Here is a 57,671-nt window from a genome sequence, read left to right on the forward strand (position 1 = left end):
GCACCAACCCCGCACCCACCACCTTCACCGTCAACGGCACCGTCTGCAACGGCGCGCACACCCCGCCCGCCGTCGCGCTGACCAGCCCGGCGGCCGGTGCCTCGTACACGGCCCCCGCGACGGTGCCGATGGCGGCCACGGCGTCGGCCTCGGACGGGGCGACGATCAGCAAGGTCGAGTTCTACAACGGCACGACGCTCGCCTGCACGGCTACGGCCTCACCGTATGCCTGCAACTGGACGAGCGTGCCGGCCGGGACCTATTCCATCACGGCCAAGGCCTATGACAGCCAGGGCGCGACGTCGACCTCGGCACCGGTCGGGATCACCGTGACGGGCGCTCCCGCGGTCACGGTCACGCCGAGCGCGCTGAGCGTGGCGCAGGGCGGGACGGGGACGTTGGCCGTCAGCCTGTCGTCCGCGCCCACGGCGAACGTCACGGTGACGACGACGCGGACGTCCGGGAACACCGGGCTGTCGGTCACCGGCGGCGGAACGCTGACCTTCACGCCGTCGAACTGGCAGACGCCGCAGAACGTCACGATCACCGCCGACGCCTCCGGCACCGGCAACGCGACCTTCACCTCCGCGGCCACCGGCTACACCTCCGGGTCCTCGGTGGTCACCGAGACCGGCGCGCTGGGCTCCTACGAGCAGCGGTTCATGACGCTCTACAACAAGATCATGAACTCGGCGAACGGGTACTTCAGCCCGCTGGGCATCCCGTACCACTCGGTCGAGACGCTGATCGTCGAGGCTCCGGACTACGGTCACGAGACCACGTCCGAGGCCTGGAGCTACGACATCTACCTGCAGGCCATGTACGGCAACATCTCCGGCGACTGGACGAAGTTCAACGCGGCCTGGGCGCTGATGGAGCAGTACATGATCCCGACGCACGCGGATCAGCCCACGAACAGCGCCTACAACGCGAGCTCTCCGGCGCAGTACGCGCCCGAGGAACCGCAGCCGGACCAGTACCCGGTCGCGCTCAACAGCTCGATCCCGACCGGGCAGGACCCGCTGGCCGCCGAGCTGCAGGCCGCCTACGGCACCTCGGACATCTACGGCATGCACTGGCTGGAGGACGTCGACAACAAGTACGGCTACGGGGACACCCCGGGCGGCGGCTGCGAGCTCGGCCCCAACACCGGCAAGCCGTCCTACATCAACTCCTACCAGCGTGGCGCCGACGAGTCGGTCTGGGAGACCGTCCCGCAGCCCACGTGCGACAGCCTGAAGTACGGCGGCCCCAACGGCTACCTGGACCTGTTCGTCCAGGGCACCGGTACCGCGCAGTGGAAGTTCACCGACGCCCCCGACGCCGACGCCCGCACCGTGCAGGCCGCTTACTGGGCCGACACCTGGGCCAAGGCGCAGGGCAAGGAGTCGCAGGTCTCCGCGACCGTCGCCAAGGCCGGGAAGATGGGCGACTACCTGCGGTACGCGATGTTCGACAAGTACTTCAAGCAGATCGGCAACTGCACCTCGCCGACCTCCTGCCCCGGCGGCACCGGCAAGAGCAGCGACGACTACCTGCTGGGCTGGTACTACGCCTGGGGCGGCTCGCAGTCCACGTCCGGCTCCTGGGCCTGGCGCATCGGCGACGGCGCCGCGGCGCAGGGGTACCAGAACCCGATGGCCGCGTGGGCCCTGTCGACCAGCACCGCCGAGGCTCCGAAGGGCGCGACCGCGGTCGCCGACTGGGGCACCAGCTTGAAGCGGCAGATCGAGTTCTTCCAGTGGCTGCAGTCCGCCGACGGCGCCATCGCCGGCGGGGCCACCAACAGCTGGGACGGCCACTACGGCACGCCGCCGACCGGGGACCCGACGTTCTACGGCATGTACTACGACTGGCAGCCCGTCTACCACGACCCGCCGTCGAACAACTGGTTCGGCATGCAGGCCTGGTCGATGGAGCGCTTCGCCGAGTACTACTACTCGACCGGCGACGCCACCGTCGGCGCGATCCTGAAGAAGTGGGTCACCTGGGCCGAGGGCGTGACCTCCGTCGACACCACGACCGGCGCCTGGCAGATCCCGTCGACGCTGACCTGGACCGGGCAGCCCAACACCTGGAACCCGAGCAACCCGCAGGCGAACACCAACCTGCACGTGGCGGTCAAGGACTACAGCCAGGACGTCGGCGTGGCCTCCGCGCTGGCCAAGACCCTGTCCTACTACGCGGCCAAGGCCAACGACACCACGGCGCAGACCCTGGCGAAGAACCTGCTCGACGTGATGTGGGGCAACGACCAGGACTCGCTGGGGATCGCGACGCCGGAGACGCGGACCGACTACAACCGGTTCTCGCAGGCGTACGACTCTTCCACGCACGCCGGGCTCTACATCCCGTCGGGCTGGACCGGCAAGGACCCGTTCGGGAACAGCATCTCCTCCAGCACGAACACGTTCCTGAAGCTCCGGCCCTGGTACACCAGCGACCCGAGCTTCTCGAAGGTACAGAGCTACCTCGACGGCGGCGCCGCGCCGTCGTTCACCTACCACCGGTTCTGGGCGCAGTCCGACGCGGCGATGGCGCAGGCGGTCTACGGCCAGTTGTTCGGGGTCTGAGAGAGAAGGGAGAGCAGAGATGAATCAGGAAACCGAGCGGCCGGCCCGGCGCTTGACGAGCGCCTTCGTGGCGTCCGGGTTGACCATGGCCGTGGCCGGCGGGTTCGCCGCGCTGACCGCGACGAGTTCGAACGCCGCGTCCACTCCGGGGTGCACCGCGGTGTACTCGACGACCTGGGACTCCGGCAGCGGGTTCGGGGCGCAGGTGGTCATCACGAACAACGGCCCGGCGTGGACCAGCTGGAACCTGACGTACTCGTACGCCGGGAACCAGACGCTGCAGAGCGGGTGGAACGGGACCTGGACGCAGTCGGGGAACAACGTCTCCGTCGCCAGCCTGTCCTGGAACGGTTCGGTGGCCACCGGCGGAAGCGTGACGCCGGCGGCGAACTTCGGCTACTCCGGGACGAACACGGCGCCTACGTCGTTCTCGGTGAACGGGGTGCAGTGCTCGGGGACGGTGCCGCCGACGACGACGCCGACCACCACGCCCAGCACCACGCCCACGACCACGCCCACCACCACGCCCACGACCACTCCGACGACCACGCCCACGACGCCGACCACCACCCCGACCACCACGCCCACCGGCGGCGGGGGCGGGCACGTGACCAACCCGTTCCTCGGGGCCACGCAGTACCTGAACCCCGACTACACCGGAGAGGTCAACGCGCAGGTCGCGGCCGACCAGTCGAGCAACCCGACGCTGGCGGCCTCGGAGGCCAAGATGGCCGGCTTCCAGACCGCGGTGTGGATGGACCACATCGGGGCGATCACCGGCGACGACGCCGTGCACCACGGTCTGCAGTGGCAGTTGGACCAGGCGCTGGCGCAGCAGAAGGCGGGTACGCCGATCCTGTTCGAGGTGGTCATCTACGACCTGCCCGGCCGGGACTGCGCGGCGATCGCCTCCAACGGGGAGATCCCGGCCACCGCGGCGGGCCTGACCGAGTACGAGACTCAGTACATCGACCCCATCGCCGCCATCCTGGGCAACCCCAAGTATGCCGGCATCCGGATCGCCGCGGTCATCGAGCCGGACTCGCTGCCCAACGCGGTCACCAACCAGAGCAAGCCCGCCTGCGCCACCGCGACGCCGTTCTACGAGACCGGTGTCGAGTACGCGCTGAACAAGCTGCACGCGATCTCCAACGTCTACAACTACGTGGACATCGCGCACTCCGCATGGCTCGGCTGGTCCTCCAACATGGGCCCGGCCGCACAGGAGTACGCGAAGGTCGCCCGGGCCACCACCGCCGGGTTCGCCAGTGTCGACGGCTTCATCTCGGACACGGCGAACTACACGCCGACCACCGAGCCGTTCCTGCCGAACTCCACCCTGCAGGTCGGCGGTCAGCCGCTCGACTCGGCGAAGTTCTACCAGTACAACCCGTACTTCGACGAGTACAGCTACGACCAGGCCATGTACACCCAGCTGACCGGCCAGGGATTCTCGCCGAACATCGGCATGCTGATCGACACCTCGCGCAACGGCTGGGGCGGTCCGAACCGGCCCACCGCGCTCAACTCCTCGCCGACCACGGTCGACGCCTACGTCGCGGCCAACAAGATCGACCAGCGGCCGTTCCGCGGCGACTGGTGCAACCAGGCCGGCGCGGGCATCGGCGACCGTCCGACGGTGCAGCCGTACGGGGCGGGCAACCACATCATCGCCTTCGTCTGGATCAAGCCTCCGGGCGAGTCCGACGGCGACTACGTGACCCCCACGCACCCGCACGGCGACCCGCACTGTGACCCCGCGGGCACGAACACCGACGGCAACGGCGGGACCTACTCCACCGGCTCGCTCAACACCGGTGACGTCCCGGCCGGCCAGTGGTTCGGCGCCGAGTTCCAGCAGGAGGTGACCAACGCCTACCCGAAGCTCTGACCGCTGAGCGCTGAATGTTTCGTGCGGGGCCCGGTGCCGCCAGGCACCGGGCCCCTGCGGTTTCGCACCGTGAGCTTTGTCGAACTGATTCGACCTAGGAATCATGCTGGTAGGGGCTGATGACGCTGTCGACAGATGGAATCAGCGCCCATAGTCTCACCCTTCAGTCGAAGCGCTTCACCACCATCGTCCGTCCCACTCCGGGAGCATCATGCGAAGAAGCTGGAAGAGCGGCCTGTCCGCGGTCCTCGGTGCCGCCCTAGCGGCGGTCGGGCTCGGCACAGTCAGCGCGACACTGGCGGGGACCGCGTCCGCGGCCGCCACATCTGGTTACACGTGGAAGAACGCTGCGATCGTCGGCGGCGGTTACGTGCCGGACATCGTGTTCAACGAGGGTGCGCAGAACGTGATCTACGCGCGGACCGATATCGGCGGGATGTACCGCTGGAATCAGAGCGCGGGCAGTTGGACGCCGTTGACGGACTGGGTCGGGTGGAACACCTGGAACCAGCAGGGGATCGTGTCGATCGCTGCCGATCCGGTGCAGACCAACCGGGTGTATGCGGCGGTGGGAATGTACACGAACAGCTGGGATCCGAACAACGGCGCGATTCTGCGGTCGACGGATCAAGGAACCACCTGGACGGCCACCGCGCTGCCGTTCAAACTCGGTGGGAACATGCCGGGCCGGGGCATGGGCGAGCGGCTCATGGTCGATCCCAACGACGACGCGGTGCTGTACATGGGGATGCCTAGCGGGCATGGCCTGTGGAAGAGCGCTGACTACGGTGTCACATGGTCCCAGGTCTCCGCTTTTCCAAACGCCGGCGACTACGTCCAGGACTCCACCGATACCACGGGGTACCTGTCCGACAATCAGGGCGTCACCTGGGTCGCTTTCGACAAGGCGTCCGGTACTTCGGGATCGCCGACGAAGACCATCTTCGTCGGGGTGGCTGATCTGCAGAACACCATCTACGAGTCGACCGACGCCGGTGCGACGTGGACTCGTGTCGCGGGCCAACCGACCGGCTTCATGGCCCACAAGGGCCTGGTCGACCCGGTCGGCGGCTATCTCTACGTGACGACCAGCAACAAGGGCGGGCCGTACGACGGCAGCTCGGGCGACGTGTGGAAGTACGCGATCGCCACTGGTACCTGGACGCAGATCAGTCCGGTGAAGTCGAGCGACACCTCGAACGACTACTACGGCTACGCCGGTCTGGCCATTGACCGGCAGCATCCGAACACGATCATGGTGACGGGCTACAGCTCGTGGTGGCCGGACACGTACATCTACCGGTCGACGGACGGCGGCGCCACGTGGAGCAACGCGTGGGCGTACAACGGCTACCCGACGCGGGTGGACAAGTACACGCTCGACGTCTCCGCTTCGCCGTGGCTGTCGTGGGGGAACAATCCGTCGCCGCCGGAGGAGACGCCGAAGTTGGGGTGGATGTCGGAGGGGCTGGCGATCGATCCCTTCAACAGCGACCGGATGATGTACGGCACGGGCGCCACGCTGTACGGGACGACGAACCTGACCGCGTGGGACTCGGGGAGCGCGAAGGTCAAGATCTCGGTGATGGCCCAGGGCATCGAGGAGACGGCTGTCAACGACCTGGTATCGCCGCCGTCGGGGGCGCCGCTGCTCTCGGCGCTCGGGGATGTCGACGGTTTCCGGCATACGGATCTGACGAAGGTTCCGGCGCTCATGTACCAGAGCCCCAACTGGGGCACGTCGACGAGCCTGGACTACGCCGAGGGCAATCCCAACGATGTCGTGCGGGTCGGTAACGGCAGCTCGACGGTGAACTCCGCGGCGTTCTCCTCCGACAACGGAGCCGATTGGTGGGCGGCGTCGTCGCAGCCTTCTGGTGTGACGGGCGGCGGGACGGTGGCGATGGCTGCTGACGGGAGTGCGTCCGTGTGGTCGCCTGCCGGAGCCGCGGTGAGCTATACGACGACTTCCGGCAGTTCGTGGACGGCGTCGACGGGCATCCCCGCCGGTGCGCAAGTTCGCAGCGATCGCGTGAACGCCAAGAAGTTCTACGGTTTCGCCGCTTCCACCGGCACGTTCTACGTCAGCACGGACGGCGGCAAGACCTTCGCCGCCTCGGCCGCATCCGGGCTTCCGAAGAACAGCGCGAACTTCCACGCGGTGCCCGGTACTGAAGGTGACCTGTGGCTGGCGGGAGGGTCGACGTCGGGTGCGTACGGGCTCTGGCACTCGACCGACTCCGGTGCGACGTGGAGCAAGCTGGCGAATGTGGCGCAGGCTGACAACGTCGGCTTCGGTGCTCCTGCCCCCGGTCATACGGACAAGGCACTTTTCACCATTGCGCAGATTGGCGGGGTGCGTGGGATCTTCCGGTCAGACGACTACGGGGCTTCCTGGGTGCGCGTCAACGACGATCAGCATCAGTGGGGGAACATCGGTGCGGCGATCACGGGGGATCCGCGGGTCTATGGGCGGGTGTACGTGGGGACGAATGGGCGGGGGATCGTGTATGGAGACATGACTGGGAGCTCAACCAGCTCCAGTTCGAGCTCCTCCTCTTCGAGCACGCCGTCCACGACGCCGTCCACGACGCCTTCGACCACGCCGACCACCACGCCCTCAACCACGCCATCCTCAGGGACCGGCTGCCACGTCACCTACACCAAGGCGAGCGAGTGGGGCGGAGGCTTCACCGCCGACGTCACCGTCGCCAACACCGGCTCGGCTGCGTGGACGGCCTGGACCGTCGGCTGGAAGTTCCCCGGCGACCAGAAGGTCACCAACGCCTGGAACGCCACAGTCACCCAGACGGGGACCTCTGTCACGGCGGTGAACATGGGCTACAACGGCGCCGTCGCCGCCGGCTCGTCCGCGTCGTTCGGGTTCCAAGGCACCTGGGCAGCCGACGACACCAGTCCGAGCTCGTTCACAGTGAATGGTGTCGCCTGTAGCTGAGCGTCGCCACTGGCGCGGCCGGCCCGTGGAGTGGGCCGGCCGCGCCGGGAATCAGCTGCTGGCGTAGTGCTGGAAGTACAAGAAGATGGACTTCCAGCCCGAGCCCACATTGAGGATGTGCAGTTGGCCGCCGGAGGGGCCGCGGTCGAGGGCGACCAGGCCCTCGACTTCGTCGTTGGGCTGGACGTCTTGGGCGAACTGCCAGGTGGTGGTGCCGGTGGCGGGGTCGATGGTCCAGACCGACTTGTTGCCGGAGATGTCGGCGGAGGCCCAGAGTTGGCCGCGCCAGATCTTCGCCCCCTGGATGCGGCTCAGGGGCTGGGAGAGCTTCACCGTGCGGAGTGGGGGAAGGGCTGCCCCGGCGGGAAGGGTCAGGAGGTCGCTGAGGCTGTAGACGACCAGGTGGTCGCTGCCCGAGGCAGAGTCCTGGTTCCAGGGCGCCGTGTAGACCAGGCCCGCTGTGGCGTCTACCGCCACCCAGGGGACGCCGCCGGGCATCAGGTCCAAGGGGAGTTGGACGTAGCGGCCTGTGTAGCTGAGGTCTGAGGCGTTGAAGAGGGCCAGGAGGGGGTGCTGGTAGTTGCTGCCGTCTTCTATCGGGGCGATGACGTAGCCGTCGGCGGTGTCGTTGTCGCCGATGTGGTCGGAGCCGTAGGTCGTGCCGAGGACGGCGGGGATCGCACCGAACTGGGTCTTCACATCGCTCAGATTGGAGACGGTGACCTTGTCGAGGGAGTCGGTGCCCGAGAAGTAATAGTAGGTGCCGTCTGTGGAGACGCCTTGGCCGCGGGCCAGGGCGGTGAGGGCGGTCCACGTCTGGTAGGAGGGGAGCCGGGTCCAGGCGGCGGCGTCGGCGGTGGCCAGGGGCGCCAGGGCGGTGAGGGCGAGGAGGGCGGCGATGGCGTGGCGGCGGTGCTTCATCTCGTGGGTCCTCTTTCTCCGAGGGGATGGAGTCAGGGGGCTGCTATCCTGCGGGCGGCTCGGTGCACGGGGTGCCGTCGCAGACGTCGATCGTCACACCTGTGGTGAGAAACACGGCCTTCTGCGTGCGGACCGCAGGTGAATTGCGGGGGTCGGAATGCGGGTCGTGGCCGTACGGGGGGCCCAGGGGCGCGGTGTTGGTGAGGGGCGCCGGGGGCGTGCCGCTGTCCCAGACCACCATGGCTGAGCCGTGGGCCGGTCCGTGGACCGGCCGGATGCCCCAGTACGGGGTCGTGTCCGGGGAACGGCCGGGGCTCAGGGCCGGGACGTGCAGACGGGCGCCGATGGTGCGGGCCTCGACGTCCGCCGCCACGTTGGCGACCTGGTGGTCGCCGAAGGCGATGTCCATCAGGACCTGGTGATGGTCGGTGAGGTGGGCGGCGTAGCCGTTGGTCTCGGCGTGGTCCCAGAGCATCTGGAGGATCTGGAACACCAGCTGCTGCTGGAGTTTGTCCGGGTAGCCCGCGTCGAGCGCTGGTTGCAGGGCCGTGAAGTCGACCGAGCGGTTCAGCAGGATGCTGTAGTTCATGGCGGTGACGCCGAGGACGCCGCGCTTCACGTCCTGAGACTCCGCGACCAGGACGCCGCCGAGGATGCCGCCCTGGCTGTTGCCGTCATAGACGACGCCGGCGTGGGGATCGAGCAGCGGGCGGCCGTCAGCGGTCTGGAACGCCGGGGAGGAGGCGAATCCGGCGGGGTGGATCAGGTCGCGTCCGAGGAACAGGGCGTTGAGTACCCCCTGCTGGACGCGTTCGGTGGTGGCGGGGAAGGTGCTCAGGTCCTCCAGGGCGGTGACGACGGTGTTCTGATCCTCGGCGGCCATGCCGATCCAGTCCGTGGCACAGAACGTGAAGTCGTGCTCCTCGGCCATCGCCTTCACGTTGCCCGCCCCGACCTCGTTGCGGCTGCCGAGCAGTCCGTGGCCGTAGAGGGAGGACTGCGACGGCGTCATCCAGGCCGCGCGGGGGATCTCGCAGCGGAAGCGGGCGGTCTGCACGTTGCCAGGCAGCTGGGCAGGCTGGCCGTCGTGGTCGCGGTGGAACACCGAGCCGGTGGGACCGCCGGGCTGGGAAAGGTAGCTCGGGACCTGGATCGTGCCGTCGACGACGCGGGCGATGTCCGGGTCCTGGGCGGGAGTCTGGTCGGTGACGGCGGTGACCGTGAAAGTGGGGGCTTCGCCGTGGAGGCGGGCGAAGGCGTCGTCGCGGATGGTGGTCAGGTCACCGGTCAGACTCGTGGTGCTGGCGACCGTGAAGTCCCATGCGAGGTAGAGCCCTGAGGTGTGGACGCCTGCGTGGGACAGGGTGCGCAGGACCGGTTCGAGTTCCTTCTGCCGTTGCCGCAGTGGGTCGTTGTGGGGCAGGTGGCCGAGGACGCGGGCGAACGGAGCGGGGGCGGGGATCGCCGCGCCGGCCGAGGTTCGCAGGTTCCTGACCCCGACCGCGTAGCGGTGGCCGGGGGTGAAGTCGCGGGCCGGGTGGACGAGCAGGGCTCTGTGCTGGGGGTCGTTGGCGTCGAGTTCGGCCCAGTACGGCCAGCGCTCGCCGGTGTTCTCGTCCAGGACGACGATCGGCGCGTTGCGGGCCAGCGAGCGGCCGATGTCGGTGACGGGTGCCAGGCCGCTGGCCGCGGGGTCGAGGGTGGTCACGGTCAGCACCAGGGCCGAGCCGGGGGAGAAGCCGTCGAGGCGGTTCCAGGAGGTGGGGTCGGTCGCGCCGGCCAGGGCCGAGGCCGGGAGGTCCGCCGATGAGAAGTCGATGCGGCGGTGTGTCGGCGTCGAGTGGTCGGGGCGTGTGTACCAGTCGTCGGGGAACGGCAGCAGGCACGAGGTTCCGGCGATGGGGTCGCAGCCGGTGTGTGCGGGTGCCTCGGCGGGGGACGCGTCGGGGACGGCGGATGGCGCGGCCGTGACGGCCTGAGCTTCAGGGGCGGCCAGGAGGCCGAACGCGAGCCCGGCGGCGAGCGCGAGGCCCGCCGCCGAGCGTGTCAGGGGTCGGAGGGACATAGGCGTGGTGCGTCAGCCGTTCGCGACCACGGCGCCGACGATCCGCGCGTAGGCGGCCTCGCCGGCCTGGTTCGGGTGCAGGGGCGCGGCGAGGGTGAGCGGCACGTAGCCCTCGACCCACCGGGCGGACTCGGCCTGGCAGGAGTCGTGGCCGGCGCTGGGGGTGCGGACGTCGACGTAGGTGGCGCCGTGGCCGGCGGCCGTGGTGGCGATGGTCGTGTTCAGGTAGTCGACTTCGCTCTGCAGCCAGGTGGCGTCCGAGCCGAGGACTGGTTCGACCGGCCAGCAGCCGCCGGCCTTGATGTAGAGCCCGTATCCGGTGACCAGGACGCGGGCCAGGGGCGAGCGCTGGTGGATGCCGTCCAGGACCGCGGCCAGCTTCGGGGCGAAGGCGTCGGTGCGGGCGGCGACGGAATCCACGCCGTTGACGACGTACCGGCCCTTGCAGGGGGCCGCGAAGGGGTTCAGCTGCATGCAGTCCTGGCCGACGCCGACCAGGCCCACGTCGTTGCCGCCGATGGTCAGGGTGACGAGGGTGGTGTCCGGGCTGAGGGCGTCGAACTGCGGCGGCGCGGTGCCCGCCGCCACGCCGCCGATGGACAGCGACTGCGGGTTGGTCATGTCGGTGGTGCTGGCGCCGCTGCACGTGACGTCGCGCAGGGTGGGGATGCCCAGGGTCGCGGCCATGTCGTGGGCGTAGTTGTGCGTGGAGCGGGCGCAGGCCAGCTCGCCGGTGGGGTCCGGGATGAGCGGGCCGGAGGCCATGGAGTCGCCGAGGGCGACGTAGACCTGCGGGGCCGCGGCGGCCGAGGCGGTGGCGGTGGACAGGGCGGTGGTGGCGGACACGGCGCCGAGCAGGGCGCACAGCCCCGCGGCGGCTTTGGCGGTACGTGACGGTTTCTCCCACCCGTCTCCCGGCACCACCCGTTGAGGACTCGCTCCGCGACGCTGTTTCATGTGGGCTCCTCCATGCTTCTCGCGGGCCGGCTGTGGACGCTGCCGCCTGTCATCATGCAGACTCTTCGCACACTGATTAACTGGACCGCGACCCAGACTTCGGTGGGGGATTCTGTGACGGGTCACAAAGCCGGGGAAGGCGCCGAACCACTGCGGATCGCGGGGCGCCCGGTCGCCGCCGATCTCAGGGCCCTGGCGCCGGAGCTGTCGCGGCGGGTCCTGGCCCGGTTGCTGGAGGAGCTGCCCGTGTACGCGGCGCTGCCCGGCGAGGAGGTCGCCGGCGACATCGCCGCGATCGTGCAGCACTCGGTGCGGATGTTCGCCGACGCGATCGAGGCCCGGCGCGTGCCGGAGGACGCCGAGCTCGCCGAGCAGCGGCAGTCGGCGCAGCGACGGGCCGAGGAGGGTGTGCCGCTGGACGCGATTCTGGCCGCCTACCAGCTCGGCATCGCGATGGTGTGGTCGCAGGTTTCCGCCGGGGTGCGGCCCGCGGACCACGCCGACCTGCGCGAGGTACTGGAGCTGTTGCTCGGGCTGCAGCGCCGGATCCTGTGCGCGGTGAGCGAGAGCTATCTGGCCGCGCGGCGCGTGATCGACAGCGAGGAGCACAACGGCCGGCACGCCCTGATGGCCGCGCTGCTGGCGGGTGCGGAGCCGGACGGCACGGCGCAGGTGGCGCCCCGGTACGCGGTGCTGACCCTGGCTTTGCAGCGCCATCCCGACGAGGACGCCGCGGCCACCGGCGTGGCGGCCCGCCGCAAGGTGCGGCGCGTCCGGGAGGTGCTGGACACCTTCGGCGACCAGCCCTGCCTGACCGCGTTCCGGTCCGACCGCGGCACGGCCCTGATGCCGCTCGACGACGCGGCGCCGCCGGATCACGACCGGCTCCGGGCCCTGATAGCGGACGCGGCCGCCGCGGCCGGCGCCGAGGTCACCGCCGCGGTCGCGGTCGCCGACGCCGCCGAGGTCCCGGCCGCCGCGGCCCGCACCGCCGAGATCGTCGACCTGGTCGGCGCCACGGGCCGTCCGCCGGGTCTGTACCGCCTGGCCGACGTGCTGCTCGATTACCAGCTCAGCCGTCCCTCACCGGCGCTGCCCGCGCTCGCCGCGCGCCTGGAGGCGCTCGCACCGAAGCCGGAGCTGCTGGTCACCCTGGAGACCTACCTGGGCCTGGGACGGGACCGGCGGGCCGCGGCGGCGGCGCTGCACGTGCACCCCAACACGATCGACTACCGGCTGCGGCGCGTCAGCGAGCTGACGGGGCTGTCGGCCCACCGCGCCGAGGATCTGGGGGAGCTGCACGCCTCGCTGGTGGCGCGGCAGGTGCTGCGGGAGCGGCCGTAGCACGGATTGGCTGGAGCAGGGATCAGCCGGAGCACGCACTGGCCGCAGCGCGCGCCCGCCGCAGCACGGCTCGCCCCAGAGCACGGCTCGGCCCAGGAGCTTGCTCAGTCCGGTCCCGGTCCCGGTTCGGATTCCGGCTCCTGCTCCTCGTCCACCGGGTCTCGATCGGCCTTGGACGGCCGTCCGCGCCGGGGCAGCTGCCCGACATCCGACGGCAGCCGGCCGGCCTGGGCCAGCGCCTGCCGCAGGAGATACTCGATCTGGGCGGTGGTGCTGCGCAGTTCGTCCCCGGCCCAGCGGGCCAGCGCGTCGTGGACCGCCGGGTCCAGGCGCAAAAGGATCTGCTTCCGCTGAGCCATACCGGTTCTGGTTCCGCCTACTGGTAGAGCGTGCCGGTGTTGACGACCGGCTGGGTGGCCTGTTCGCTGCACAGGACGACCAGCAGGTTGCTGACCATCGAGGCCTTGCGCTCCTCGTCGAGTTCGACGATGTCCTCCTCGCTCAGGGCGTCCAGTGCCGAGCGCACCATGCCGACGGCGCCCTGCACCAGGCGCTGGCGGGCCGCGACGACCGCGTCGGCCTGCTGGCGGCGCAGCATCGCCTGGGCGATCTCGGGGGCGTAGGACAGGCGGGTGATGCGGGACTCGACCACGCTGATGCCGGCCAGTGCCACGCGCTCGCCGATCTCCTGCGACATGCGCGCGGTGATCTCGTCGGCGTGCTGGCGCAGGGAGAGCTGGCCCTCGACGCGGGCGTCGTAGGGGTAGCCGGTGGCGATGTGCCGGACGGCGGTCTCGGTCTGGATGGCGACGAACTCCGCGTAGTCGTCGACCGCGTAGACGGCCCGGGCGGTGTCCCGGACCTGCCAGACCACGACCGCCGCGATCTCGACCGGGTTGCCGTCGGCGTCGTTGACCTTCAGGGTGGCCGTCTCGTCGTTGATCACCCGGGTGGAGACCTGGCGCCGCACGGTGAACGGAAGCACCCAGCGCAGGCCGGTGGTCCGGATCGTGCCGACGTAGCGGCCGGCCAGCGTGACGACCCGCGCCTGGCCGGGGGAGACCGCGGTGAGGCCGAGCAGGACCACGGCGGCGGCCGCTCCCGGAATCGCGGCCCAGGCACGATGGGCGTCGCGCGTCGCCGCGGCCGTGGCCACTGCGAGGGCGACGAGGACCAGGCCCGCGATGAGCGGGCCCCAGCCCGACACGTCGCGCGCCGGCTGTTCGTCGATCGGCGCCTCCGGCGCCAGGGCTGAACCGTTTCCGCCTGGATCCGTCGTCATCGCATGCCCCTCCCCGAACGTTCCCCGAAAACCTCTATCAAAGTGATATCACTTTTTCGGTGGGGGCGGCCAGAGTCCGTATATCAAAGCTCTGGGGGGCTCAGCCCCGCCGGGTCGCGAGCGTCGATTTCCGGACGACCAGCTCCGGCTGCAACACGACCTGGCGGTGCTTGTGCTCCTCGCCGTCCTCCTCCGCGGCGAGTTCCTCCAGCAGCAGTTTCCCGGCCAGCGTGCCCATCGCCGTCGCGGGCTGGCGCACCGAGGTCAGCGGCACGGCCGCGGCGGCTGCGAACTCGATGTCGTCGTAGCCGACGATCGCCATGTCCTGCGGCACGTCGACCCCCGCGGCGAAGAGCGTCTGCAGGACGCCGAGCGCGAGCAGGTCGTTGGCGCAGAAGACGGCGGTCGGCCGCCGCGGCAGTCCCAGCAGCCGGGCCGCCGCGTCCCGGCCCGCGGCCACGTCCAGCGTCCGCGTGGGGAGTTCGACGAGCGCCTCGGCGCCCAGTCCCGCCTCGGCGAGCGCCGCCAGCGCGCCCGTCCGCCGGTCCTGGATCTGCTGCAGGTGCGCGGGGCCGCTGACGTAGGCGAGGTGCCGGTGCCCGGCGGCCGTCAGGTGCCGCACGGCGAGCGTGCTGCCCGCGACGTCGTCCACGGACACCGAGCACTCCTCGGTGCCGGCGCCGACCCGGTCGACGAGCACGAAGGGGATCCCGTGCCGCCGGAAGTCCGCGACCGTCCGCCCGGTGGCGTCCGCCGGCGTCAGCAGCACGCCCCGGACGCGCTGCTCGGCGAACAGCGCCAGGTATTCGGCCTCCTCGCTCGCGCTCTGGTTGCTGTTGCACACCATCACCCCGAGCCCGGCCTCCCGCGCCGCCTGTTCCGCTCCGCGCGCCACGTCGACGAAGAACGGGTTGCCCATGTCCAGCACGAGCAGCCCGATGATCCGGCTGTGCCCCACCCGCAGGTGCCTCGCGTGCACGTTGCGCACGTAGCCGAGCTCGGCGATCGCCGACTCCACCCGCCGCCGCGTCTCGTCGTTGACCCGCTCCGGCCGGTTGATGACGTTGGAGACGGTGCCCACCGACACGCCGGCGCGCCGTGCCACGTCCTTGATGACGATCATCGGTCTCCTCGGCGCCGTTCCCGATCGTGCCCCGTCTGCGAGGAAGAACATATCCCGGAACGCCGGCCGGCCAGCAGGCGGAGGGCCGGATCGGCGCAGCTGAAGGGTTTCGCCGCCGCCTTGACGCCCCCCACCCCGGCCACTAACGTCACGCCCGTTGAATCGATTCACACGACGATTCGCACGGCACGCACACCGCCCCTCCGCGATGGCAAAGGGTTGAGTATGTCCGGCATAGCGACTGTCACAGCGGCGTTGAAGTCCCAGCAGATCGAGACCCCCTCCTGGGGCTTCGGCAACTCCGGCACGCGGTTCAAGGTCTTCGCCCAGCCGGGCGTCCCGCGCGACCCGTTCGAGAAGCTCGCCGACGCCGCCCGGGTCCACGCCGTCACCGGTGTCGCGCCCGCCGTCTCCCTGCACATCCCGTGGGACGAGGTCGACGACTACGCCGCGCTCGCCGCCCACGCGGCGGACGTCGGAGTCCGGATCGGCATGATCAACTCGAACACCTTCCAGGACGACGACTACAAGCTCGGATCGGTCGCGCACCCGGACGCGAAGGTGCGTCGCAAAGCCGTCGACCACCTGCTGCACTGCGTCGACATCATGGACGCCACCGGATCCGACAGCCTCAAGCTCTGGTTCGCCGACGGCACCAACTACCCCGGCCAGGACGACATCGCCGCCCGCCAGGACCGCCTGGCCGAAGCCCTGTCCGAGGTCTACGCCCGCCTCGGCGACCGTCAGCGCCTGGTCCTGGAGTACAAGCTCTTCGAACCCGCCTTCTACACCACCGACATCCCGGACTGGGGCACCGCTTACGCCCACTGCCTCAAGCTCGGCCCGAAGGCGAAGGTCGTCGTCGACACCGGTCACCACGCGCCGGGCGTCAACATCGAGTTCATCGTCGCGGTCCTGCTGCGGGAGGACCGGCTCGGCGCCTTCGACTTCAACTCGCGCTTCTACGCCGACGACGACCTCATGGTCGGCGCCGCGGATCCCTTCCAGCTGTTCCGGATCCTGCACGCGGTGTCCCTCGGCGGCGGCTTCGACCCGGCGAACGACGTGGCCTTCATGCTCGACCAGTGCCACAACATCGAGCCGAAGATCCCGGCGATGATCCGCTCGGTGATGAACGTGCAGGAGGCCACGGCCAAGGCCCTGCTCGTGGACGTCGACGCGCTCCGGGCCGCGCAGCTGGCCGGCGACGTCCTGGGCGCGAACGCCGTGCTGATGGACGCCTACAACACCGACGTCCGCCCGCTGCTCGCCGAACTGCGCCAGGAGATGGGGCTCGACCCCGATCCGCTGGCCGCGTATCACGCCTCCGGCTACGCCGAGAAGATCGCCGCTGAACGCGTCGGCGGCACACAGGCGGGCTGGGGCGCGTGATCGGGAACGGGGACAAGGACATGGACGACCATATGGACGAACACAGGGCCAAACACAGGGCCAAACACAGGGACGAACACGTGGACGACCACATCGGTGGCCGCACCGAACCCGCCGCTCTCCTGGCACGTTCCCATCGCCTCGGAGCCGACCCGCGCAACACCAACTACGCCGGCGGCAACACCTCCGCCAAGGGAACCGGCCGGGATCCGGTGACCGGCGGCGAGGTGGAGCTGATGTGGGTGAAGGGCTCCGGGGGCGACCTCGGCACGCTGACCGGCCAGGGCCTGGCCGTGTTGCGGCTGGATCGGCTCCGCGCGCTGGCCGGCGTTTATCCGGGAGTCGACCACGAGGACGAGATGGTCGCGGCGTTCGACTTCTGTCTGCACGGCCGGGGCGGCGCGGCTCCGTCGATCGACACCGCGATGCACGGCCTGCTCGACGCGGCGCACGTCGATCATCTGCACCCCGACTCCGGGATCGCGCTCGCCTGCGCGGCCGACGGCGAGAAGCTGACCGGTGAGTGTTTCGGGGACGCCGTGGTGTGGGTGCCGTGGCGGCGTCCCGGGTTCCAGCTCGGTCTGGACATCGCCGCCGTCAGGAAGGCGAATCCGCAGGCGATCGGGTGCATCCTCGGCGGTCACGGCATCACCGCGTGGGGCGCGACCAGTGAGGAGTGCGAGGCGAACTCGCTGCGCATCATCCGCACCGCGCAGAGCTTTCTCGACGAGCACGGTCGCCCGGAGCCCTTCGGACCGGTGCTCGAGGGCCACCGGCCACTGCCCGAACCCGAACGCCGGGCGCGGGCCGCGGCGCTGGCGCCTCACCTGCGGGCGATCGCGTCCGCGGACGCGCCGCAGGTCGGCCACTTCACCGACGACACCGTCATCCTCGACTTCCTGTCGCGCGCCGAGCACCCGCGGCTGGCGGCGCTCGGCACGTCGTGCCCGGACCACTTTCTGCGGACCAAGGTCCGCCCTCTGCTGCTCGACCTTCCTGCCACGGCACCGATCGAGGACGTGGTGGCGCGGCTGGCCGACCTCCACGCCGCCTATCGCGAGGAGTACGAGTCCTACTACGTCCGCCATGCGGGCCCTGATTCCCCGCCGATGCGTGGCGCGGATCCGGCGATCATCCTCATCCCCGGCGTCGGGATGTTCTCCTACGGACGGGACAAGCAGACGGCACGGGTGGCCGGCGAGTTCTACGTCAACGCGGTGAACGTGATGCGTGGCGCCGAGGCCGTGTCCAGCTACGCGCCGATCGAGGAGTCGGAGAAGTTCCGGATCGAGTACTGGGCGCTGGAGGAGGCCAAGCTGGCGCGGATGCCGAAGCCCAAGCCGTTGGCGACGCGCGTGGCGCTGGTGACGGGAGCGGGTTCCGGGATCGGGAAGGCGATCGCCTGTCGGCTGGCTGCTGAGGGCGCGTGCGTGGTGGTGGCCGACCGGGACGCGGCGAGTGCGCAGGCGGTGGCTGAGGATCTCGGGGGAGCGGACAAGGCGATCGCGGTCACCGTCGACGTCACCTCGGAGGATGAGATCGCCGCGGCGTTCGATGCCGCGATGCTCGCCTTCGGGGGAGTGGATCTGGTGGTCAACAACGCGGGCGTCTCCATCTCGAAACCGCTTCTGGAGACCACGGCCGCCGACTGGGACACCCAGCACACCATCATGGCGCGCGGCTCGTTCCTGGTCTCCCGCGAAGCCGCCGGCATCATGGCGACGCAGGGCATGGGCGGTGACATCGTCTACATCGTTTCGAAGAACGCCGTGTTCGCCGGGCCGAACAACATCGCGTACTCCGCGACGAAGGCCGATCAGGCTCACCAGGTGCGTCTGCTCGCCGCTGAGCTGGGGGAGTACGGCATCCGGGTCAACGGTGTGAATCCGGACGGCGTGGTCCGGGGCTCCGGCATCTTCGCCGGCGGCTGGGGCGCGCAGCGGGCGGCGACGTACGGCGTGCCGGAGGAGAAGCTCGGGGAGTTCTACGCGCAGCGCACCATTCTGAAGCGCGAGGTGTTGCCGGAGCATGTCGCCAATGCTGTGTTCGCTCTGGTCGGGGGCGATCTGACGCACACCACCGGCCTGCTGGTGCCGGTGGACGCCGGGGTGGCCGCGGCGTTCCTGCGATGAGTGCGCGTTCGGGCCCCGGCGCGCGGAGGGTGGCCGCGGTCGATCTGGGTGCCACGAGCGGCCGGGTCATGGTCGGCCTGGTCGGCGCGGACACGCTCCAGCTGACTGAGGCCCATCGCTTCGAGAACCGTCCGGTGCAGGTCGGGGAGGCCCTCCACTGGGACGTCCTCGCGCTCTATCAGGGGGTTCTCGACGGGCTGCGCGCCGCGGGGCCGGTCGATTCGGTCGGGGTCGACAGCTGGGCGGTGGACTACGGGCTGGTCGACGCCGACGGCGTGTTGCTCGGCAACCCGCGGCACTATCGCGATCCGCGCACCACGCCCGAGGTCGTCGAGGGGGTGTGGAAGCGGATCGGTGGCGCGGAGGCGCTGTATCAGGCCACCGGTTTGCAGCATCTGCCGTTCAACACGGTCTTCCAGCTGGCGGCCGCCCGTGGCTCGGCGCAGCTGGCCGCCGCGCGCGCCGTGTTGCTGATCCCGGACTTGATCGGGCACTGGCTCAGCGGCACCGTCGGTGCCGAGTCGACCAACGCCTCGACGACGGGGCTGTTCGACGCCACGACGCGTTCCTGGTCGCCGGCGGCGGTGGAGGCGGCCGGGATCGCGTCTTCGCTGCTGCCGCCGCTCCGGGAGCCCGGGACGTTCGCCGGGCCGTTGCTTCCCCGGGTCACGGAGCACACCGGCCTGGCCGCGGACACCCGGCTGGCGATCGTCGCCTCGCACGACACCGCCTCAGCGGTCGCGGCCGTCCCCGCCACCGGACCGGAGTTCGCCTACATCTCCTGCGGCACCTGGTCACTGGCGGGGATCGAACTCACCACGCCGGTCCTCACCGAGGCCTCCCGCCAGGCGGGCTTCACCAACGAACTCGGCGTCGACGGCACGATCCGCTACCTGCGCAACGTGATGGGCCTGTGGCTGCTGAACGAGAGCCGGCGCGTGTGGCAGGACCATGGCATACCCGCCGATCTCGAAACCCTTCTCGCCCAGGCCGCGGCCGCCGAACCCTTCGCCTGCCTGATCGACCCGAACGACCCCCGCTTCCTCCCGCCAGGCGACATCCCCGACCGCATCCGCCGGTTCTGCGCAGACACCGGCCAGCCGCCCCCGCCCACCCCCGGGGCCACAGTCCGCTGCATCCTGGAAAGCCTGGCTCTGGCCCACCGCCACACGCTCCGCCAAGCCGCGACCCTCGCCCACCGGTCCCTCGGCACCGTCCACCTCGTCGGCGGCGGCAGCCACAACGCACTCCTGTGCCAATGGACGGCTGACGCCCTCGGCCTCCCCGTGATCGCCGGCCCCGCGGAAGCCACCGCAGTGGGCAACGTCCTGATGCAGGGCCGCGCCCATGGCCTGCTGGCCGACCTCGCGGCGATGCGCCACCTGGTCGCAGCGTCGCACCGGCTGTGCCGGTATGAGCCGAGCGGTGACGAGGCGGCTTGGGACCACGCGGCGGAGCGGGTGGGGCTGGGCTGAACTCAGGCGACAAACAGCGACTCAAGTCGACTCAAGTCGACTCAAGTCGACTCAAGTCGACTCAAGGCGGCCCAAGTCGACTCAGGCGGCCCGAGGCGAGCCGGGTCAGCGGTCGGCGGCCGACCGTCAGCGGCCAGCGGTCGGCGGCGGACCGCCAGCCGTCAGCCGTCAGCCGTCAGCCGTCAGCGCACCTTGATCAAACTGATGAGATGCTCCCCGGCCAGCTCCAGCGCGGCGCGCGCCGACACGTCGTCGCCCTCGTTGAGCCACAGCAGCGTGAGCCCGTCCATCACCGCGATCAGGTACCGCGCGATGACCGGCACCGGCGCCGTCCAGGTCACGTCCGAGCTCTGTGCCAGGGAGTCGATGAGCCTCGACGCGCCTTCGATGTAGGCCTCGTACTGGCGCTTCGCGACCGTTGCGAGCCCTGGATGCCGGAGTGCGTACTGCGTCAGCTCATACGTGACCCGGTGCTCCCCGGGGTTCGCGACCAGGTGCTGCCAGTACGAGTCCAGCGCTGCCCGCACCTTCGCCTCGACGCCGCCCTCGGCGCCGAGGCGTTCCACCGCCAGGTCCAGGGTGTGGGCGGTGATCGTCTGGATGACGTTCTCCAGCAACTCCTGCTTGGAGCGGAAGCTGTAGTGGAACGCGGCCAGCGCCATCCCGGCCTCGGCGACGATCGAGCGGGTCGTGGCCTTGGCCACCCCGTCGCGCGCCATGACCCGGATCGCCGCCTCGACCAGGAGTTCGCGTCGTTCGTCGACGGCTATGCGCGGCATCGGTTGATCACCCTCCACCTTTCGTCCCGGATCGTCCCGGGAGATGCGTCGCCCGGACCGCCGAGGCGGCCCGGGCGACGGGTCGTGCTGGCTCGTCTACGCCCTCGGATGCTCCGTCACTGCGCGTAGACCTGGAACTCGTACAGAGAGTAGCCCCACTGGGTGCCTCGCTTGACGCCCTGCATCCGCACATAGCGGGCCTGGGCCACCGGGAACCGGTCAACCTCCTTCCCGCCGGTGCCGGCGGTCGTCGAGTACACGGTGCTCCAGTGCGTGCCGTCGGCCGAGACCTGGAGGTCGTACGCCTTGCCGTACGCGGTCTCCCAGTTCAGGATCACGCGGCCGACCGGCTGCACCGCGCCCAGGTCGACCTGCAGCCACTCGGCGTCGCTCCAGCCGCTGCCCCAGCGGCTGGTGATGTCGCCGTCCACGGCCTTGGCCGCGGGCAGCCCGGACTCGGTGCTGGACGCCGTCGCCGTCCGGCCCGCGGCCAGGTTCGCGATGTTCGCGCCGCGGTGCGCCGGGTACTGCACCACCTGCTGGAACGTCGGGCGGTTCTGCCAGTTGCTCTCGGCGTCGGTGATGCCGCCCAGCGGGTGCTGCTGGATGGAGTCGGCGCACCACTGGTCGCCGGCCGAGCAGACCGAGTCCGCCGGGTACACCGAGGAGGCCGGCGTCGCGACGGCCGCCGACAGCGCGGTGAGCAGTGCCTGGCGGCACTGGGTCAGGTCGCCGCCGCCGCAGTATTTCTGCGACAGCCCGCCCTGTACCGGTTGGCCCAGCAGCGTGCGGAGGTCCTTGTCGACGTAGGAGTACCAGCCGGACTGGAAGGACGAGCCCTTGTGGGACACGCCGGCCTCCGAGCCGCCGTACGGGGAGTCGTCGAGGCCGAGCGCGCCGGTCATCGCCCCGTACAGCGGATCGCCCATGCCCGGGTTGAATTCGGCCTTCACCAGCAGCGGCCACCAGGCGTCCATGATCCGGATGGCGTCGGAGTCGGCGTAGGTCTTGGAACCGGCCGAGGTCTCCTTGCGCTTGGTGCCGTGGCTGAGCCAGGTGCGCAGCTCGTTCACGGCCTGCGCCTGCGCCGGATCGGTCGGCGTGCCGATCACCTGCAGCAGCTCCGGCAGCACGGTCTCGCCGCGCAGGTCGGTGACCGCCGCGTCCTCCATCGCCTGGGCCAGGTTGGCCCGGGTGACCTTGGTCCCGCTGGTGATCAGGTTCTTGATGCGGGTGTTCAGCAGGTTGCTGCGGTAGATCGAGCCGTCACCGAACCCGGAGACCGTGTAGTCCTTCGCGATCTTGTTGTTCCAGGACTCGTAGTAGTCCTGGTCGATCGAGTTGGGATGCGCGGCGAACGGCGTGTTGGCGACCGTGTTCGTGCTCGGATCCCAGTTCAGCCACTGGTGCGCGGCGTCGGCGGTGATCGGCAGGTTCGGGTCGTCGGCCGTCGGCCGTGTCGGGTTCAGACCGGAGTTGTAGTAGGCGGTGTGCTGGTTGTCGACGTAGAACCAGTTGAAGGTGTAGGTGATGTTCGACGCCGCCTGCTGGAAGCCGGCCGGACCGGTCACCACACTCGGGTCGTTGAACATCTGGAAGCCGATGATGGTGTCGACCTCGTGCTGGTAGGTCGAGCGCAGCTGGGTGTAGGCGACCGGCACGCCGCCGACCGTGGCCCGCGCCTGCACGATGCCGAAGTTGGTGCGGAACGCGATCAGCTTGTAGGAGCCGGCCGGCGTGCTGTCCGCCACCGTCGGGCTCCAGGAGTCGTCCCGCTCGATCTGCTGCATCGGCGTGCAGACGCCGTTGTAGAGGTAGGCGTTGGAGTCCTTGGTGGCCGGGCTGCCGTCGGTGTTGCACAGCTGCACCGCGAAGGTGTCGATGATGTCCTGGCCCGCCGAGGTGGCGCTCCAGGAGTAGTCGGCGCCGCGACCGAGCTCGACGTAGAAGTTCAGGCCGGCGAACGCCGCACCACGCGCGCTGATGCCGGGGGCCTGGATCTCCTCCAGCATGAGCAGCTGCGGGGCGAAGTAGCCGGTCTGCGGACCGAAGACGGCGACCGGGTTGCCGGTGTCCGTGTACTGGCCCGAGACGACCAGCGCGTTGGACATGCCGCGCTTCTGGCTGAACAGGTTCGCCGGCAGAACGCCGTTGCCCATCGAGCCCACCTGCGACTTCAGCGCGGGGTTCGCCTTGAGGGCAGCGTTCGAGCGGGCCGACTTGGCAGCGGCCTCGGGAGTCGGGGTCGTGGCGGTCGTCGCGGTCGTGGCGTTCTTGGCCGTCGCCGTCGCCGAACTGGTGGCCGACCCGGTCGGGTCGAAGACGATCTGCTGCGGCGTCACCGACCCCGGGTCGGGCATCGCCACACCGGTCGCGTTCGCCGGGCTGCCGTTGAACGGGAAGCTCTGCCCGGAGTGCAGCGTCAGGTCCGCCTCGGGGTCGTTCTCCTCGCGGAACGCCTGCCACATCTGGTCGCCGGCCGTGACGCCGTACTTGGCCTCGGCGGCTTCCTTGACGAGCGCGGAGGCCACCTGGCCGCCCCCGCCCGCGCCGAACAGGGCGCCCACGACCGAGCCGATGGCCACCAGGTCGGTGGGCTGGAACGGCTGGATGCCGTCGCCGGTGAGGATGTTGGCGTTGCCGGTGAGGTCGTACTCGCCGGGGAAGTCGTCGCCGGCCTTCACGTCCGCGATGTACTTGTTCAGGCCCGCCAGGTAGTCGGTCATGTCCTGGTAGGCCTGCGCGCCGCGCGCGCCGCTGGCCTTCACCCGGTCGATCTGCGCCTGCAGGTCGCCTTCGGTGTAGGCGCCGTTGAGGTAGAACTGCTGTTCCAGCTGGCGGTTGCCGGCGGCGCCGCCGGCGAAGCCGCTGAGCTGCCCGCGCCCGACATGCCGGAACACGTCCATCATCCACAGCCGGTCCTGCCCCGCGGCGTATCCGGCCCCGTATTCGGCGCCGGAGCGGGTGGTGCCGTAGATGTGCGGGATCCCCTGCTTGTCACGGGTGATCGTGACATCGGACCGGCCACCGGGGTTCAGGGTGCTGCTGACCTGATCGGCGGGCACCCCGAACGACGAGTCGTTGAAGAAGCTGCCGAGCGTGCCGTTGGTCAGCCCGGTGTAGCCGTCCACCAGACTCGCGTACTTGCCCAGCTGGTCGTCGGTGTTGGCCGGCCGGCTGCCGCTGGTCTTGAACCACAGGATCTGCGCCAGCGTGGCCGCGCCGTTCTCCCCGGGCGGCAGGATGTCATTGCACTGCCCCAGGCAGTAGTCCGGCGCACCGGAAGCGGGCACGCTCGCCGCCCGGACCGAACGTGCGGAAGCCGTTACGGCGGAGATGCTCAGCGCGGCGCCCACCGCCAGCGCGGTCAGGGCCGCGGCCATCGTACGGGCACGAATGTGCATGCTCGGTCTCCTCTCGGGAACTGTGGCGCGGCGCACGCTACTACCGAGTAACGAGAGAGGAAAGAGTTTTGGGGCGATCGACTGGGACTGTTGACCCAGTCGATCTAGGCTGGTCGGTCCCGGTCACCGATCGGGATGGCCGAGCAGCACGTCATGTCGGCTGTCCGCCCGTCCATCGATCCGTACCGCGCTCGCCACCGGCGGATATCCGCTCGCGATCAGCGTGTAATCCCCGGCCGCCAGATCAGCGAACGCATATGTGCCCTCGGGATCGCTGTCCGCGGTGGCGACGACGTTCCCGGCGCCGTCCATCAGTATCACCCGGGCATCGGCCAGCGGCGAGTCCGTGGACCAGGCGCGGACGGTCCCCACCAGCCGGGCGGCGGGCGTCAGCTCGACGCTGGCGCGGGCGGTGCCGTGCCCGTCGACGCCGACCGTGAGCGCCACCGGACGGTGGCCGGAGGCCGCCACGGCCAGGGCGAGACGGCCCAGCGGCAGGTCGCGGAAGGTGTGCGTACCGTCCTCGGCGGTACGGCGGGTGGTGATCAGCTCGCCCTCGGCGTCGGTCAGCATCAAAGTAGCGCCGGGGAGCGGCGCGCCGTCGGCGGACCGGACGCTGACCGCCAGGCGGCCGCGCTCGGCCAGCACGATGTCGTGGCCGAGGCTGCGCTCCCGCGCGGTGACGGTCGAGGCCTCCGGCTCGCGGCCTTCGGCGGCGACGATGAGCACGTAGGTGCCCTGATGGGGGAGGAAGAGCTGGTAGGCGCCGTCGTCGGCGCTGTGGGAGCGGCCGACCTGGCGGCCCTGCGGGGAGACGGCGGTGATGACGGACCGGGGCATCGGCGCGCCGTCGCGGTCGCGGACCCGTCCCTGCACCAGGATCTCGAACCCGTCCCCGTACCAGGGGTTCACCGAGGTCACGGGGACCTCGTCGGGCAGCGGCGGCGGCACTTCTTCCGCCCTCGCCCCGGCGTCCGCCTCGGGTACCGTCACCATCGGCTTGACCCGGAAGCTGATCAACACGAACGCGACCACCGCCGCCGCGGCCAGCAACCCGGCCGCCCACCAGAACGCTGTGATGAAGCCGTGCACCATGGCCTGCGTGTGCGGCGCCGCATCGGGGTGCGCTTGCGCGTACCGCCGCGTGGAACTCAACGCCAACGTGCTGAGAAGCGCCGTCCCGATCGCCCCACCCACCTGCTGGGAGGTGTTCACCATAGCGGAGGCGACACCGGCGTCCCGGGCATCGACCCCGCCGGTCGCGACGTTCATCGCCGGCATGAACGCGCAGCCCATCCCCAGGCCGAGCGCGATCGTCCCCGGCAGCACCCAGGTGTGGTACGGACTGTCAGGGGTGATGCGCGTCAACGCCACCATCCCACCGGCGCCGACCAGAAAACCCGGCGGCATCAGGAACCGCGGCCGCACCCGTGTCATCAGCCGCGCACTGATCTGCGTCGCACCCACCAGCATCCCGCCGACCATCGGCAGGAACGCCGCCCCGCTCCGGATCGGCGACATCCCCGACACCGACTGCAAGTAGTACGTGAGGAACAGGAACGCGCCGAACATCCCCACGATGGCCAGCCCCAGCGCCAGATACGCACCGCCCCGGTCCCGGTTCCACACCACACGCAGCGGCAGCAGCGGCGCCTTCGACACCGCCTCCACGATGACGAACAGCACCAGCGCCACACCGGCACCGGCCAGCAGGCCCACGGTGACGTGCGCGCTCCAACCGTCGGACTCGGCGCGCGAAAGACCGTAGACCAAGCTGCCCAGCCCGCCGGTGACGAGCCCGATGCCCAGGAAGTCCAGACGCTCGTCGTTCGCATGCCGGACCGGCTCGCGGACCGTCACCGCCGCCCCGCCCGCCGCGACGACGGCGAAGAACACGTTGACCAGGAGCGTCCACCGCCAGCTGAGGTACTGGGTGAGCAACCCGCCGAGCATCAGCCCCACCGCGGCCCCGCCTCCGGCGATCGACCCCCAGATGCCGAAGGCCTTGGCCCGCTCCTTCGGCTCGGTGAACGTCACCGTCACGAGCGACAACGCGGACGGCGCGAGGAGAGCGCCGAAGCAGCCCTGCAACGCCCGCGCGCCCAGCAGCATCCCGGTGTCGGCCGACGCCGCGCCGAGCGCCGAGGCCAGCGCGAAGCCGATCACCCCGACCTGGAACGCGCGCTTGCGGCCCAGCCGGTCGGCCAGGCGCCCGCCGAACAACAGCAGCGCGCCGAACGGCAGCGCGTAGGCGGTGACCACCCATTGCCGGTCGGCGTCGGAGAACCCGAGTTCGTGCTGCGCGGAGGGCAGCGCGATGTTCACCACGGTGCCGTCCAGGACCACCATCAACTGGGCGAGGCCGACGAAGGCCAGGGCTTTCCAACGGCGGGGATCGGGAGGGGAGACCAAGGACATGGGGAAGCACACCTTTTTGGGAATCGCCGAGCTTGCGAAGAGCCGTACCGGAAGAGAGCACTGATTCCTACCGCGAAGAACATTCCGCATCAGGCTCGACTATTCGCGCGACATCTCGCCGATGGTGCCGTGACCTGGGACAACCCGAGAACATCGACACCACCTTCCCCAATACGAGACGACCGCGTGCCATAATACCGACCGAGTCTCTTATTGACGAACTCTGCGATAGTGGGTGACCGCATGGAACGTGTTCTCGGAATCGGCGGGTACTTCTTGCGGGCGGCCGATCCGGCCGCCCTGAGTGCGTGGTATCGCGATTTCCTCGGCCTGGACATGGACCGGTTCGGCCGGTGGCAGCAGCAGGCCGGGCCGACGGTCTTCGCCGGGTTCGAGGCCGACACCGACTATTTCGGGTCCCGGACCCAGCAGACGATGCTCAACTTCCGGGTCCGGGACCTCGACGCCATGCTGGCGCAGTTGCGGGCCAAGGGGGCTGACGTCGCCGAGGAGTCGCAGGACATGGAGGGCGTGGGGCGGTTCGGGTGGGTCACCGATCCCGAGGGGAACCGGATCGAGCTGTGGCAGCCCGCCTGAGCGGCGACCGGTGAGCGCGCCGGCCGCCCAGCCGTCGGCTCCCCGTCACTCCCGTGTTGGATTCTCGTGGATTCATTGTCTTGATTCCTGACTAGGGTTGCGTAGAATCCACGCAATACCAAGGGAGGGCATGGTGTCGACCCCAATACGTTCCCCGCGGCCCAGGCGGGGGAGAGCGGCTGCCGCCGCCCTGGCGGCGGCAGCGGTCTGCCTGGCGACGGCCGGGCCCGCAGGCTCGGCGGCCCTGGCCTCCGCGACAGCAGCCGCACCCGCGTCCACCTCCGCATCCGGTGCCTCCGGCTGGCTCCCCCCGACTCCGGACCAGTGGCCCCTCGTCGTCGACGAGACCGTCACGCCGAGCCGGACGCTGACCCACGGTGTGCGGCAGCACGCCGATCTGCTCCAAACCGTCGGCGGCGCCCAGCGCGCCCAAGTCCTCGACGTCGACCTCGCCGACCCCAACGTCCGGTTGGGTGTTGTGGAGTCCCACGACCACCTGACCGATCCGGTGGACGAGGTCCCCTCGTCCATGGCGCACCGCACCGGCGCGGTGGCCGGCATCAACGGCGACTTCTTCCAGATCTACGCCAGCGGACGCCCGCTGGGCATGGTCGTCATCGACGGCCGCCTGGTGAAGAGTCCCGACCCGACCTGGAACGCCGATCTGTGGGTCCGCCACGACGGCACCATCGGCATCGGCACCGAGACCTACACCGGCACCGTCACCGACGGCGCCGCCAGCACCGCGATCACCACGGTCAACGCCGTCGACGCGCTGTCCGGCAGCGGCGGCACCGGCGGCGACGCCCTCGTCCGGGTCACCACCGACCTGGGCACACCCTCTCCGATCCCGGCCTCCACGGTCGCCGCCGGCCGCCTGGACAAGGACGGCACCACCCTGATCGTGGACTCCGTCACCGCGGGCGTGACCGGCCTCCAGCAGCTCGCCTCCGGCACCGAGGAACTCGTCGGCTCGGGCTCCCAGGCCCAGTGGCTCGCCCAGAACGTCCACGTCGGCGACCACGTCGCCGTCGCCGAGAAGCTGGGCCCGGACACCGACGTCGTCCAGGGGCTGTCCGGCGGCGCGGTCCTGGTCCGGGACGGTCAGCGCGCCGTCCCGCTCACCGGCCCCGGCGAGAACAACGTCGACAACCCCGTCACCGCGGTCGGCGTCACGCAGGACGGCAAGCACGCCGTGTTCGCGGCCTTCGACGGCCACCAGCCCGAGGACACCGCGCAAGGCCTGACCCGCCCGCAGATCGCCGGCTGGATGATGCAGCACGGCGCCTATGACGCCATCCTCTTCGACAGCGGCGGCTCCACCCAGATGGTCGGCCGCCTGCCCGGGCAGACCCAGGCCTCGGTGCTGAACGTCCCGTCCGACGGCCACGAGCGCCCGGTCGCCAACGGCCTGTTCGTCTACAGCACCGAGAAGAACCCCGGCCCCGCGGTCAAGGCCGTCGTCAACGACGACAAGCCCCTGACCGCCCTGGCCGGCACCACGGTCCCGGTCTCCGCCTACGGTCTCGACACCCATGACAACCCCTCCCGCGATACGGCGACCCTCCAGGTCTCGCCGCCATGGCTGGCCTCAGTCGACGGCAGCACCCTGACCTTCGGCGCCCGCCCGGGCATCGGCGTCCTGCACATCACCGCCGGCCACGCGCACTCGGTCGTCCCGCTCACCGTCGTCCCCGCCCTCGGCGGCCTCACGGTCACACCGGACCAGGCCGACGTCGACAATGGCGGAACCCAGCTCATCACCGCCGCGGGCACGACGCAGTCCGGCACGGCCGTCACGCTGCCCGCCTCCGCCGTGAAGTGGACCGTCGACCCGCCGTCCCTCGGTACCGTGGCTCCGGACGGCACCTTCACCGCCGCGGCCTCCGGCTCGGGCATGGCCACGGTGACCGCGAGCGCCGGCGGCAGGTCCGCCGCCGTCAGCATCGCCGTCGGCCGCTCCACCGTCGGCGTCGACACGCTCGCCGACATCTCCAAGTGGTCCGTCACCGACGCCTACATGAACGTCTACCCGCGCAAGGTCCCCAGCCCGGGGCCGCACAGCTCGAACAACGGCTCGCTGACCTTCGACCCGGACACCAAGGCCTTCCCCGGCGACGCGGGGTCCTTCGACGTCCACTACAACTACCCCTACGTCAGCAAGACCCTGGACCTGAGCATCTACCTCAACGACCCCGAGAGCGAGCGGATCCCGCTGCTCAACGGCACCCAGGCGCCGATCGGCATCGGCGTGTGGGTCAAGGGCAACGCGGACCTGGCCTCCCGCCCCGGCGCCGGCCTCGCCCCCGGCATCGTCACCCTCAACGTCGGGATCTGGCAGTCCACGAACCAGCCGACCAGCTTCTATCCGACCGGCGTCACGTTCGACGGCTGGCAGTACGTGGTCGCCAAGCTGCCCCCGGGCCTGCAGTACCCGCTGCGCGTCAACTACCTCGGCCTGGTCGTCATCAAGCCCGGCCCGAACCTCACCGGCGACATCCACCTGGCCGACCTGCAAGCCGTCTACTCGCCGCGCCCGCCGGTGCCGCCGACCTACACGCCGATCCCGAAGAACCCCTCCTGGCTCCAGTTCAGCGACGTGAGCTCCTTCAAGGCCGGCGGCACGACCATCGCCGCGTTCGACGACGCGCACGTCACCGCGGCCGACCCGACCGGCACCGGCAGCGTCGCCCTCAAGGCGATGCCGGACCTGCTGGCGAACCTGCCGGCGCAGGCCGAGCCGTCGATGGTGCAGGCCCTCGGCGACATGGCCGACGACGGCCAGACCACGGACCTCACCTATCTCAAGGGCCTTCTCGACGGACTCGGGGTGCCGTATCACGACGCCGTGGGCAACCACGAGATCACCCAGGGCGCGACCCCGGAGAACGGCGACTTCGCCGGCGTCTTCGGCGCCACGCACTACGCCTACGACCAGGGTGCGGCGCGCGTCATCGTCACCGACAGCGGCCACATCGGGATCACGGCCTCGGATCCGTACCAGAACGTCGACACCGACCAGTCGCAGTACCTGTGGCTGGCGCAGCAGCTGACGCAGAACACGCAGAAGGTCGCGATCGTCACCACACACGTCCCGGCCTACGATCCGCACCCGCGCGCCGACAGCCAGTTCTCGGACCGCTTCGAGGCGCGGATGTACGAGCGGCTGGTGCAGCGCTATCAGAAGACCCACCCCGGCGTGCACGTGCTGATGCTGTTCGGCCACGCCCGCGGCTGGGCCGAGGACGTCCGGCTGCCGGACGGCACCGAGTCCCCGGACGGCGTCCCGAACTTCGTCGTCGCCGACCTCGGCGCCACTCCCTACGCGCCGGTCGACCAGGGCGGCTTCTACAACTACGGGCTCTTCGACGTCCAGCCGGACGGCACGGTGCAGTTCGCCGTGCAGCCGCTGCTGGCCTCCGTCGCGGTGACCGCTCCGGCGCCGGAACTGGCGGTCGGGGGCACCGAGCGGCTGACCGCCACCGGCACCTCGCTGACCGGCTCCGACGCCACGGCGTTGCCGGTGCCCGTCGCCGATCCCGTTTCGCGGCACTGGGAGTCCTCGGACCCGTCGCTCGCGTCGGTGGACCCGGTCAGCGGCGTGGTGACGGCTCATTCTCCCGGCAGCGTGACGGTCACCGTGACGACTGGCGGGGTGTCCGGCTCGGCTTCCATCACAGTGAGGTAGACGATGACGATCGTTCCCAGCCGTAGAGGGTTCCTCGGGGTGTCCGCGGGGTTGTCCGCCGCGCTGGCCGGAAGCGGGCTGCTGACCGGCGGCCTGCCGGTGGCCGCCGCCGATACCGCCGATACCGCTGATACCGCCGATTCCGGCAGCGGGGCCTGCGCCGGCGACCCCGCGCACCCCAAGCGGCAGCTGCGGGGCGTGTGGATCGCCAGCGTCTCCAACATCAACTGGCCCTCCGCGCCCGGCCTCACGGCCGAGCAGCAGCAGGCCGAGCTCACCGGTCTGCTGGACAACGCGGTCAAGATGCGGATGAACGCGGTCTACCTGCAGATCCGGCCGGCCGCCGACGCGCTGTACGCGTCGCCGTACGAGCCCTGGTCGCAGTATCTGACCGGGACGCAGGGGCAGGACCCCGGCTACGACCCGCTGGCGTTCGCCGTGGCCGAGGCGCACAAGCGCAACCTGGAGCTGCACGCGTGGCTGAACCCGTACCGGGTCTCCACCCAGCCCGACCCGGCCAAGTTGGTGCCGACACACCCGGCTCGTGTGCACCCGGACTGGTGTGTCCAGTACGGCGGACAGCTGTACTACAACCCGGGCATCCCGGAGGTGCTGGAGTTCGACGTCAAGGTGATCACCGACGTCGCGACCCGCTATGACATCGACGGGATCCACTTCGACGACTACTTCTACCCGTACCCGGTCGGCACGACCGACTTCCCGGACGACGCCGCGTACGCCGCCTACGGCGGCGGCTTCGCCACCAAGGCGGACTGGCGCCGGGCCAACATCGACCGGCTGGTCAGCACCCTGCAGACCGAGCTGCGGGCGGTGAAACCGTGGATGAAGTGGGGGATCAGCCCCTTCGGCATCTGGCGCAACGCCGCGACCGACCCGCTGGGCTCGGCGACCAACGGCCTGCAGTCCTTCGACGCCCTGTACGCGGACACCCGCGGCTGGGTGCGGAAGGGCTGGGTGGACTACATCGCGCCGCAGCTGTACTGGAACATCGGCTTCCCGGTGGCCGCGTACGACGTGCTGCTGGACTGGTGGTCGAAGGTCGTCGACGGCACCGGGACGCAGCTGCTGATCGGGCAGACCGTCTCCAAGATCGGCATCTCGAACCCGCCGGCCTGGCTGGACCCCGACGAGATGCCGAACCACCTCATCCTCAACCGCGGATACCCCGAGGCCGCCGGCGACATCTTCTTCAACGTGACGAAGCTGCTCACCGACCCTCTCGGGTTCGAGACCCGCCTGATCACGGACCTGTACGCCGCCCCGGCGCTGGTCCCCGAGATGGCGCGGCACGCCGGTCCGGCCCCGGACCGGACCGCGCTGACGGCCGCCCGGCGCACGTCCTCCGGCGTCGAGCTGGAGTGGCTGCACCGGCGTCCGCACGGCCCTGAGGCCGCGTACTACGCGGTGTACCGCTTCGCGGGCCTGCCGCCGCACCGGGAGTGTGACTTCGCGGACGCGAAGAACATGCTCGGGACGGTGCGGGCGGTGCCGGGGCTGTTCAACGCCTGGACGGACACGAGCGCGGTGGCCGGGCAGGGATACACGTACTACGTGAGCGCGGTCGACCGGCTGCACCACGAGAGCGTGCCGAGCAACCCGCAGCTGGTGGTCGGGTAGTGCGCACGGCGCCGGCGACGTGGCCGGCGCCGGCTCGGAGAGGCGCACTTGATCGCAGAGTACTGATCCTCTGGGCGACTGGTACGGTCGCGTCCCTCAATGCCTTCCCGCGATTACTATGAGAACGTGATCACGATTCCGCCCGAACAGTTCGAACAGCTGGTCGGGGAGGCGCTGGACTCCATTCCGGAGGCCTTGGCGAAGCAGATGCGCAACGTCGCCGTGGTCGTCGAAGAGAAGGCGCCGTATCCCGGACTGTTGGGCCTGTACCAGGGCGTGCCGCTGACCGGGCGGGGCGAGTGGTACAGCGGTGTGCTCCCGGACCGGATCTCCATCTACCGCGACCAGATCCTCCGGATCTGCGACAGCTACGAGGACGTGGTCCGCGAGGTGCGGACCACGGTGATCCACGAGGTCGGACACCACTTCGGCATCGACGACGACCGGCTGCACGAGCTGGGCTGGTAGGCGCCGTAGCCCGGGCCTGGGCCCCAGGCCCCGGGCCCGGCTTCAGCGTGGGTCGGCGGCGTAGGTCCAGAACGCCTTCTGCAAAGGAGTCGGGGTCGGCGACGTCATGCCGGTCTGCGTCAGCAGGACCGCGACGGTCCCGGTCGCCGGGACGATGTGCGCGGTCGTGCCGGTGCCGCCGGCCCAGCCGTAGCGGCCGGGGACGTTCCAGGGGTTGAGCTCCGCGATGTCCACCGACCCGCCGAATCCCCAGCCCTGCCCCTCCAGGAAGAGCGTGCCGGCTTCCCGCTGGGCCGCGGTGAGGTGGTCGGTGGTCATCACCCGCACCGACTCCGGCGACAGCAGCCCGGTCGCGCCGGGCAGCAGCGTGCGGGCGAAGGCGAGGTAGTCGTCGACGGTGGAGACCAGCCCGCCGGAAGCCGACGGGAAGGCAGGCAGCGTGCTCCACTGCCCGTCCGGCGGATCGACCGGCTCCAGACCGGACTCGCCCGGGGGAGTAGAACGCGGTGAAGCGGTCGTGGTCGGCGGCGGGCACCGCGAAGCCGGTGTCGGTCAGCCCCAGCGGGTCGAAGATCCGCTCGGCGCACAGCTCCGGCAGCGGTGTGCCGGTGGCGCGCGCCATCAGCACCCCGAGGATGTCGCCGCAGGTGTTGTAGAGCCAGCGCTCGCCGGGCTGGAAGAGCAGCGGCACTCCGGCGAGGTCCTTCACCCACTGGTCCGGCGCCGGCATCTTCTGCGGGTCCCGGGCGTACTTCTGCGCCCCCAGCTCGAACAGCGCACCGACCGCCGGCCACGTGAAGTCGTCGGGGAAGCCCCAGCCGGCACGGAACGTGAGCAGGTCCTCCACGGTGATCGGGCGGCTCGCCGGCACCACGTCGCCCAGCGGCCCGTCGGGCGTCCGCATGACACTCGGGTCCGCCAGCTCCGGCAGCCACTGCGAGATCGGGTCCTGAAACCCGAGGCGACCCTCCTCGACCAGCAGCATCGCCAGCGCCGCGGTGACCGGCTTGGTGAGGGAGGCGATGCGGAAGATCGTGTTTCGCGCCATCGGTACCGAACCGCCGAGCTCGGCGGTCCCCGCGACGGCCACCTCCTCCTCGGCGCCGCGCGCCACGAGCGCCACGCCGCCGCAGATCGTGCCGTCGTCGACGAAAGCCTGGAGGAGTGCTTGCAGACCGCTCACCGGTTCCCACCTTCGCTACAGGATCCTGAGATCCGCCACGTTACCCGAGGCCCGCGCCTCGAAGGCGGCCGTGAGGAACACGTGGCCGCGGGGCGGGATCAGTGTCGCGGCCTCTTCGAGGGTGAAGAACCCGTACTGCGACAGCTCGCCGTCGAGCAGCCGGATGCCCTCGATCCGCTCCGGCGTGAGGCGGCCGCCGTCGTAGGCGAAGATCAGCAGGGGCGGACGGTCGGTGGCCGGACGCCAGTCGATCGCGAGCAGACGGCCGATCGGCACGGCGATGCTCAGCTCCTCCAGGCATTCGCGCTGTGCGGTGATGTGCGGTGGTTCGTCGTCGTCCGCGCCGCCGCCGGGCAGGCCCCAGTTGCGCGCGATCGTGAGGTAGGGCTGCTGGACCAGCAGGACCCGGTCCCGTTCATCGGTGATCACCACCACGGTGGCCGCGAGACAGCGGGGGAGCGAGGCGATCCAGGCGGCGCGGTCGGGGTTGAACGTGGAGCCGGGCAGTGGCGGCGCGCCGGCGTCGAGTGATCGCTCGTAGCGCGCAGCGAGGTGGGCGGTCAGCGCGGCGCGGGGATCGTCGGTCGCGTCGGCTAGAGCGAGCAGGGCGTCGGCGGCCGCCGCGGCAAGGGCGGCCGGGTCGCGGGACTGGCCGGAAGCCGGCTGCCGCCGGCCGAGCCACTTCTTCTGCTGGGCGATCAAGGTCCAGGTGAATGGGTCCACGATCCATTCCACCGCACCGGCGGCCCTCGGCGGGGCCGACCGCGCCGCAAGAATCAAGCATGCATGATTGATTTTTTCTTTCCGGCCTGCCAGGCTCGCAAGCGCACGGCAACCGGCACCCGGGAGGCGCGATGGCAGTGATCGACGATCTGCTCCAGGACCTGGCCGCGGAAAGCGGCGCCCTGGACGCATTGGTGGCGCCGCTCGACACGGCCCGGTGGCGCACGCCGACCCCCGCGCCCGGGTGGACGATCGCGCACCAGGTCGCCCACCTGGCGTGGACTGACGAGGTGGCGGCGCTCGCGGCGCGGGACCCGGAGGAGTTCACCGCCCTCGTGGCCCGCGCGCTGCGGGAGGCCGGCGGCGCGGGGTTCGTCGACGCCGTCGCCGAGGAGGGCGCGCGGCTCGAACCGGCGGCGCTGCTCGCGAAGTGGCGCGCCGACCGCCAGGCGCTGGCCGAGGCGCTCGCCGCCGTGCCGAGCGGTCAGAAGCTGCCCTGGTTCGGCCCGCCGATGGGCGCCGCGACCATGGCCACCGCGCGGCTCATGGAGACCTGGGCCCACGGTCAGGACGTCTTCGACGCCCTCGGGGTCCGCCGCGAGCCGACCGCGCGCCTGCGCCACGTCGCGCATCTCGGCGTCCGCACCCGCGACTTCGCCTTCCTCCAGCGCGGCATGCAGGCGCCGGCCGAGGAGTTCCGCGTCGAGCTCAGCGCCCCGGACGGCGAGGACGGCGCGAGCGGCGGGCTGTGGACCTGGGGCCCGCAGGACGCCGCCGAGCGGGTCACGGGACCCGCGCTCGACTTCTGCCTGCTGGTCGCCCAGCGCCGGCACCGCGACGACCTCGCGGTGCAGGCCGTCGGCCCGGCGGCGAACGCCTGGCTCGACATCGCGCAGGTGTTCGCCGGGCCCAGCGGGTCCGGCCGGGTGAAGGGCCGGTTCGCGTGATCGGCGTCCTGCGGATCGGCAACGCCTCCGGCTTCTACGGCGACCGGTTCGGCGCGGTCCGCGAGATGCTCGAAGGCGGCGAGCTCGACGTCCTCACCGGCGACTACCTCGCCGAGCTCACCATGCTCATCCTCGGCCGCGACCGGATGAAGAACCCCGGCCTCGGCTACGCCAAGACCTTCGTGCGGCAGATGGAGGACTCGCTCGGCCTCGCCCTGGAACGCGGTGTGAAGATCGTGGCGAACGCCGGCGGGCTGAACCCGGCGGGGCTGGCCGCCAGGCTCCGCGAGGTCGCCGGGGCCCTCGGGCTGGACGCCGCGATCGCCCACGTCGAAGGCGACGACCTGCTGCCGCGCGCCGCGGAGCTCGGATTCGCCGGCGCGCTCACCGCGAACGCCTACCTCGGCGGCTTCGGGATCGCCGCCTGCCTGCGGGCCGGGGCCGATGTCGTGGTCACCGGCCGCGTCACCGACGCCTCGCTGGTCGTCGGCCCCGCGGTCGCCCGGTTCGGCTGGGGACCGGCCGACCACGACCGGCTGGCCGCGGCGGTCGTCGCCGGGCACGTCATCGAGTGCGGCGCCCAGGCCACCGGCGGCAACTACGCCTTCTTCACCGAGATCGCCGACCTGCGCCGGCCCGGGTTCCCGATCGCGGAGCTGCACGCCGACGGCTCCAGCGTCATCACCAAGCACCCCGGCACCGGCGGCGCGGTGAGCGTCGGCACCGTCACCGCGCAGCTGCTGTACGAGATCGGCGGCCACCGGTATGCGAACCCTGACGTGACCGCGCGGCTGGATTCGGTGACCCTGGCCCAGGAGGGTCCGGACCGGGTCCGGATCAGCGGCGTCCGCGGTGAGGCGCCGCCGCCGACGCTGAAGGTGTGCCTGAACAAGCTCGGCGGCTTCCGCAACGAGGTCGAGTTCGTCCTCACCGGCCTGTCCATCGAGGCCAAGGCCGACCTGGCCGAGGCGCAGCTGGTCGACGGGCTGGCGACGGCCCCCGCATCGATGGAGTGGACCCTGGTCCGCACCGACCGCCCCGACGCCGACACCGAGGAGACCGCCAGCGCGCTGCTGCGCTGCGTCGTGCGGGACCAGAACCCGGACATCATCGGGCGGGCGTTCAGCGGAGCGGCGGTCGAGCTCGCCCTGTCCGGCTACCCCGGATTCACCATGACGGCGCCGCCCGGCGCCGCCTCGCCCTACGGGGTCTACACAGCGGCGTACGTGGCCGCCGCGGAGGTCACCCACACCGCGGTCCTGGCCGACGGCGAGCGGGTGGTCGTCCCGCACCCGGAGCAGACCCGTGTCCTCGAACCCGCGGCCGATCCCGAACTCCCGCAGCGGCTTCCGGCCGGCGAACCGACCCGCGTGGCGCCGCTCGGCCTCGTCTTCGGCGCTCGCAGCGGGGACAAGGGCGGCGACGCCAACCTCGGCGTGTGGGCTCGTGACAGCTTCGAGGGCACCGCCGACGACACGGCGTGGCGCTGGCTCGTCCACGAGCTGACCGTCGAGCGTCTCAAGACCCTGCTTCCCGAGACCGCCGGCCTCACCGTCACCCGGCACGTCTTCCCCAACCTGCGCGCCGTCAACTTCGTGATCGAGGGCATCCTCGGCGCCGGCGTGTCGTCCCAGGCCCGCTTCGACCCGCAGGCCAAGGGCCTGGGCGAATGGCTCAGGGCCCGGAACGCCGACCTCCCCGCCTCCCTGTTGAAAGGAAGCGAGCAGTGAACCGCCTGTCCAGTCCCGCCTGGTCGACCGAGGAACGCCGAGCCCTGCGCGCGACGGTCCGCAGATTCACCGAACAGGAGGTCCTGCCGAACCTCGACGCCTGGGAGCGGGCCGGCGAGCTGCCGCGCGAACTGTCGAAGAAGGCGGGGGCGCTCGGGCTGCTCGGCGTCGCTCATCCGCTCGCGGCCGGCGGCGGAGGCGGCGACCTGATCGACGCGATCACCGTCAACGAGGAGATGCACTACGCCGGCGGCTCCGGCGGCTTGTTCGCATCCTTGTTCACCTGCGGGATATCCACACCGCACCTGGTGGCCGCGAACGACCCCGCGCAGATCGAGCGCTGGGTCCAGCCGACGCTGGCCGGGGAGCTGATCGGGGCGCTGGCCGTCACCGAACCCGGCGGCGGCAGCGATGTCGCGAGGATCCAGACCACGGCGCGTCGCGACGGCGACCACTACGTCGTGAACGGTGCCAAGACCTTCATCACCTCCGGCGTGCGCGCCGACTACGTGGTCGCCGCGGTCCGCACCGGCGGACCGGGCGCGGCGGGGATCTCGCTGCTGGTCGTCGAGAAGGGAACGCCGGGCTTCACGGTCAGCCGTCGTCTGGAGAAGCTGGGCTGGCTGTGCTCCGACACGGCCGAACTGGCGTTCCAGGACGCGCGCCTGCCCGTGGCGAACCTGGTCGGCGCCGAGAACTCAGGGTTCTTCCAGCTCGCCGAACACTTCCTGTCCGAGCGCGTCGCCCTGGCCGCACAGGCCTACTCGCACGCGCAGCGCTGCCTGGACCTGGCCGTGGAGTGGACACGCCACCGCGAGACCTTCGGCAAACCCCTGATCGACCGGCAGCTGGTGCAGAACACGCTCACCGAGATGGCGCGGAAGATCGACGTGGCCCGCACCTACACCCACGCCCTGATCGACCGCTCCGTCGCCGGCGAGAGCGACCTCATCGCCGAGGTCTGCTTCGCCAAGAACACCGCGGTCGAGACCGCCGAATGGGTGGCCACCCAGGCGTTGCAGCTGTTCGGAGGGATGGGCTACATGCGCGAATCAGAGGTCGAACGCCACTACCGCGACGTCCGGATCCTGGGCATCGGCGGCGGCGCCACCGAGGTCATGACCGGCCTCGCCGCCCGCGTGCTGGGCTTCCGCCCGTGACCGCGCTGCGCACCGCGCTGGACGCTGCCTCGCCCGAGCACGCCGCCAACACCGAGGCGATGCGCGCCAAACTGGCCCAGATCCACGACGAGCACGCCAAGGCGCTGGCCGGCGGCGGTGCGAAATACACCGCCCGCCACCACGACCGCGGCAAGCTGCTGGCCCGCGAACGCGTCGAACTGCTCCTCGACCCGGACTCGCCGTTCCTGGAACTGTCGCCGCTGGCCGGCTGGGGCAGCGAGTTCACCGTGGGCGCGGCCCTGGTCACCGGCATCGGGGTGGTCTCCGGCGTCGAGTGCCTGATCGTCGCCAACGACCCCACGGTGCGCGGCGGCGCGACGAACCCGTGGACCCTGCGCAAATCTTTCCGCGCTTACGAGATCGCCGAGCAGAACCGGCTCCCGGTGATCGCGCTGGTCGAGTCCGGCGGCGCCGACCTGCCGACCCAGAAGGAGGTCTTCATCCCCGGCGGCCGGACCTTCCGCGACATCACCCGCGCCTCCGCGGCCGGGATCCCCACCATCGCCATCGTGTTCGGCAACTCCACCGCCGGCGGCGCCTACATCCCCGGCATGTCCGACCACGTGGTCATGATCAAGGAGCAGTCGAAGGTCTTCCTCGGCGGCCCTCCGCTGGTGAAGATGGCCACCGGCGAGGAGAGCGACGACGAGTCGCTCGGCGGCGCCGAAATGCACGCCCGAACCTCCGGACTGGCCGACTACCTGGCCGCCGACGAGCGCGACGCGATCCGGATCGGGCGGCGCATCGTCAGCAGGCTGAACTGGCACAAGCAGGGCCCCCAGCCGCGCGCCACGGTGATCCCGCCGCTGTATCCGGAGGAGGACCTGCTCGGGATCGTGCCGCCGGACCTGAAGACGCCGTTCGACCCGCGCGAGGTGATCGCCCGGGTGGCCGACGGCTCCGACTTCGACGAGTTCAAGCCGCTCTACGGCTCCTCGCTGGCCACCGGCTGGGCCGAGATCCACGGCTACCCGGTCGGGATCCTGGCCAACACCCGCGGCGTGCTGTTCAGCGAGGAGGCGCAGAAGGCGACGCAGTTCATCCAGCTGGCCAACCGCTACGACACCCCGCTGCTGTTCCTGCACAACACCACCGGCTACATGGTCGGCAAGGAGTACGAACAGAAGGGCATCATCAAACACGGCGCCCAGATGATCAACGCCGTGTCGAACTCCACGGTGCCGCACATCTCCATCCTGATGGGCGCCTCCTACGGCGCCGGGCACTACGGCATGTGCGGCCGCGCCTACGACCCGCGCTTCCTGTTCGCCTGGCCGAGCGCCAAGTCCGCGGTCATGGGCCCGGCACAGCTCGCGGGCGTGATCTCACTGGTGATGCGCGGCTCGGCGGCGGCCAAGGGCCAGCCCTTCGACGAGACCGCCGACGCCCAGATGCGGGAACTGGTCGAGGCCCAGATCGAAGCCGAGTCGCTGCCCCTGTTCCTGTCGGGGCGGGTCTACGACGACGGGGTCATCGACCCCCGCGACACCCGGACCGTCGTCGGCTTCTGCTTGTCCGTCATCGCCACCGCGCCGGTGCAGGGCGCGGAGCGGTTCGGCGTGTTCCGTCTTTAGGAGGGCTTTCATGGCTGAGTTCATGGCCGGACCGGTGCGGTCCGTGCTGGTGGCCAACCGGGGCGAGATCGCGCGCCGGGTGTTCGCGACCTGCCGGCGGTCCGGGTACGGCACCGTCGCGGTGTTCTCCGACGCCGACGCGGACGCGCCGCACGTCCGGGAGGCCGACGTCGCCGTGCGGCTGCCCGGCGAGACGTCGGCGGCGACCTATCTGCGGGCCGACCTGATCATCGCCGCCGCGCTGGCTGCCGACGCCGACGCGATCCACCCCGGATACGGCTTCCTGTCCGAGAAGGAGGACTTCGCCCAGGCGGTGCTGGACGCCGGACTGCGCTGGATCGGACCGCCGCCGGCCGCCGTCGCCGCGATGGGCTCGAAGGTCGCCGCGAAGAAGATGATGGCCGCGGCCGGCGTCCCGGTGCTCAGGGAGCTGAGCGCCGACGAGGTGACCGAAGCGGATCTGCCGGTGCTGATCAAGGCGTCCGCCGGTGGCGGCGGGCGCGGCATGCGCGTGGTCCGAACGCTCGGCGAACTGGCGGGGCAGTGGGAGGCGGCGCGTGCCGAGGCCGAGTCGGCGTTCGGCGACGGCACCGTCTTCTGCGAGCAGTACATCGAGACCGGCCGCCACATCGAGGTGCAGGTCCTGGCGGACGCGCACGGCACCGTCTGGGCGGCGGGCGAGCGCGAGTGTTCGATCCAGCGGCGGCACCAGAAGGTCGTCGAGGAAGCGCCCTCGCCGTTCGTGGAAGCCACGGACGGTCTGCGGGAGAAGCTGTTCGCGGCCGCCCGGGACGCGGCGCGCGCGATCGGGTACGTGGGCGCGGGGACGGTCGAGTTCCTGGTCGCGCCGGACGGCTCGTTCGCGTTCCTGGAGATGAACACGCGGTTGCAGGTCGAGCACCCGGTCACGGAGCTGACGACGGGGCTGGATCTGGTCGCGTGGCAGCTGCGGGTCGCTTCCGGGGAACGGCTGCCCGACGCGCCGCCGCCGGCTCGGGGGTCGGCGATCGAGGTGCGGCTGTATGCCGAGGACCCGGCGAAGGACTGGCAGCCGGTGTCCGGGACGCTGCACCGGTTCTCGGTGCCCGGCGTGACCTGCGCGTTCGAGACCCCTGACCCGGCGACTCGGTCGGAGCCGCTGGTCCGGCTGGACTCCGGCGTCGAGTCGGGGTCGGTCGTGGGCGTCCACTACGACCCGATGCTGGCGAAGGTGATCGCGTGGGCGCCCCGGCGGGAGCAGGCGGCGCGGGTACTCGCATCGGCCCTGGCCGGAGCGCGGATCCACGGGCTGGTGACCAACCGGGACCTGTTGGTCAACGTTCTGCGACACCCGGCATTCCTGGCCGGCGACACCGACACCGCCTTCTTCACCACGCACGGACTCGACGCGCTGGCCGCACCGTTGGTCGGGCCGGAGGCCGAGCGGCTCTCGGCGCTGGCCGGGGCGCTCGCCGTCGCGGCGGCGAACCGGGCCGCCGCACCGGTGCTCGCCGGGCTGCCGAGCGGCTGGCGGAACCTGCCGTCGCAGGCGCAGCGGCGGGTCCTGAGCGCGGGCGGCTCCGACCACGAGGTGCGTTACCGGTTCAGCCGCGACGGCCTGACCGCCGAGGGCTTCGAGGGCGTCACCGGCGTCACCCTGGTCTCGGCCACCCCGGCGACCGTGGTCCTCGACGTCAAGGGTCTGCGACGCACCTTCCAGGTCGGCCGCTACTCCGACGCGGTCGTGGTCGACTCGCCCTCCGGCTCGGTGACGTTCACCCTCGCGCCCGACTTCGCCGACCCGGCCGACGCGGTCGCGGCCGGATCGCTGCTGGCGCCGATGCCGGGAACGGTCGTGCGGCTCGGCGCCGCGGCCGGGGACGTCGTCGCCCCCGGCCAACCGATCCTGTGGCTGGAGGCGATGAAGATGGAGCATCAGATCTCTGCTCCGGTGGCCGGAGTGCTGGCTTCGCTGCCGGTCGGGGTCGGCAGCCAGGTGGACGTCGGCGCGGTGCTGGCGGTCGTCGAGGAGGAGGCGGAATGAGCGAGCCGTTGGTCCGGTACGAAGCGGAGAACGGGGTGGCGCGGCTGACGCTCGACTCACCGCGCAATCGCAATGCCCTGTCCTCCACCCTGGTGGCGCAGCTGCACGCCGGGTTGCGGGCCGCGGCCGCGGATCCCGAGGTTCGGGCGGTCGTCCTCGGGCACACCGGCACCACCTTCTGCGCTGGTGCCGACCTGTCCGAGGCGACGTCCGAGCCGATCGATCCCGAAGGACCGGTGGCGGGCCGGGCCCGGGCGCTCGCCGGCCTGCTGCGGGCGCTGGTCGAGCTGCCGAAGCCGGTCGTGGCGGCGGTCGAGGGGCACGTGCGGGCCGGCGGGATGGGCCTGGTGGCAGCGTGCGATCTGGCCGTCGCCGGGCCGAAGGCGACGTTCGCGCTGACCGAGGCGCGGCTGGGCGTGGCGCCGTCGATCATCTCGCTGACGGTGCTGCCGCGCCTGACGTCCCGCGCCGCGTCGCGCTACTTCCTCACCGGCGAGACGTTCGGGGCGGCTCAGGCGGAGACGCTCGGGCTGGTCACGATGGCCGCCGACGCGGTGCCGGAAGCCGTCGACGAGCTGGTCGCGGCCCTGCGCCTGGCCTCGCCGCAGGGCCTGGCCGAGTCGAAGAAGCTGGTGACGGCCCCGGTCCTGGCCGCCTTCGACGCCGAGGCCGACGCCCTGGCCTCGGCTTCGGCACGGCTGTTCGCGTCGGAGGAGGCGGTGGAGGGGATGACCGCGTTCTTGCAGCGCAGGCCCCCGCGCTGGGCACAATAGCGGCCAGCCGACCAGGAACCGACCAGACAGGTACCGCCACCGATGCGCGAACCCCAGCAGGACCGAAGCCGAGCCACCCGCCGCCGCCTCCTGGAGGCGTGCGTCGAGTGCCTCGCCGACCTGGGCTGGAGCGCCACGACGGTGGCGGTGGTGGCCGAGCGCGCGGGCGTCTCGCGCGGGGCGGCGCAGCACCACTTCCCGACCCGTGAGGACCTGATCACCGCCGCCCTGGAGCACATGTTCGACGAGCGCATCGAGCAGACCCGCGCCGAGCTGACGACGCTCCAGGGCGCGACCCCGACCGAGACGGTGGTGGCGCGCCTCGTCGAGCACTTCACCGGCACGCTGTTCAAGGCGGCACTCCAAGTCTGGACCGCGGCCGCGGCCGACGAAGCGCTCCGCGAGCGCGTGGTCCCGCTGGAGCAGAAGTTCGGCCGCGTCGCGTACCGCATGGCCATCGAGGCGCTCGGAGTCGACGACGGCGACGAGGTGGTGCACCGGCTCGTGCAGGCCACGCTGGACCTGGCCCGCGGCCTCGGTCTCGCAGACGTCCTCACGGACGACTCGGCCCGGCGCGCCGAGGTCGTGCGCGCATGGGCCGCCCACCTCGACGCGGTGCTGCGGGAGCGGGTCCAGGTCTGAGACGACAGCGAAGACCGCCGGGCGGGGGGCACCCGGCGGTCTTCGTGGGGTGGTGCTGTATCCGGTGGGGGTCCTAGGAGACCAGCGCGTGTGGCCGGTCGGCGGCGGCAGCGGTGGTCGGGACGTTGTTGCGCTTGATGGCCAGGGCACCGGTGCGGCCGAGCAGCATCGCGATGGCCATCACGATCAGCGTGTCGGTCAGAGCGTCGACGGTGACCTGGTGGTCGTACATCCACGTGCCCAGCTGCTGCGTGAACCAGTGGTTGGCGCCGTAGGAGAACATCAGGCGGGCACCGATCACGGCGGTCCACAAGACGGCGTAGCCGGCGCCGGCATGAGTGCGCACCACCCCGGCCTCGTCCCGGCGCACCGGCATCAGCGCGGCGGCACCCAAGCCGAGCAGCAGGCCCAGCGCGGCCCCGGCGAGTTCCAGGACCAGCCCCGTGCCGTGGGTGGCGGGATGCTTGACGTAGATCGGGACGATGACGGCGGCGGCGATGGCCGGGCGCAGCAGACGGGCCGGGCCGACCTTGCGGCGGCCGAGGTCGCTGCCGAGCACCGAGGCCAGAACGATCAGGTTGACGATCCAGATGCTGGCGTCCATGGTGGCGGTTTCCCCTCTAGAGCTGCTGCGTTCTTGCTGACACTTAGAGATTCGCAGCTCAGAGGGTGCAACCGCTTCCACCCGAGGGTGGAAGGAGGGTGGAAACCGGGTGGATGGAACGGTGGCTGTGCCGGGTGGATGGTGAGGTGGCTATTTGGCCTTCGGGTAGCACTGCTTGTCGTCGATGTAGCTCTCGGCCGAGAAGGCGTTGATGATGTCGGTCTTCGTCATCTTCAGGCCCAGCCAGTTCTTGAGCGAGTCCGCCCAGTCGCCCTGGTGGATGTACGTCTTCAACGCCTGGACCAGGGGTTCGCACAGGGGGTTCCCGGCCTTCATGGCGATCGCGTAGTACTGGGGTTTGCCGAAGTCGGCGTCGGCCAGCAGCAGCGGGTCCTTGTCGTGCTCGATCACCAGGGACTGCAGGATGATGCGGTCGTCGACGAAGGCGTCGACCTTCCCCGCCTTGAGCAGGTCCAGGCAGGCCCCCGATCCGTCGGCCTGCACGACCCCGGTGCTCTTGAGCGCCGCCATCTCGGCCGCCGCGGTGGTCCCGGTGGTGACGCAGACCGAGAGGGGCCGGAGATCGCCCTCCTGCGCCACCTTCAGGTTCTTCGTCGACAGCGTGAGCGCGCCGAGGTCCGTCTTGAGATAGGACCGCGCGAACGAGATTCCGGGAGCCTGGGAGGAGTCGCGGTCGGATATGGCGGCGATGACCAGGTCGACGTGGCTCTGCGAGGTGGGATCGGTCAGCGACGCCTGCCAGTCGGCCTGGTTGACCGTGACCGCGGTGTACTGGCGGTTCAGGGTTTTGAGCAGAGCTTCGGTCATGGTGACCTCGAAGCCCTCGAAGTGCCCGCCGACCTCCTGCGACAGTCCCGGCAGGTCCTGTTTGAAGCCGATGGTCAGCCGGGGCTGGTCGGGCGTCGTCGGCCGGGAGAGCGACGAACCGCAGCCGACGAGCGGGGAGACGCCGAAGGCCAGGGCGGCCAGCGCTGCCAGGGTACTGATGAACTTCGTGGGCATCCGTCGGTCCTCCGTGTTCAGTTGTGGAACGTGGCGTCGGTGACCTGCAGGAGCATCGGGCACTGGTCGCCCTCGCGGAGCTTCGCCGTCAGTTCGAAGGAACCTCCGGACGGCACGTTCAGGGTGACCGCGTTGCCGTCGTCGAGCGGCTGGGACGGCTTGTCGGGATCGACGGACAGCGTCACCAGGCTGCGGCACACCCCGGCGGCGGGCGTCGGGTCGATGAGTCGCACGGTCAGCGACAGACGGCTGAGGTGGCCGGGGGCCTGGAGCTCGGCCGCCACCGTGCCGCCCTTGTCGACCCGGATCTGGGCCTGGGCCGGTGCGGCCGTCGTGGGCTCGTTCCCGCTGACACTGTGCCAGGCGATGGAGACCGAGCGCGCCGGGTCGTCCTTGAAGAACGTGTTCGCGATCAGCGCCGCCGCTCCGCAAGCGGCGAGCGCCCCGACGAACACCAGCGACAGCTGTGTGATCGTCGGGCCCTTGTCCGGCTTCGCCAGCAGGATCATCGTCGCGACCGCCGCGATCGCGGTCACGGCGGTCGCGACGCCCGCCAGGACCCCGTTGTACACCAGGGCCGCGCCGAACACCGCGGACAGCACGCACAGCGCGATGGCCAGCGCTGTCGTGTCGGTCCGGGTGCTGCGCTTCCCGCTCCCGCTCCCGCTTCCGTTCTGTGTCTGGCTCACAGCTCCCCCTGAAGCCCGGCGCTCGAATCAGCGGGAGTCTAATGGTGTCAGGGCTCTGAATCACGGAAAAAGCAAAGAGTCCTCGGCGTCGGGGGAACCCGGGAGCCGCCCGGAGACCCCCGCACCTCAACGCGGGGTCCTGATCTCCTCCGCCCCGCACGACCCCCGCACCACCAGCCGCGTCGCCACCTGCAACGGCGCCTGCACCGTGCCGCCGTCGTCCAGCGCGCTGAGCAGCGCCTGCACCGCGCCGGCGCCGAGGGCCAGACGGTCCTGGGCGACGGTGGTCAGGGTCGGACGGACGAGGGAGGCGGCCTCGATGTCGTCGAAGCCGACGACGGCCACGTCCCGAGGTGCGCGCAGGCCGGCGTCGGCGAGGGCGTGCAGGGCGCCGATCGCCATCTCGTCGCCGGCGGCGAAGATCGCGGTCGGGGGTTCGGGGAGGGCGAGGAGGCGGGCGGCGCAGTCGTAGCCGCTGGCGAGGAAGAAGTCGCCGTGGACGACGTGGTCGGGGTGCGCGGACAGGCCGAGGCGGGCCATCTCGTGGCGGTAGCCGGCCAACCGCTCGGTGGCGGGCATCAGGGTCAGGGGACCGGTGATGGTGGCGATGGCGCGGTGGCCGAGTTCGTACAGGTGGCGGACCGCGGCCGCGGCGCCGGTGCGGTTGTCGGAGGTGACGTGGGTCGTGCGGTTCCGTTGCAGCGGCAGGTCTATCGCGACGCAGGGGGTGTCGCTGTCGACCAGGGCGGTGATGGCCGGATGCGACTCGTCGACCCCCATCATGATGACGCCGGCCAGGCTGTGCTGGCGGGCGGCGCGCAGGTAGACGTCCACCGCCGCGTCGGTGTCGGCGGTCGACAGCAGCATCAGGTGGTGGCCGCTCTCGGCCAGGGTCTGCTTGATGCCCACGAACAGGTCCAGCAGGAACGGGTGCCGGCGGTCCTGTTTGGTGTAGCCGGTGTCCCAGATCAGGCCGACCATGTCCGAGCGGCGGCGGACCAGCGTGCGGGCCGGCTGGTTGGGGGAGTAGCCCAGTTCCTCGGCCAGTTCCAACACCCGGCGCCGGGTCTCGGGGCTCACCTCGGCGCGGTCGTTCAGAGCCCGCGACACCGTGGCCGGCGAGACCCCGCTGCGCCGCGCCAACTCGCGGATGTCCACCATGGAGAGACCATAGCCGATCACAGGCTACTGGGAAAGATCACCCCGGACTGGGCGGAAACGTATCCGGCCAGAACACAGAGTGTTGACAGCGGGCCGTGCGGGGTGCACGATCCGCGTCAAACCCGGGTTGCCGAGAGCTCACAGTCCCGACCGTGCCGGAAACGTTTCCGGACCCTGTTCCGGCGCAGTCTTCCGAGACGGCGTCCGGCATCACGGCGCGGCCGGGACGCCCCACCGATGAGAGGTTCCGTCCACCATGCCCCTGAACCGCCACGCAAGACCCGGAGTGCCGCCGCCCACCGGATCCGCCGCCCGCCGCCGCGGCCTCGTCGCCGCGGTGCTGGCCGCGGCCCTGCCCGCCGCCCTGCTCGTCGTCGTGCACGGCGCCAGCGCCAGCGCCCCACCCCCCGCGGCCGGCTGGACCACCGTCTTCCAGGACGACTTCACCGGCGGCGCCGGTTCCGCGCCGTCCTCCGCGAACTGGCAGTACGACCTCGGCACCGGCTACCCCGGCGGCGCCGCGAACTGGGGCACCGGCGAGGTCGAGACGGACACCGACAGCACGGACAACGTCTACCTCGACGGTTCCGGGAACCTCGCGATCAAGCCGATCCGGGACGGCGCCGGAAACTGGACCTCCGGTCGCATCGAGACCAAGCGCACCGACTTCCAGCCCCCGGCCGGCGGCGTGCTGCGCATGGAGGCCCGCATCCAGATGCCGAACGTGACCGGCGACGCGGCGGCCGGCTACTGGCCCGCGTTCTGGTCGATGGGCGCCCCTGCCCGCCCGGCCTCCGCGACGAACTGGCCGAGCATCGGCGAGATCGACGTGATGGAGAACGTCCAGGGCCAGAACCTCGAATACGGGACCTTCCACTGCGGCGTGGACCCCGGCGGCCCCTGCAACGAGACCACCGGCATCGGCAACCACACCGCCTGCGTCACCGGCGGCACCTGCCAGGCGGCGTTCCACACATACGCGGTGGAGTGGGACACCAGCGCCTCGCCGCAGCAACTGCGCTGGTACCTGGACGGGGTGCAGTTCCACCAGGTGAACGCGGACCAGGTCGACGCGACGACGTGGGCCAACGCCACGAACCACGGCTACTTCCTGATCCTGGACGTCGCGATGGGCGGCGGGTTCCCGGGGGCGTTCGGCGGTGGTCCGACCGCGGCGACGGCGTCCGGAGTGCCGATGCTCGTGGACTACGTGAGCGTGCTGTCGAAGGGTTCTGGTTCGACCACGACGCCCAGCACGACGCCCAGCACAACGCCGACCACGACGCCCACCACGACGCCCTCGACCCCGCCGTCGACCACTCCGAGCGGCAACACGATCAGCGCCTATTCGGCGATAGCGGCATCCTCCAGCTCGGCGAACAACGGTACGCAGACCGAGACCACCTCGGATGGTCCGCCCGGCGGCTCGCAGGATGTCGGCTGGATCCACAACGGTTGCTGGCTCCGCTACGACAACGTCGATTTCGGCTCCACGCCGGCGACCCAGTTCTACGGACGGGTCGCCTCCGGGGCCGCAGGCGGCGTCAGCGGTTTGGTGGAGGTCCGACTCGACAGCCCGACCAGCCCGGTCCTCGGCAGCTTCGCCGTCGCCGACACCGGCGGCTGGCAGAGCTGGCGGACCGTGCCGGCGAACGTGTCGGCCGTGACCGGGGTCCACACGGTGTACCTGACGTTCACCAGTGGCCAGCCGGCGGACTATGTTAACGTCCACTGGTTCGACTTCGGGCACTGAGTCTTAGTGGGGCGGAACGTGGGCCGTGCGGTGCGATGGGCCTTGCTGACGACCGTCGGAGCCACAGCACTGGCCGGATGCAGCAGTTCGGGTTCGGTGAAGACCGCGCCGGTTTCGTCGGCCACGAGCATGTCGACGTCGACGTCGGCATCGGCTTCGGCTTCGACATCGCCTTCGGCTTCCTCGGCCGCATCGCCGCGCCTCTCAGGGCCGGTCACGTTCCGCCCCGTGACCGATGTATCCGCTCAGGACTGCTCGCCGTCCGCCACAGCCCCCTCCGCCGACACGCAAGAGCTCGACGCCTGTTCCGAGGACGGCAAGACCAAGTACCACCTCGGCCCTTCGGCACTGTCCGGAAGCCACGTGAAGAGCGCCAAGGCCGACCAGGCGAACGGCAGGTGGCAGGTCGACGTCGAGTTCGACTCCCTCGGCGCCAAGACCTTCGGCGATCTCACGACGTCCCTGGCGGGGACCGGGAAGCTGATCGCGATCACGGTCGGGGGCACCGTCATCTCGGCACCGTCGGTCCAGGTGCCGATCACCGACGGGGAACTCCGGATCAGCGGGCAGTTCGACCGGACCGGGGCCGACGAGTTGGCCGCCGCCCTCACGGCGGGGGCCGAGAGCTGACTGCCGTGACGATGCGGGTGCCGTGCCGTGTCCCTTCGGCACGGCACCCTTCACAGCTCGTTCGATCCTGAGGGAGGGGGGCCTCCGGCTCAGCCGAGCTGCGCGAGCAGGGCGGAGTTGTCCTGCTCGAGCTTGCGCACCGGTCCGTGCGTCCAGGCCTCGGCCAGCTCCGCCGACCAGGGGTCGGGGAAGATGTCCTCGGTGCCCGCGGCGACGGCGTCCAGCAGGTTGCGGGCCACGGTCTCCGGCGGGGTCTTCTGGATCGGCAGATCGCGGGACATCTCGGTGTCGATCGGCCCGGCCATGACGGCGTGCACGCGCACCCCGTCGGCGGCCAGCAGGGCCCGGGTGGCCTGGGTCAGCGACAGGGCCGCCGCCTTGGACATCGAGTAGGCGGGCGCCATCGGCAGCGAGGCGATGGCGGCCAGCGACAGCACGTTCACGACGGTGCCGTGGGCGCGGGTGACGTGCGGCCGGAACGCCCGGGTGAGCGCCCACGGTCCGTAAAGGTTGACGGCCAGGTGCCGGTCCAGGGACGCGCGGTCGCCGATCTCCTCCGGGGTCGACACCCCGGCGTTGTTGATCAGCACGTCGAGGTCCTCGACGGTCTTGGCCGCGGCCTCGACCTGCGCCTCGTCGGTGACGTCCAGCAGGATCGGGGTGACCCGCTCGTCGGAGTGGGCCAGCGGCCGCCGGGCGGCGGCGTAGACGTGCCGCGCGTCCCGGCGCAGGACCTCCTCGACCAGGGCTTGGCCCAGGCCGCGGTTGGCCCCGGTGATGAGGACGGTCCGGCCGGCTATGGGGTCGGTGCGGTTCGTATCGGTCATGGTGTGCTTGCTCCGATCAAGTCCGATGGGGCCTTACACCGATCACAGACAGCGCCGCTGCGGAAAACTGGGCGCCGCGGGACCGCCCAGTTCCGCTGCCCGGCGGTGTCGATGGTGGTGACGGAGGTGACCCATGTCAGCGGAACTGCTGCACCGAGCCCGCTCCGGCGACCGCGAGGCCTTCGCGGAGCTGGTCGAGCCCTATCGAACCGAGCTGCACCTGCTGTGCTACCGCATGCTCGGCTCGCTCCAGGACGCCGAGGACACGCTGCAGGAGGCGCTCCTCGCGGCGTGGATGGGCCTGGAGGGATTCGAGGGCCGCTCGTCGATCCGGACCTGGCTGCACCGCATCACCACCAACCGGTGTCTCAACGCCCTGCGGACGACGTCCCGCCGGCCGGCCGCCGCGGTGACGGCCGCTACGCCGGTGGCCGGCTGGGTGCCGGAGCTGTCCCATCTGGGCGAGGTGCCCTGGCTCCAGCCGTATCCGGACCTGCTCCTCGACGGACTGCCGGACGGTGCGCCGGGGCCCGAAGCCCGCTACGAGGCGCGCGAAGCCGTGTCCCTGGCGTTCATGACCGCGCTGCAACTGCTGCCGCCGAACCAGCGCGCGGTGCTGCTGCTGCGCGACGTCTTCGGCTACCGCGCCGCCGAGGCCGCCGACCTGCTCGGCCTCACCGAGAGCGCCGTCAACAGCGCGCTCAAGCGCGCCCGGGCGACTCTTGATGCGTCCCGCTCGGCCGAGCCGCCCGCCCCGGCGCCGGGGAGCGCCCAGGAGGTCGCGCTGACGGACCGGTTCGTCGCGGCGTTCCTGAGCCATGACGTCGAGGCCCTGATCGCTTTGATGACCGACGACGTCTGGGTCCGGATGCCCCCGCTCGCCTTCGAGTACCGCGGCCTGGACGACGCGCGCCGGTTCTTCGCCGCCGTGCACCCGCACCGCAGCCAGATCACGCACATGGTGCCGACGCGGGCCAACGGCCACCCGGCCTGGGGCGAGTACGCGCGCGATCCGGTGACCGGGCTGCTGCACTGCATCGGGCTGTTGGTCGTGGCGTACGCGGGGGACCGGGTCAGGGAGCTGACGCACTTCGAGATCGGGATCGCGGCGATGTTCGGGCTGCCGCGGACCATGAGGGATCAGGGGGTGTTTCAGTAACCTGACCGGCCGCCGAACCCTTGGAAGGCGTGCTCGGCGGGTCGCGGCCCGGCTCGATGAAGATTCCTTGAAGACGATCTCGTGAAGACGATTGCGCGACCGGGGTACGGGTGCTTCGATTCCCGTTAGGCAACTTTACTAACGAAAGACGGAGGTCCCCCACCCCATGTCCTCGAGCCGTACGCGCCTAGCTGTGGCAGCCACCGCAGCTTTCGCGCTCGCCACCCAGCTCGCCATCGCGAACGCCCACGCCTCCCCGGCGCCCCACGCCGCGGCCGGCCCGGCCGGCGCCCAGGCCGGTACCTCGTACACGGCCGCCGAGGTCCTGGCCGGCGTCAAGAAGAACTCGACGGCCGCGAACCAGGTCAACACCAAGCCCCACATCAACACCATGACGCGGGCCCAGAACGTTAACGTCTACCAGGTCGCGACCGGCGTCTACGCCTACTCCTCCGGCATGGCCATCGACGACGACGGCAGCGACCCGGATCCCGATCCCGACCACCAGGGTGACACGACGTTCCACGACAGCAACGGCAAGGCCCTGGCGGCGCACCACGTGCCGTTCTTCGTGCTGGGCGACGACTGCTGGGACCGCAAGACCCCGTGCCCGCACTTCTTCTACAAAGAACACGGCATGTCGGGCCGGCAGTTCGCGCTGATGTTCTACAACGGCAAGGTCATCGGCTCGATCTTCGGCGACACGCAGACCGCGAACGACCAGACCACCTCGGACAACGACTCCCGCGAACTGGGCGAGGCGTCCGTGAAGGCGGCCCAGCTGCTCGGCATCCCCAGCAGCGGCACCACCGGCGGCGTGGACAACGGCGTGACCGTGGTGATGTTCTCCGGCCCGTCCTGGGTCGTGAACGGCGCCAACGCCGACCTGAACAACAACGCGCAGGCCCTGGTCCAGAAGGCCCTGGACACCCTCGGCGCGGCCATGGCGGGCACGAACCCGCCGCCGGGCGGCACCCTGTTCGAGGCCGAGAGCGGCACCCTGTCCGCCGGCGGCACCTTCGACGACAACCACTCCGGCTTCACCGGCACCGGCTTCGCCAACACCGCCAACGCGGCCGGCGCGTACGTCGACATCCCGGTGACCGTCTCCGCCGCCGGTACCAAGACCCTGACGATCCGGTACTCCGACGGCACGAGCGGCGCCCGCCCCGCGACCATCTCGGTCAACGGCACCTCGCACGGCACCCTGGACTTCCCGGTCACCGCCGACTGGGACACCTGGTCCACCGTGTCCATCTCGGTGCCCCTCAACGCGGGCGCCAACACCATCCGGATCGCGGGCACCACCTCCGGCGGCGCCGCGAACATCGACTCGGTGACCGTGTCCTAGTCCTAGTCCTGGTCCTGGTCCTGGTCCTAGCGGATCAGAGTTCGCCTACGTCTCGGCGTCGGCCGACGGGTCAGTTCCCGTCGGCCGACGCCAAGACTTCGTGATCGTCGGCGACGTGCACGGAGGCCATGATCTCAGGCAGCCTGCCGGGATCGATCGGATCGTCGGACAAGGCCGACACGCCGAGCATCACAAAGCGGGAACCGCGGCGCGTGATGAGGAACGCGTCTTCGTAGGTATCGCCGGCCGACCAGGTCCCATCGGCATTGGCGACGCACTGCACGGTCCCTCCGAGGCCGCCGCTCGGCACCTCGTCACACGGTCCGGCCTCCGCGACCGGCCACGACTCGAGAATCAGATCGTCTGTTACGCGCTGGAGTGAGAACTCGGCATTGTTGTACGCGATGAAAGGGACTCCGGTCGCGAGGTGCGAATACGAGCCCGGAGAGTAGCCGTCGACGTGAGCGACGAACCAAGCATCCGCTGGAATGCCTGCTTCAGCCCGCACTTCCGCCGCGGACTTCGCGTTATGCCAAGGCTGGGCCCAGGCGACGGCGACCGCGGCGACGAGGTAATACACACCCCAAGCGAGCTTCCAGATGAGCGGCTTGGTCGGCATCAGTGGCTTCCTTCGCATCCGTGGCATCTGGATCCGAACCTAGCGCCGACGGCCGCGCACCGAATCGCTCCGATGGATTACATCGGGAGATGTAGCGATGAAGACGGATCGCCGCCGGCTATCGCAGCCGACGGCGATCCCCTGTGAATCAATCCCTTCCTACGGCTGCACCGCCATCGCGAACACGTGGATCGCGGCGTCGTTCGGCAGCGTCACCGTCTTCACCGTCTTCGCCGGATCGATGCTGATCGCGTTGTAGAACACGTCGTAGTGGATCCCGAAGTTCGCCGGTCCGCTGGGCGTGTTCCGATGGTCCGTGACGATCGCCGGCGTCGCGCCGTAGCTGTTCGTCGGGGCGCAGCACCAGTTCGGGAAGCCGAGGCTGCCGCTGCTGGTGGTGCCGTCGGTGTAGGTCACGGTCACCGTGTCGCTGGTGAAGCCCGCTTCGGCGCCGAGGAAGGCGAGCTTGGAGCCGTGGCCGGACTGGTTCACCATCACGCCGCTGCCGGCCACGTTGTCCAGCGTCCCGGCTGCGGAGCCCGGCCAGGTGAACGTCGCGCCGTTGGAGGTGATCACCGCGCCCGGTGTGGCGCCGGCCTTGGCGAGCGCCTGGGCCGAGTAGCTGTCCCCGTCGCCGTCGAAGTTCCCCGGAGCGGTGTTCGTCTCGTCGCTGACGGCCACGTTGTTGAACGCCGCCGCCAGGTTCGGGAACGGGGTGTTCGTGACGTTCGACAGATCCGCCGTGGCGGTCGCCGGTATCCCGCGGTCCCGGTACGCGACGGAGGCGGTGAGCGTGGTCGTCACCTTCCCCGGGGGCGGCGTGCTCGCCGTGACCTGGAACGTGGCCGAGGCCGAGGTGCCCGGCTTGACGTTCTTCAGCGTCACCGAGGCCGGTGTGGCGGTCCAGCCGGGCGGCAGCTTGAGCGTGACAGAGGGCTGCTGGGCGTCGAAGTACCCGTCGTCGCTGAACGACACCGTCACCGGCGCCGGTGTGCCGGCCGCCAGCGGACCGCCGTCCGCCGTGCCGACCGAGGCCGACGCGGCGATCGGCAGGTGCTTGTCGCCCCCGGCGTGGACGCGGTAGATCGCCGTGGCGTGCGGGGCCAGAGCGGCGGAGAACACGCCGTCACTCGCGGTCTGCGTCTTGTTCACCAGGTCCGTGACCTGGAACGGCGCCCCGCCGCCCGGCAGTCCGACCGCGGCGGCCGTCGTGCTGACCGTCTGCGCGGTGTCGCCCTTGTTGAACAGGACCACCGACACGTCGCCGCCCGCCAGCGGTTTGGCCAGCACGTCATAGCCGGCGCCGGACTGGACGATCGTGCCCTGTGCGCCGAGCCGGTCCTGGTCGACGGCCACCACGTCCGGGTTGGCCACGATCGCGAGTTCGGCCGGTGTCAGCTTGGACAGGTCGGTGGACAGCAGGATCGGCGAGGCCATCTCGGCCCACAGTGTCATCTGCGTCTGCTCTTCGGTCAGAGTCAGGCCGCCGTTGCCGATCTCCAGCATGTCCGCGTCGTTCCAGTGCCCGGGCCCGGCCCACTTCGCCAGTCCCGGCGTGTTGCCCTCGCTGTAGTTCTCCAGGACGCTCGGCCACGCGTTGTAGATGTCGGATCCGAAGCGCCACAGGTTGCCGTGCTGGTAGAGCCACGTCAGCTCGTTCTCGAAGTCCGGTCCCTCGCAGCAGACGTAGGCCGGCGCCGACTCCGAGAACTCCATCGGCCTCCCGGTGTTCAGCAGCGCCTGGCTGGCCTCGGTGTAGACGATCTGGGCGACTTCACTCTGCGACTTGCCGGGGAACTGGTCCAACTGCTGGTAGCAGTAGTCGAGCTTGAGGTAGTCCACACCCCAGGACGCGTACAGGTCGGCATCCTGCTGGAAGTGGCCGTAGCTGCCGGCCGCGCCCTGGCACGTGTAGTACCCGGCGTCCTCATAGATGCCGAACTTCAGGCCCTTGCTGTGGATGTAGTCGCCGAGCCACTTCATCCCGTGCGGGAAACGCGACGCGTCGACCTGGAGGTTGCCGTTGGCGTCCCGGTCTTTCTGCATCCAGCAGTCGTCGATGTTGACGTAGTCGTAGCCGAGCTTGTCCAGGCCCAGGGACACCATCTGGTCCGCGGTCTTGGTGAACAAGGTCTCGTTCATCTGGCTGTTGCACTCGAAGCCGGCCCAGTCGTTGAACCCCATGGGAGGGGTCAGGGCCAGGCCGTTGTAGGAGGGCGCGGTGTTGACGGTCGGTGTGGCGGACGCGGACGCGGACGTCGACGCGGACGCGGTGCTCGCCGCGGTCACGCCGCCGAGCACGAGGACGGCCGCGGCGACGGCGCCGAGGAGCCGCCGGGGATGGACAGTGCGGGACGTGCGGGACATCTCACCTCCGGGGGAGAGGACTGATCTCGCCGAGTCACCGTAAGAAGCAAGACCGTCGCGCGCAAGTGTTTGGGATGGCAAAGTTTCAATCAGGATCGCGCAGGGTTCCTGCAAGAGTGACCGCGGCGTATCAGGACTCGACGATGCCCGGGCTTTCGGTGAGACTGATCTGATGGCTTGGTGGGCCCGGCTGGCCCGGGCGTTCGACGTCGACGCGGTCCCGGTGACGGTGGTCGACGACATGGTGCCGGACCCGGACGGCTGGACCGCCGGCTACGTCGGCACGGCCGGGACCGGCTACCGGGCGGTGGCCAGACGGCTGCCGCTGCTGATCGGGACGTCGATCCGGCTGGCCGCCGAGGCCTCCCGGGCCCGGACCGTCGCCCTGCTGGTGGTCCAGGCCGCCTCCTCGGTCGCCGGGGCCCTCGGCCTGTACGCCACCACCGACGTCCTGGCGCCGCTGTTCGGGGCCGGCGCGACGCCGGACCGGATCCGGGCGGCGGTGCCGTCGATGCTCGTGGTGCTGGCGCTGACCGCGTCGCGATCGCTGTGCGACGCCGCGGCCCATGGGTTGGCCCAGCAGCTCGGGCCGATGATGGACGCCAAGGCGATGATCCGGCTGCAGGAGCTGTGCACGCGCGCCGAGCTGGTCGCCTTCGACAAGGCCGACTGGGTGGACGCCTCGCAGCGCGCCGAGCGCGGGTCCATCTCGGCGCGCACCATGCTCACCGTCACGCAGCGGGTGTTGCAGAGCCTTTCCACGCTCGTCGGTGTGGCCGGGGTGCTCGCGGTGCTGCATCCGGTCCTGGTGCCGCTGCTCCTGCTGTCGGTGGTGCCGCGGTGGTGGGCGGCGGTGCGCGTGGCCCGGCTGGACTACAAGGTCTTCGTCCGGTGGGTGGAGGGGCGGCGCCGGCAGAGTCTGCTGACCTCGCTCGCGGTGACGACCAGCTCGGCCGCTTCGGTGCGGGCGCTGTCGCTGTCCGGCTACCTCGTCGAGCGCTACCGGCGGATCACCGACGCCTACCTGACCGAGCGGCTGCGCCTGGTCCGTGCCGAGACGCTGTCCATGGTCGCCGGCAACGCGATCGCGGGCTTCTTCACCGGAGTGGTCTACGCCGTCCTGGCCATCCTGCTGTGGCGCCAGGCGATACCCCTGGCCGTCGGCGGGACCGCTTACCTGGCGGTGAGCCGGGTGCAGCAGGCCCTGCTGAGCCTGGCGATGGACATCAACGATCTCTACGCCGAGGGCCTCTACCTGGAGGACTTCCGCTCCTTCTGCGAGGACGCGGCGGGACACCTGCCGCGCACCGGCGCCGAACCCGTCCCGGAGGACTTCGAGGAGATCGTGGTCGAGGACGTGGTCTTCACCTATCAGGGGGCGGCGACGCCGGCCGCCGCAGGCGTCTCACTGCGCGTCCGGCGCGGCCAGGTGATCGCGTTCGTGGGAGAGAACGGCGCCGCGAAGACGACGATGGCCAAGCTGCTGGCGCGGCTGTACCTGCCGGACTCGGGGCGCATCCTCTGGGACGGCCGCGACAGCGCCGGTATGGACGTGGACGCCCTCCGCTCCCGCATCGCCTTCATCGACCAGGACCACACCCGCTTCCCC

Annotated in this window: 41 protein-coding genes and 1 pseudogene (1 of these 42 running past the window's edge); 23 read left to right on the top strand and 19 right to left on the bottom strand. The window is 70.6% G+C overall.

Annotated elements, in window-relative coordinates; translation table 11 throughout:
- The 3 genes from ABD466_RS25575 to ABD466_RS25585 all read left to right on the top strand — a co-directional run.
- Nucleotides 1–2,573: glycoside hydrolase family 48 protein (locus ABD466_RS25575; protein WP_344659709.1), on the top strand; the 2,573-nt coding region annotated here is incomplete at its 5' end.
- Between the two features lie 19 nt (nt 2,574–2,592).
- The gene (locus tag ABD466_RS25580; RefSeq protein WP_344659710.1) at nt 2,593–4,464 is read left to right on the top strand and encodes a glycoside hydrolase family 6 protein; all 1,872 of its coding nucleotides are present in this window, start codon (nt 2,593–2,595) and stop codon (nt 4,462–4,464) included.
- Nucleotides 4,465–4,675: 211 nt separating this feature from the next.
- Nucleotides 4,676–7,420 (top strand): cellulose binding domain-containing protein, encoded by a 2,745-nt coding sequence (locus ABD466_RS25585; RefSeq protein ID WP_344659711.1) that lies wholly within the window; start codon nt 4,676–4,678, stop codon nt 7,418–7,420.
- A 51-nt stretch (nt 7,421–7,471) separates the two neighbouring features.
- Here ABD466_RS25585 and ABD466_RS25590 read toward each other — a convergent pair whose 3' ends face one another.
- From ABD466_RS25590 to ABD466_RS25600, 3 genes are read right to left on the bottom strand one after another with little or no spacing between them, the layout of a single operon-like run.
- Nucleotides 7,472–8,341: a hypothetical protein gene (locus tag ABD466_RS25590; protein WP_344659712.1), complete on the bottom strand. Its 870-nt coding sequence runs from the start codon at nt 8,339–8,341 to the stop codon at nt 7,472–7,474.
- 43 nt (nt 8,342–8,384) lie between these two features.
- Complete coding sequence (locus ABD466_RS25595) at nt 8,385–10,406, bottom strand: hypothetical protein (protein WP_344659713.1); 2,022 nt, start codon at nt 10,404–10,406, stop codon at nt 8,385–8,387.
- 12 nt (nt 10,407–10,418) lie between these two features.
- Complete coding sequence (locus ABD466_RS25600) at nt 10,419–11,363, bottom strand: SGNH/GDSL hydrolase family protein (protein WP_344659714.1); 945 nt, start codon at nt 11,361–11,363, stop codon at nt 10,419–10,421.
- 114 nt (nt 11,364–11,477) lie between these two features.
- On the opposite strand from ABD466_RS25600, the gene ABD466_RS25605 reads away from it, so the two are divergent.
- Nucleotides 11,478–12,707, top strand: a complete 1,230-nt coding sequence (locus ABD466_RS25605; RefSeq protein WP_344659715.1) for an RsbRD N-terminal domain-containing protein — start codon at nt 11,478–11,480, stop codon at nt 12,705–12,707.
- A gap of 104 nt (nt 12,708–12,811) precedes the next feature.
- Here the strand turns inward: ABD466_RS25605 and ABD466_RS25610 are convergent, their stop codons facing one another.
- The 3 genes from ABD466_RS25610 to ABD466_RS25620 form a co-directional block, all read right to left on the bottom strand.
- Nucleotides 12,812–13,066 (bottom strand): type II toxin-antitoxin system antitoxin, encoded by a 255-nt coding sequence (locus ABD466_RS25610; RefSeq protein ID WP_344659716.1) that lies wholly within the window; start codon nt 13,064–13,066, stop codon nt 12,812–12,814.
- Nucleotides 13,067–13,083: 17 nt separating this feature from the next.
- Nucleotides 13,084–13,989, bottom strand: coding sequence for an SPFH domain-containing protein (locus ABD466_RS25615; RefSeq protein WP_344659717.1), 906 nt, complete (start codon nt 13,987–13,989; stop codon nt 13,084–13,086).
- Between the two features lie 100 nt (nt 13,990–14,089).
- The gene (locus ABD466_RS25620) at nt 14,090–15,112 is read right to left on the bottom strand and encodes a LacI family DNA-binding transcriptional regulator (RefSeq protein ID WP_344659718.1); all 1,023 of its coding nucleotides are present in this window, start codon (nt 15,110–15,112) and stop codon (nt 14,090–14,092) included.
- Between the two features lie 225 nt (nt 15,113–15,337).
- Here ABD466_RS25620 and rhaI point away from each other — a divergent pair, with 225 nt between their 5' ends.
- The 3 genes from rhaI (at nt 15,338) to ABD466_RS25635 (ending at nt 20,111) form a co-directional block, all read left to right on the top strand.
- Nucleotides 15,338–16,504: an L-rhamnose isomerase gene (gene rhaI / locus ABD466_RS25625; protein ID WP_344659719.1), complete on the top strand. Its 1,167-nt coding sequence runs from the start codon at nt 15,338–15,340 to the stop codon at nt 16,502–16,504.
- Nucleotides 16,505–16,584: 80 nt separating this feature from the next.
- The gene (locus tag ABD466_RS25630; RefSeq protein WP_344659720.1) at nt 16,585–18,636 is read left to right on the top strand and encodes a bifunctional aldolase/short-chain dehydrogenase; all 2,052 of its coding nucleotides are present in this window, start codon (nt 16,585–16,587) and stop codon (nt 18,634–18,636) included.
- Nucleotides 18,633–20,111: a rhamnulokinase gene (locus tag ABD466_RS25635; RefSeq protein ID WP_344659721.1), complete on the top strand. Its 1,479-nt coding sequence runs from the start codon at nt 18,633–18,635 to the stop codon at nt 20,109–20,111. Before ABD466_RS25630 ends, ABD466_RS25635 begins: the two co-directional genes overlap by 4 nt.
- Nucleotides 20,112–20,293: 182 nt before the next feature.
- Here ABD466_RS25635 and ABD466_RS25640 read toward each other — a convergent pair whose 3' ends face one another.
- The 3 genes from ABD466_RS25640 to ABD466_RS25650 all read right to left on the bottom strand — a co-directional run bounded on the left by ABD466_RS25640 (nt 20,294) and on the right by ABD466_RS25650 (nt 26,712).
- Nucleotides 20,294–20,890: a TetR/AcrR family transcriptional regulator gene (locus ABD466_RS25640; RefSeq protein ID WP_344659722.1), complete on the bottom strand. Its 597-nt coding sequence runs from the start codon at nt 20,888–20,890 to the stop codon at nt 20,294–20,296.
- Nucleotides 20,891–21,006: 116 nt separating this feature from the next.
- Entirely contained in the window at nt 21,007–24,294 is a 3,288-nt protein-coding gene (locus ABD466_RS25645) for a penicillin acylase family protein (RefSeq protein WP_344659723.1), read from the bottom strand.
- A gap of 123 nt (nt 24,295–24,417) precedes the next feature.
- Nucleotides 24,418–26,712, bottom strand: a complete 2,295-nt coding sequence (locus ABD466_RS25650; RefSeq protein WP_344659724.1) for an MFS transporter — start codon at nt 26,710–26,712, stop codon at nt 24,418–24,420.
- 243 nt (nt 26,713–26,955) lie between these two features.
- On the opposite strand from ABD466_RS25650, the gene ABD466_RS25655 reads away from it, so the two are divergent.
- From ABD466_RS25655 to ABD466_RS25670, 4 genes are all read left to right on the top strand, one after another.
- Nucleotides 26,956–27,309, top strand: a complete 354-nt coding sequence (locus ABD466_RS25655; RefSeq protein ID WP_344659725.1) for a VOC family protein — start codon at nt 26,956–26,958, stop codon at nt 27,307–27,309.
- Nucleotides 27,310–27,442: 133 nt separating this feature from the next.
- Nucleotides 27,443–30,997, top strand: coding sequence for a phosphodiester glycosidase family protein (locus ABD466_RS25660; protein WP_344659726.1), 3,555 nt, complete (start codon nt 27,443–27,445; stop codon nt 30,995–30,997).
- Between the two features lie 3 nt (nt 30,998–31,000).
- The gene (locus ABD466_RS25665) at nt 31,001–32,635 is read left to right on the top strand and encodes a glycoside hydrolase family 10-like protein (RefSeq protein ID WP_344659727.1); all 1,635 of its coding nucleotides are present in this window, start codon (nt 31,001–31,003) and stop codon (nt 32,633–32,635) included.
- 126 nt (nt 32,636–32,761) lie between these two features.
- Nucleotides 32,762–33,103, top strand: a complete 342-nt coding sequence (locus tag ABD466_RS25670) for a metallopeptidase family protein (protein WP_344659728.1) — start codon at nt 32,762–32,764, stop codon at nt 33,101–33,103.
- Between the two features lie 42 nt (nt 33,104–33,145).
- On the opposite strand, the pseudogene ABD466_RS25675 reads toward ABD466_RS25670, so the two are convergent.
- Both ABD466_RS25675 and ABD466_RS25680 read right to left on the bottom strand, forming a co-directional pair.
- Nucleotides 33,146–34,286 (bottom strand): annotated as a pseudogene (locus tag ABD466_RS25675) (serine hydrolase domain-containing protein).
- A 15-nt stretch (nt 34,287–34,301) separates the two neighbouring features.
- A complete protein-coding gene (locus ABD466_RS25680; RefSeq protein WP_344659729.1) occupies nt 34,302–35,009 on the bottom strand; it encodes an NUDIX domain-containing protein in 708 nt (235 codons plus the stop codon).
- 131 nt (nt 35,010–35,140) lie between these two features.
- Between ABD466_RS25680 and ABD466_RS25685 the strand changes: the two genes are divergently transcribed.
- From ABD466_RS25685 to ABD466_RS25715, 7 genes are read left to right on the top strand one after another with little or no spacing between them, the layout of a single operon-like run.
- Nucleotides 35,141–35,956 (top strand): TIGR03084 family metal-binding protein, encoded by an 816-nt coding sequence (locus ABD466_RS25685; protein WP_344659730.1) that lies wholly within the window; start codon nt 35,141–35,143, stop codon nt 35,954–35,956.
- A complete protein-coding gene (locus ABD466_RS25690) occupies nt 35,953–37,686 on the top strand; it encodes an acyclic terpene utilization AtuA family protein (RefSeq protein WP_344659731.1) in 1,734 nt (577 codons plus the stop codon). The genes ABD466_RS25685 and ABD466_RS25690 overlap by 4 nt, the downstream gene beginning before the upstream one ends.
- Entirely contained in the window at nt 37,683–38,846 is a 1,164-nt protein-coding gene (locus ABD466_RS25695; protein WP_344659732.1) for an acyl-CoA dehydrogenase family protein, read from the top strand. The genes ABD466_RS25690 and ABD466_RS25695 overlap by 4 nt, the downstream gene beginning before the upstream one ends.
- Nucleotides 38,843–40,441, top strand: a complete 1,599-nt coding sequence (locus ABD466_RS25700; protein WP_344659733.1) for an acyl-CoA carboxylase subunit beta — start codon at nt 38,843–38,845, stop codon at nt 40,439–40,441. Before ABD466_RS25695 ends, ABD466_RS25700 begins: the two co-directional genes overlap by 4 nt.
- Nucleotides 40,442–40,451: 10 nt before the next feature.
- Complete coding sequence (locus tag ABD466_RS25705; RefSeq protein ID WP_344659734.1) at nt 40,452–42,464, top strand: ATP-binding protein; 2,013 nt, start codon at nt 40,452–40,454, stop codon at nt 42,462–42,464.
- Nucleotides 42,461–43,237: an enoyl-CoA hydratase family protein gene (locus tag ABD466_RS25710; protein ID WP_344659735.1), complete on the top strand. Its 777-nt coding sequence runs from the start codon at nt 42,461–42,463 to the stop codon at nt 43,235–43,237. The genes ABD466_RS25705 and ABD466_RS25710 overlap by 4 nt, the downstream gene beginning before the upstream one ends.
- A 42-nt stretch (nt 43,238–43,279) precedes the next feature.
- Complete coding sequence (locus ABD466_RS25715) at nt 43,280–43,879, top strand: TetR/AcrR family transcriptional regulator (RefSeq protein ID WP_344659736.1); 600 nt, start codon at nt 43,280–43,282, stop codon at nt 43,877–43,879.
- 73 nt (nt 43,880–43,952) lie between these two features.
- Here the strand turns inward: ABD466_RS25715 and ABD466_RS25720 are convergent, their stop codons facing one another.
- The 4 genes from ABD466_RS25720 to ABD466_RS25735 all read right to left on the bottom strand — a co-directional run bounded on the left by ABD466_RS25720 (nt 43,953) and on the right by ABD466_RS25735 (nt 47,356).
- A complete protein-coding gene (locus ABD466_RS25720; protein WP_344659737.1) occupies nt 43,953–44,483 on the bottom strand; it encodes a hypothetical protein in 531 nt (176 codons plus the stop codon).
- A gap of 150 nt (nt 44,484–44,633) precedes the next feature.
- A complete protein-coding gene (locus ABD466_RS25725; protein WP_344659738.1) occupies nt 44,634–45,506 on the bottom strand; it encodes a transporter substrate-binding domain-containing protein in 873 nt (290 codons plus the stop codon).
- 17 nt (nt 45,507–45,523) lie between these two features.
- Nucleotides 45,524–46,195, bottom strand: coding sequence for a hypothetical protein (locus ABD466_RS25730; protein WP_344659739.1), 672 nt, complete (start codon nt 46,193–46,195; stop codon nt 45,524–45,526).
- Between the two features lie 126 nt (nt 46,196–46,321).
- Entirely contained in the window at nt 46,322–47,356 is a 1,035-nt protein-coding gene (locus ABD466_RS25735; RefSeq protein WP_344659740.1) for a LacI family DNA-binding transcriptional regulator, read from the bottom strand.
- Nucleotides 47,357–47,612: 256 nt separating this feature from the next.
- Here ABD466_RS25735 and ABD466_RS25740 point away from each other — a divergent pair, with 256 nt between their 5' ends.
- Nucleotides 47,613–49,109, top strand: coding sequence for a glycoside hydrolase family 16 protein (locus tag ABD466_RS25740; RefSeq protein WP_344659741.1), 1,497 nt, complete (start codon nt 47,613–47,615; stop codon nt 49,107–49,109).
- Here ABD466_RS25740 and ABD466_RS25745 read toward each other — a convergent pair.
- Nucleotides 49,073–49,327, bottom strand: a complete 255-nt coding sequence (locus tag ABD466_RS25745; RefSeq protein WP_344659742.1) for a hypothetical protein — start codon at nt 49,325–49,327, stop codon at nt 49,073–49,075. The two genes, ABD466_RS25740 and ABD466_RS25745, sit on opposite strands and share 37 nt — an antisense overlap.
- 10 nt (nt 49,328–49,337) lie before the next feature.
- Between ABD466_RS25745 and ABD466_RS25750 the strand changes: the two genes are divergently transcribed.
- Nucleotides 49,338–49,739: a SecDF P1 head subdomain-containing protein gene (locus ABD466_RS25750; protein WP_344659743.1), complete on the top strand. Its 402-nt coding sequence runs from the start codon at nt 49,338–49,340 to the stop codon at nt 49,737–49,739.
- Nucleotides 49,740–49,828: 89 nt separating this feature from the next.
- Here ABD466_RS25750 and ABD466_RS25755 read toward each other — a convergent pair whose 3' ends face one another.
- On the bottom strand, nt 49,829–50,566 hold the full coding sequence (locus ABD466_RS25755; protein ID WP_344659744.1) for an SDR family NAD(P)-dependent oxidoreductase: 738 nt from the start codon (nt 50,564–50,566) through the stop codon (nt 49,829–49,831).
- A gap of 133 nt (nt 50,567–50,699) precedes the next feature.
- Between ABD466_RS25755 and ABD466_RS25760 the strand changes: the two genes are divergently transcribed.
- Entirely contained in the window at nt 50,700–51,725 is a 1,026-nt protein-coding gene (locus ABD466_RS25760; RefSeq protein ID WP_344659745.1) for an RNA polymerase subunit sigma-70, read from the top strand.
- A 193-nt stretch (nt 51,726–51,918) separates the two neighbouring features.
- The gene (locus tag ABD466_RS25765; protein WP_344659746.1) at nt 51,919–53,076 is read left to right on the top strand and encodes a glycoside hydrolase family 75 protein; all 1,158 of its coding nucleotides are present in this window, start codon (nt 51,919–51,921) and stop codon (nt 53,074–53,076) included.
- 70 nt (nt 53,077–53,146) lie between these two features.
- Here ABD466_RS25765 and ABD466_RS25770 read toward each other — a convergent pair whose 3' ends face one another.
- Complete coding sequence (locus tag ABD466_RS25770) at nt 53,147–53,695, bottom strand: hypothetical protein (protein WP_344659747.1); 549 nt, start codon at nt 53,693–53,695, stop codon at nt 53,147–53,149.
- A gap of 159 nt (nt 53,696–53,854) precedes the next feature.
- On the bottom strand, nt 53,855–56,062 hold the full coding sequence (locus ABD466_RS25775; RefSeq protein ID WP_344659748.1) for an NEW3 domain-containing protein: 2,208 nt from the start codon (nt 56,060–56,062) through the stop codon (nt 53,855–53,857).
- A 172-nt stretch (nt 56,063–56,234) separates the two neighbouring features.
- On the opposite strand from ABD466_RS25775, the gene ABD466_RS25780 reads away from it, so the two are divergent.
- Nucleotides 56,235–57,671: the 5' portion of an ABC transporter ATP-binding protein gene (locus ABD466_RS25780; protein ID WP_344659749.1), read on the top strand. 558 nt of this gene lie beyond the right edge of the window; 1,437 of the gene's 1,995 nt are visible here — the first part of the coding sequence; its start codon is at nt 56,235–56,237; its stop codon lies off the right edge, out of view.

Origin of the sequence: Catenulispora subtropica (genome assembly GCF_039531675.1) — a bacterium.
Lineage (GTDB): Bacteria > Actinomycetota > Actinomycetes > Streptomycetales > Catenulisporaceae > Catenulispora > Catenulispora subtropica.

Coding starts and splice junctions, on each gene's coding strand:
- ABD466_RS25580 (WP_344659710.1), top strand. CDS start 2,593: ATGAATCAGGAAACCGAGCGGCCGGCCCGGCGCTTGACGAGCGCCTTC.
- ABD466_RS25585 (WP_344659711.1), top strand. CDS start 4,676: ATGCGAAGAAGCTGGAAGAGCGGCCTGTCCGCGGTCCTCGGTGCCGCC.
- ABD466_RS25590 (WP_344659712.1), bottom strand. CDS start 8,341: ATGAAGCACCGCCGCCACGCCATCGCCGCCCTCCTCGCCCTCACCGCC.
- ABD466_RS25595 (WP_344659713.1), bottom strand. CDS start 10,406: ATGTCCCTCCGACCCCTGACACGCTCGGCGGCGGGCCTCGCGCTCGCC.
- ABD466_RS25600 (WP_344659714.1), bottom strand. CDS start 11,363: ATGAAACAGCGTCGCGGAGCGAGTCCTCAACGGGTGGTGCCGGGAGAC.
- ABD466_RS25610 (WP_344659716.1), bottom strand. CDS start 13,066: ATGGCTCAGCGGAAGCAGATCCTTTTGCGCCTGGACCCGGCGGTCCAC.
- ABD466_RS25615 (WP_344659717.1), bottom strand. CDS start 13,989: ATGACGACGGATCCAGGCGGAAACGGTTCAGCCCTGGCGCCGGAGGCG.
- ABD466_RS25620 (WP_344659718.1), bottom strand. CDS start 15,112: ATGATCGTCATCAAGGACGTGGCACGGCGCGCCGGCGTGTCGGTGGGC.
- rhaI (WP_344659719.1), top strand. CDS start 15,338: ATGTCCGGCATAGCGACTGTCACAGCGGCGTTGAAGTCCCAGCAGATC.
- ABD466_RS25635 (WP_344659721.1), top strand. CDS start 18,633: ATGAGTGCGCGTTCGGGCCCCGGCGCGCGGAGGGTGGCCGCGGTCGAT.
- ABD466_RS25640 (WP_344659722.1), bottom strand. CDS start 20,890: ATGCCGCGCATAGCCGTCGACGAACGACGCGAACTCCTGGTCGAGGCG.
- ABD466_RS25645 (WP_344659723.1), bottom strand. CDS start 24,294: ATGCACATTCGTGCCCGTACGATGGCCGCGGCCCTGACCGCGCTGGCG.
- ABD466_RS25650 (WP_344659724.1), bottom strand. CDS start 26,712: ATGTCCTTGGTCTCCCCTCCCGATCCCCGCCGTTGGAAAGCCCTGGCC.
- ABD466_RS25655 (WP_344659725.1), top strand. CDS start 26,956: ATGGAACGTGTTCTCGGAATCGGCGGGTACTTCTTGCGGGCGGCCGAT.
- ABD466_RS25665 (WP_344659727.1), top strand. CDS start 31,001: ATGACGATCGTTCCCAGCCGTAGAGGGTTCCTCGGGGTGTCCGCGGGG.
- ABD466_RS25685 (WP_344659730.1), top strand. CDS start 35,141: ATGGCAGTGATCGACGATCTGCTCCAGGACCTGGCCGCGGAAAGCGGC.
- ABD466_RS25705 (WP_344659734.1), top strand. CDS start 40,452: ATGGCTGAGTTCATGGCCGGACCGGTGCGGTCCGTGCTGGTGGCCAAC.
- ABD466_RS25710 (WP_344659735.1), top strand. CDS start 42,461: ATGAGCGAGCCGTTGGTCCGGTACGAAGCGGAGAACGGGGTGGCGCGG.
- ABD466_RS25715 (WP_344659736.1), top strand. CDS start 43,280: ATGCGCGAACCCCAGCAGGACCGAAGCCGAGCCACCCGCCGCCGCCTC.
- ABD466_RS25720 (WP_344659737.1), bottom strand. CDS start 44,483: ATGGACGCCAGCATCTGGATCGTCAACCTGATCGTTCTGGCCTCGGTG.
- ABD466_RS25725 (WP_344659738.1), bottom strand. CDS start 45,506: ATGCCCACGAAGTTCATCAGTACCCTGGCAGCGCTGGCCGCCCTGGCC.
- ABD466_RS25735 (WP_344659740.1), bottom strand. CDS start 47,356: ATGGTGGACATCCGCGAGTTGGCGCGGCGCAGCGGGGTCTCGCCGGCC.
- ABD466_RS25740 (WP_344659741.1), top strand. CDS start 47,613: ATGCCCCTGAACCGCCACGCAAGACCCGGAGTGCCGCCGCCCACCGGA.
- ABD466_RS25755 (WP_344659744.1), bottom strand. CDS start 50,566: ATGACCGATACGAACCGCACCGACCCCATAGCCGGCCGGACCGTCCTC.
- ABD466_RS25760 (WP_344659745.1), top strand. CDS start 50,700: ATGTCAGCGGAACTGCTGCACCGAGCCCGCTCCGGCGACCGCGAGGCC.
- ABD466_RS25770 (WP_344659747.1), bottom strand. CDS start 53,695: ATGCCGACCAAGCCGCTCATCTGGAAGCTCGCTTGGGGTGTGTATTAC.
- ABD466_RS25775 (WP_344659748.1), bottom strand. CDS start 56,062: ATGTCCCGCACGTCCCGCACTGTCCATCCCCGGCGGCTCCTCGGCGCC.